Origin of the sequence: Caulobacter sp. Root655 (assembly GCF_001427665.1) — a bacterium.
GTDB lineage: Bacteria > Pseudomonadota > Alphaproteobacteria > Caulobacterales > Caulobacteraceae > Caulobacter.
Window position 1 is genome coordinate 1 of record NZ_LMHC01000025.1, and the last position, 54,795, is coordinate 54,795.

At 68.9% G+C, this 54,795-nt stretch carries 57 protein-coding genes, 1 other RNA gene and 1 pseudogene (1 of these 59 only partly in view); 25 read left to right on the plus strand and 34 right to left on the minus strand.

The annotated features are described in order from the left end of the window. Positions 1-84: 84 nt before the first annotated feature. Positions 85-855 (minus strand): CAP domain-containing protein, encoded by a 771-nt coding sequence (locus ASD79_RS19710; RefSeq protein WP_056724798.1) that lies wholly within the window; start codon positions 853-855, stop codon positions 85-87. Between the two features lie 50 nt (positions 856-905). Between ASD79_RS19710 and ASD79_RS19715 the strand changes: the two genes are divergently transcribed. Beyond that, entirely contained in the window at positions 906-1,469 is a 564-nt protein-coding gene (locus ASD79_RS19715; protein WP_056724800.1) for a nucleoside 2-deoxyribosyltransferase, read from the plus strand. A gap of 142 nt (positions 1,470-1,611) precedes the next feature. On the opposite strand, the gene ASD79_RS19720 is transcribed toward ASD79_RS19715, so the two are convergent. Next, positions 1,612-2,355, minus strand: coding sequence for a tRNA1(Val) (adenine(37)-N6)-methyltransferase (locus ASD79_RS19720; protein ID WP_056725161.1), 744 nt, complete (start codon positions 2,353-2,355; stop codon positions 1,612-1,614). Between the two features lie 145 nt (positions 2,356-2,500). Between ASD79_RS19720 and ASD79_RS19725 the strand changes: the two genes are divergently transcribed. Together ASD79_RS19725 and ASD79_RS19730 are read left to right on the plus strand one after the other, a co-directional pair. Beyond that, complete coding sequence (locus tag ASD79_RS19725; protein ID WP_162252388.1) at positions 2,501-3,511, plus strand: polyprenyl synthetase family protein; 1,011 nt, start codon at positions 2,501-2,503, stop codon at positions 3,509-3,511. A gap of 14 nt (positions 3,512-3,525) precedes the next feature. Next, positions 3,526-4,113 (plus strand): hypothetical protein, encoded by a 588-nt coding sequence (locus tag ASD79_RS19730; protein WP_056725164.1) that lies wholly within the window; start codon positions 3,526-3,528, stop codon positions 4,111-4,113. Between the two features lie 118 nt (positions 4,114-4,231). Here the strand turns inward: ASD79_RS19730 and ASD79_RS19735 are convergent, their stop codons facing one another. After that, complete coding sequence (locus ASD79_RS19735) at positions 4,232-5,086, minus strand: FkbM family methyltransferase (RefSeq protein ID WP_056724804.1); 855 nt, start codon at positions 5,084-5,086, stop codon at positions 4,232-4,234. 164 nt (positions 5,087-5,250) lie between these two features. Between ASD79_RS19735 and ASD79_RS19740 the strand changes: the two genes are divergently transcribed. Then, complete coding sequence (locus ASD79_RS19740; RefSeq protein WP_056724806.1) at positions 5,251-5,652, plus strand: YccF domain-containing protein; 402 nt, start codon at positions 5,251-5,253, stop codon at positions 5,650-5,652. Between the two features lie 3 nt (positions 5,653-5,655). Here the strand turns inward: ASD79_RS19740 and ASD79_RS19745 are convergent, their stop codons facing one another. The 4 genes from ASD79_RS19745 to fumC all read right to left on the minus strand — a co-directional run bounded on the left by ASD79_RS19745 (position 5,656) and on the right by fumC (position 9,035). After that, on the minus strand, positions 5,656-5,964 hold the full coding sequence (locus ASD79_RS19745) for a CcdB family protein (RefSeq protein ID WP_056724807.1): 309 nt from the start codon (positions 5,962-5,964) through the stop codon (positions 5,656-5,658). After that, a complete protein-coding gene (locus ASD79_RS19750) occupies positions 5,965-6,207 on the minus strand; it encodes a type II toxin-antitoxin system CcdA family antitoxin (RefSeq protein WP_056724810.1) in 243 nt (80 codons plus the stop codon). A 39-nt stretch (positions 6,208-6,246) separates the two neighbouring features. Continuing rightward, positions 6,247-6,987, minus strand: coding sequence for an AAA family ATPase (locus ASD79_RS19755; RefSeq protein ID WP_056724812.1), 741 nt, complete (start codon positions 6,985-6,987; stop codon positions 6,247-6,249). 656 nt (positions 6,988-7,643) lie between these two features. Continuing rightward, the gene (fumC, locus tag ASD79_RS19760) at positions 7,644-9,035 is read right to left on the minus strand and encodes a class II fumarate hydratase (RefSeq protein WP_056724814.1); all 1,392 of its coding nucleotides are present in this window, start codon (positions 9,033-9,035) and stop codon (positions 7,644-7,646) included. 125 nt (positions 9,036-9,160) lie between these two features. On the opposite strand from fumC, the gene ASD79_RS19765 reads away from it, so the two are divergent. From ASD79_RS19765 to ASD79_RS19780, 4 genes are all read left to right on the plus strand, one after another. After that, positions 9,161-9,715: a DUF1697 domain-containing protein gene (locus ASD79_RS19765; protein WP_156400593.1), complete on the plus strand. Its 555-nt coding sequence runs from the start codon at positions 9,161-9,163 to the stop codon at positions 9,713-9,715. A 134-nt stretch (positions 9,716-9,849) separates the two neighbouring features. Next, the gene (locus tag ASD79_RS19770) at positions 9,850-11,043 is read left to right on the plus strand and encodes an acyltransferase family protein (RefSeq protein WP_056724819.1); all 1,194 of its coding nucleotides are present in this window, start codon (positions 9,850-9,852) and stop codon (positions 11,041-11,043) included. Positions 11,044-11,101: 58 nt separating this feature from the next. Beyond that, a complete protein-coding gene (locus tag ASD79_RS19775; RefSeq protein WP_056724821.1) occupies positions 11,102-11,425 on the plus strand; it encodes a YbjQ family protein in 324 nt (107 codons plus the stop codon). Positions 11,426-11,427: 2 nt separating this feature from the next. After that, positions 11,428-11,829, plus strand: coding sequence for a RusA family crossover junction endodeoxyribonuclease (locus tag ASD79_RS19780; RefSeq protein WP_235524539.1), 402 nt, complete (start codon positions 11,428-11,430; stop codon positions 11,827-11,829). Here the strand turns inward: ASD79_RS19780 and ASD79_RS19785 are convergent. The 8 genes and pseudogenes from ASD79_RS19785 to ASD79_RS19810 form a co-directional block, all read right to left on the minus strand. Further along, complete coding sequence (locus ASD79_RS19785; RefSeq protein ID WP_056724825.1) at positions 11,791-12,180, minus strand: hypothetical protein; 390 nt, start codon at positions 12,178-12,180, stop codon at positions 11,791-11,793. The genes ASD79_RS19780 and ASD79_RS19785 overlap by 39 nt on opposite strands. A gap of 43 nt (positions 12,181-12,223) precedes the next feature. Continuing rightward, positions 12,224-12,355, minus strand: a pseudogene (locus tag ASD79_RS24095) (hypothetical protein); the annotation flags it as partial. After that, positions 12,356-14,539: a serine hydrolase gene (locus tag ASD79_RS19790; protein WP_056725166.1), complete on the minus strand. Its 2,184-nt coding sequence runs from the start codon at positions 14,537-14,539 to the stop codon at positions 12,356-12,358. It lies immediately after the preceding pseudogene. Positions 14,540-14,668: 129 nt separating this feature from the next. After that, on the minus strand, positions 14,669-15,463 hold the full coding sequence (locus ASD79_RS19795) for a C13 family peptidase (RefSeq protein ID WP_056724827.1): 795 nt from the start codon (positions 15,461-15,463) through the stop codon (positions 14,669-14,671). Positions 15,464-15,468: 5 nt separating this feature from the next. Beyond that, the gene (locus ASD79_RS19800; protein ID WP_056724829.1) at positions 15,469-15,939 is read right to left on the minus strand and encodes a PaaI family thioesterase; all 471 of its coding nucleotides are present in this window, start codon (positions 15,937-15,939) and stop codon (positions 15,469-15,471) included. 3 nt (positions 15,940-15,942) lie between these two features. After that, on the minus strand, positions 15,943-16,428 hold the full coding sequence (locus ASD79_RS19805; RefSeq protein WP_007674636.1) for an SspB family protein: 486 nt from the start codon (positions 16,426-16,428) through the stop codon (positions 15,943-15,945). A gap of 169 nt (positions 16,429-16,597) precedes the next feature. Continuing rightward, positions 16,598-16,963: a transfer-messenger RNA gene (gene ssrA / locus ASD79_RS23525) on the minus strand. After that, positions 16,929-17,237 (minus strand): Atu4866 domain-containing protein, encoded by a 309-nt coding sequence (locus ASD79_RS19810; RefSeq protein WP_056724832.1) that lies wholly within the window; start codon positions 17,235-17,237, stop codon positions 16,929-16,931. Before ASD79_RS19810 ends, ssrA begins: the two co-directional genes overlap by 35 nt. Before the next feature lie 203 nt (positions 17,238-17,440). Here ASD79_RS19810 and ASD79_RS19815 point away from each other — a divergent pair, with 203 nt between their 5' ends. Beyond that, positions 17,441-18,352, plus strand: coding sequence for an AraC family transcriptional regulator (locus ASD79_RS19815; protein WP_056724834.1), 912 nt, complete (start codon positions 17,441-17,443; stop codon positions 18,350-18,352). Between the two features lie 139 nt (positions 18,353-18,491). Further along, a complete protein-coding gene (locus ASD79_RS19820) occupies positions 18,492-19,154 on the plus strand; it encodes an aquaporin (RefSeq protein ID WP_056724836.1) in 663 nt (220 codons plus the stop codon). Here the strand turns inward: ASD79_RS19820 and ASD79_RS19825 are convergent. The 6 genes from ASD79_RS19825 to miaA form a co-directional block, all read right to left on the minus strand. After that, entirely contained in the window at positions 19,132-20,037 is a 906-nt protein-coding gene (locus ASD79_RS19825) for a hypothetical protein (protein ID WP_056724838.1), read from the minus strand. The two genes, ASD79_RS19820 and ASD79_RS19825, sit on opposite strands and share 23 nt — an antisense overlap. A gap of 2 nt (positions 20,038-20,039) precedes the next feature. Beyond that, positions 20,040-20,600, minus strand: a complete 561-nt coding sequence (gene ilvN, locus ASD79_RS19830) for an acetolactate synthase small subunit (RefSeq protein ID WP_056724840.1) — start codon at positions 20,598-20,600, stop codon at positions 20,040-20,042. Further along, complete coding sequence (locus ASD79_RS23530) at positions 20,597-20,938, minus strand: GIY-YIG nuclease family protein (RefSeq protein WP_082585043.1); 342 nt, start codon at positions 20,936-20,938, stop codon at positions 20,597-20,599. The genes ilvN and ASD79_RS23530 overlap by 4 nt, the downstream gene beginning before the upstream one ends. A gap of 150 nt (positions 20,939-21,088) precedes the next feature. Beyond that, positions 21,089-22,894, minus strand: a complete 1,806-nt coding sequence (locus ASD79_RS19835) for an acetolactate synthase 3 large subunit (protein ID WP_056724842.1) — start codon at positions 22,892-22,894, stop codon at positions 21,089-21,091. A gap of 265 nt (positions 22,895-23,159) precedes the next feature. Continuing rightward, positions 23,160-23,642, minus strand: coding sequence for a CinA family protein (locus tag ASD79_RS19840; RefSeq protein ID WP_056724844.1), 483 nt, complete (start codon positions 23,640-23,642; stop codon positions 23,160-23,162). Between the two features lie 191 nt (positions 23,643-23,833). Then, a complete protein-coding gene (miaA, locus tag ASD79_RS19845; protein ID WP_056724845.1) occupies positions 23,834-24,754 on the minus strand; it encodes a tRNA (adenosine(37)-N6)-dimethylallyltransferase MiaA in 921 nt (306 codons plus the stop codon). Between the two features lie 69 nt (positions 24,755-24,823). On the opposite strand from miaA, the gene ASD79_RS19850 reads away from it, so the two are divergent. Genes ASD79_RS19850 through ASD79_RS19860 form a run of 3 tightly spaced genes read left to right on the plus strand, consistent with a single transcriptional unit; the run spans position 24,824 to position 26,856 of the window. Continuing rightward, entirely contained in the window at positions 24,824-25,264 is a 441-nt protein-coding gene (locus tag ASD79_RS19850) for a hypothetical protein (RefSeq protein ID WP_056724847.1), read from the plus strand. 60 nt (positions 25,265-25,324) lie between these two features. Then, on the plus strand, positions 25,325-26,194 hold the full coding sequence (serB, locus tag ASD79_RS19855) for a phosphoserine phosphatase SerB (protein WP_056724850.1): 870 nt from the start codon (positions 25,325-25,327) through the stop codon (positions 26,192-26,194). After that, positions 26,191-26,856 (plus strand): HAD family phosphatase, encoded by a 666-nt coding sequence (locus tag ASD79_RS19860; RefSeq protein ID WP_056724852.1) that lies wholly within the window; start codon positions 26,191-26,193, stop codon positions 26,854-26,856. The genes serB and ASD79_RS19860 overlap by 4 nt, the downstream gene beginning before the upstream one ends. 179 nt (positions 26,857-27,035) lie before the next feature. Here the strand turns inward: ASD79_RS19860 and hflC are convergent, their stop codons facing one another. Next, positions 27,036-27,881 (minus strand): protease modulator HflC, encoded by an 846-nt coding sequence (gene hflC, locus ASD79_RS19865; protein WP_056724854.1) that lies wholly within the window; start codon positions 27,879-27,881, stop codon positions 27,036-27,038. Continuing rightward, a complete protein-coding gene (gene hflK, locus ASD79_RS19870) occupies positions 27,878-28,984 on the minus strand; it encodes an FtsH protease activity modulator HflK (RefSeq protein WP_056724855.1) in 1,107 nt (368 codons plus the stop codon). Before hflK ends, hflC begins: the two co-directional genes overlap by 4 nt. A 100-nt stretch (positions 28,985-29,084) precedes the next feature. Here hflK and ASD79_RS19875 point away from each other — a divergent pair, with 100 nt between their 5' ends. Both ASD79_RS19875 and ASD79_RS19880 read left to right on the plus strand, forming a co-directional pair. Next, positions 29,085-30,200, plus strand: coding sequence for an Mrp/NBP35 family ATP-binding protein (locus tag ASD79_RS19875; protein WP_056724859.1), 1,116 nt, complete (start codon positions 29,085-29,087; stop codon positions 30,198-30,200). A 260-nt stretch (positions 30,201-30,460) separates the two neighbouring features. Next, positions 30,461-31,861, plus strand: coding sequence for a lipocalin-like domain-containing protein (locus ASD79_RS19880; RefSeq protein ID WP_056724861.1), 1,401 nt, complete (start codon positions 30,461-30,463; stop codon positions 31,859-31,861). Here ASD79_RS19880 and ASD79_RS19885 read toward each other — a convergent pair. The 3 genes from ASD79_RS19885 to ASD79_RS19895 form a co-directional block, all read right to left on the minus strand. Then, positions 31,858-33,168 carry an outer membrane protein transport protein gene (locus ASD79_RS19885; RefSeq protein ID WP_056724863.1) on the minus strand — a complete coding sequence of 437 codons (1,311 nt, stop codon included), beginning with the start codon at positions 33,166-33,168 and terminating at the stop codon, positions 31,858-31,860. The genes ASD79_RS19880 and ASD79_RS19885 overlap by 4 nt on opposite strands. A gap of 273 nt (positions 33,169-33,441) precedes the next feature. Next, the gene (locus ASD79_RS19890) at positions 33,442-34,350 is read right to left on the minus strand and encodes an SDR family NAD(P)-dependent oxidoreductase (protein WP_056724866.1); all 909 of its coding nucleotides are present in this window, start codon (positions 34,348-34,350) and stop codon (positions 33,442-33,444) included. 74 nt (positions 34,351-34,424) lie between these two features. Continuing rightward, positions 34,425-34,700: a metal-sensitive transcriptional regulator gene (locus tag ASD79_RS19895; RefSeq protein ID WP_007662389.1), complete on the minus strand. Its 276-nt coding sequence runs from the start codon at positions 34,698-34,700 to the stop codon at positions 34,425-34,427. 190 nt (positions 34,701-34,890) lie between these two features. Here ASD79_RS19895 and ASD79_RS19900 point away from each other — a divergent pair, with 190 nt between their 5' ends. Continuing rightward, positions 34,891-37,017 (plus strand): copper-translocating P-type ATPase, encoded by a 2,127-nt coding sequence (locus ASD79_RS19900; RefSeq protein WP_235524540.1) that lies wholly within the window; start codon positions 34,891-34,893, stop codon positions 37,015-37,017. A gap of 125 nt (positions 37,018-37,142) precedes the next feature. Here the strand turns inward: ASD79_RS19900 and ASD79_RS19905 are convergent, their stop codons facing one another. The 3 genes from ASD79_RS19905 to ASD79_RS19915 are packed head-to-tail and all read right to left on the minus strand — an operon-like array spanning position 37,143 to position 40,107. Then, the gene (locus tag ASD79_RS19905) at positions 37,143-38,141 is read right to left on the minus strand and encodes an HlyD family secretion protein (RefSeq protein ID WP_056724870.1); all 999 of its coding nucleotides are present in this window, start codon (positions 38,139-38,141) and stop codon (positions 37,143-37,145) included. Positions 38,142-38,158: 17 nt separating this feature from the next. Then, positions 38,159-38,908, minus strand: coding sequence for an ABC transporter ATP-binding protein (locus ASD79_RS19910; RefSeq protein WP_056724873.1), 750 nt, complete (start codon positions 38,906-38,908; stop codon positions 38,159-38,161). Further along, positions 38,905-40,107, minus strand: a complete 1,203-nt coding sequence (locus tag ASD79_RS19915; protein ID WP_056724875.1) for an ABC transporter permease — start codon at positions 40,105-40,107, stop codon at positions 38,905-38,907. Before ASD79_RS19915 ends, ASD79_RS19910 begins: the two co-directional genes overlap by 4 nt. Positions 40,108-40,457: 350 nt before the next feature. On the opposite strand from ASD79_RS19915, the gene ASD79_RS19920 reads away from it, so the two are divergent. The 3 genes from ASD79_RS19920 (at position 40,458) to ASD79_RS19930 (ending at position 42,896) form a co-directional block, all read left to right on the plus strand. Next, positions 40,458-41,738 carry a NupC/NupG family nucleoside CNT transporter gene (locus tag ASD79_RS19920; RefSeq protein WP_056725168.1) on the plus strand — a complete coding sequence of 427 codons (1,281 nt, stop codon included), beginning with the start codon at positions 40,458-40,460 and terminating at the stop codon, positions 41,736-41,738. Between the two features lie 71 nt (positions 41,739-41,809). After that, positions 41,810-42,214 carry an endonuclease domain-containing protein gene (locus ASD79_RS23535; RefSeq protein WP_255357001.1) on the plus strand — a complete coding sequence of 135 codons (405 nt, stop codon included), beginning with the start codon at positions 41,810-41,812 and terminating at the stop codon, positions 42,212-42,214. Between the two features lie 64 nt (positions 42,215-42,278). After that, entirely contained in the window at positions 42,279-42,896 is a 618-nt protein-coding gene (locus ASD79_RS19930) for a glutathione S-transferase family protein (protein WP_056724879.1), read from the plus strand. 151 nt (positions 42,897-43,047) lie between these two features. On the opposite strand, the gene ASD79_RS19935 is transcribed toward ASD79_RS19930, so the two are convergent. Further along, positions 43,048-43,497, minus strand: coding sequence for a PaaI family thioesterase (locus ASD79_RS19935; protein ID WP_056724881.1), 450 nt, complete (start codon positions 43,495-43,497; stop codon positions 43,048-43,050). Positions 43,498-43,620: 123 nt separating this feature from the next. Here ASD79_RS19935 and ASD79_RS19940 point away from each other — a divergent pair, with 123 nt between their 5' ends. The 4 genes from ASD79_RS19940 to ASD79_RS19955 all read left to right on the plus strand — a co-directional run bounded on the left by ASD79_RS19940 (position 43,621) and on the right by ASD79_RS19955 (position 46,402). Continuing rightward, positions 43,621-43,911, plus strand: coding sequence for a DUF3253 domain-containing protein (locus tag ASD79_RS19940; protein WP_156400608.1), 291 nt, complete (start codon positions 43,621-43,623; stop codon positions 43,909-43,911). 196 nt (positions 43,912-44,107) lie between these two features. Further along, positions 44,108-44,740, plus strand: a complete 633-nt coding sequence (locus ASD79_RS19945) for a glutathione S-transferase family protein (RefSeq protein WP_056724885.1) — start codon at positions 44,108-44,110, stop codon at positions 44,738-44,740. A 43-nt stretch (positions 44,741-44,783) separates the two neighbouring features. Next, on the plus strand, positions 44,784-45,371 hold the full coding sequence (locus ASD79_RS19950) for a uracil-DNA glycosylase family protein (RefSeq protein WP_056724887.1): 588 nt from the start codon (positions 44,784-44,786) through the stop codon (positions 45,369-45,371). After that, positions 45,368-46,402 carry an alpha/beta hydrolase gene (locus ASD79_RS19955; protein WP_056724888.1) on the plus strand — a complete coding sequence of 345 codons (1,035 nt, stop codon included), beginning with the start codon at positions 45,368-45,370 and terminating at the stop codon, positions 46,400-46,402. The genes ASD79_RS19950 and ASD79_RS19955 overlap by 4 nt, the downstream gene beginning before the upstream one ends. A 16-nt stretch (positions 46,403-46,418) precedes the next feature. On the opposite strand, the gene ASD79_RS24730 is transcribed toward ASD79_RS19955, so the two are convergent. Continuing rightward, positions 46,419-48,188 carry an AAA family ATPase gene (locus ASD79_RS24730; protein WP_200952334.1) on the minus strand — a complete coding sequence of 590 codons (1,770 nt, stop codon included), beginning with the start codon at positions 48,186-48,188 and terminating at the stop codon, positions 46,419-46,421. Positions 48,189-48,474: 286 nt separating this feature from the next. Here ASD79_RS24730 and ASD79_RS19965 point away from each other — a divergent pair, with 286 nt between their 5' ends. Beyond that, entirely contained in the window at positions 48,475-49,314 is an 840-nt protein-coding gene (locus tag ASD79_RS19965) for an alpha/beta fold hydrolase (protein WP_056724891.1), read from the plus strand. 25 nt (positions 49,315-49,339) lie between these two features. Here the strand turns inward: ASD79_RS19965 and ASD79_RS19970 are convergent, their stop codons facing one another. The 3 genes from ASD79_RS19970 to ASD79_RS19980 all read right to left on the minus strand — a co-directional run bounded on the left by ASD79_RS19970 (position 49,340) and on the right by ASD79_RS19980 (position 53,084). Beyond that, complete coding sequence (locus tag ASD79_RS19970) at positions 49,340-49,702, minus strand: hypothetical protein (RefSeq protein ID WP_056724893.1); 363 nt, start codon at positions 49,700-49,702, stop codon at positions 49,340-49,342. A gap of 75 nt (positions 49,703-49,777) precedes the next feature. Further along, on the minus strand, positions 49,778-50,470 hold the full coding sequence (pdeM, locus tag ASD79_RS19975; RefSeq protein ID WP_235524548.1) for a ligase-associated DNA damage response endonuclease PdeM: 693 nt from the start codon (positions 50,468-50,470) through the stop codon (positions 49,778-49,780). Positions 50,471-50,504: 34 nt separating this feature from the next. Continuing rightward, the gene (locus tag ASD79_RS19980) at positions 50,505-53,084 is read right to left on the minus strand and encodes a ligase-associated DNA damage response DEXH box helicase (RefSeq protein ID WP_056724896.1); all 2,580 of its coding nucleotides are present in this window, start codon (positions 53,082-53,084) and stop codon (positions 50,505-50,507) included. Positions 53,085-53,144: 60 nt separating this feature from the next. Between ASD79_RS19980 and ASD79_RS19985 the strand changes: the two genes are divergently transcribed. Then, positions 53,145-54,795, plus strand: the 5' portion of a protein-coding gene (locus ASD79_RS19985; protein WP_056724898.1) for an ATP-dependent DNA helicase. It continues 1,166 nt past the right edge of the window; only the first 1,651 of its 2,817 coding nucleotides appear in the window; its start codon is at positions 53,145-53,147; its stop codon lies beyond the right edge, outside the window.

Here is a 54,795-nt window from a genome sequence, read left to right on the forward strand (position 1 = left end):
TGGTTCTACCAGGAACCCATCGGGCTCCTCGACCACAGAGGCCAAAAACTGTCACCCATCCAACCGGGCTAAATCGTCACCTCTCTATCCGCTGGACAGCTCCCCCGTCGACAGGTGGGGCCGCATCTGCCACGCGCCGGGCGGCAAGGTCTGGGGTCTGGGCCCTTCGAGATAGGTCTCGACCAGCGCCTCCGCGCCGGGTTCCGACACCGAGAACTGGTCGATGCGCGGGGTGGCGCGGGCCAGGACGGCGGCGATGGCGTCCACGGAGCCCACCCGCAGCGGCGCGGGGCCGTCCAGCCGGGCCGAGACCTCGGCGTAGACCCCGACGGCGATCACCTCGCGGCCCTGGCGCAGCACGCCGTAGCCGACGTGGGTGAAGCCGGCGGCCAGCAGGTTGGCGCGGTGGCCGGGGCTGGTCTTCCACTGGCCCATGATCTGGTCGGGACGCACCGGGCCGTTGGCGTTGAGGCGTTCGGCGATGTTCTCGCCCGGGGCGCCGATCAGGTCGCGGGCCAGCAGGCCGACACGGGCGGCGGGGCCGAAGCCTTCGCGGGTCATGTGGTCGAAGAGGCCGGTGCGGGCGATGTCGGCGGCGTGGGCGCGGGCGGCCAGGGTCAGGCCGGGATCGACCGCCAGTTCGCGCAAGCCGCGACCCCGGCGGAAGATGTCGCCCAGGTCCGTCAGGTCTTCCTCGAACGCCGGATCGAAGTCGCCCCGGCTCTGGGCCATCTGGGCCCGCAGGCGGCGGTCATAGGCCAGCCAGGGGGCGCTCGTGGCGGCGCGAGCGAGGCCGGGAAGCAGCAGGCCGGCGACGGCGGTGGTGATCAGGGCGCGGCGGTCGAAGATGGTCATGATCCTCAAGGCGGTTGACAGCGTCCCGTTTCGGCAAGCTCTAAGGTCTCATGAGACCTGTCCGTTCCATCTGGCTGGCCGGCCCCGAGCCCTGGCTGCCCCAAGCCGAGGCGCAAGGGGCCCGTCAGCGCGCCCTGTGCGCCGACCTGGGCTTCATCGGCCTGACCGCTCCGACCATCGTCGGGACCGATCCCGACAACGCTGAGATCCAAGCCCGCGAACTCTATGCCGAGCGTATGGCGAAGTTGCGTCAGGCCGACGCCGGGGTGGTCAACCTGACCCCGTGGCGCGGCCCGTCCTGCGCCGCCAGCGCCGCCTTCGAGGCCGGGGTGCTGGCCGGGCTGGGGCGGCCGATCCTGGCCTATCTCAACGTCGCCGACGAGAGCCAGGCCGAATATGTCGACCGGGTCGAGGCCCATGTCGGCGCCCAGCGCGACGAGGCCGGCGTCTGGCGCGACGGCGACGGCTGCGTGGTCGAGGACTTCGGCCTGCCCGAGACGGTGATGCTGTGGGCCGAGGCGCGGCGACTGTTCGTGATCGTCACCGAAGACCCGCTGCACGACCTGACCGGGCTGGAGCTGTGTCTGGACGCGCTGGCGCTGTACGCGGAGTAGCTCCTCCCCCTGTGGGGGAGGTGTCGGCGCAGCCGACGGAGGGGGGATTGATCGGCAGACGGCGGAGTCCTGGATCGACGGCCCTAAATCTCCCCCCACCGATCGCCGCGCGATCGCCTCCCCCACAGGGGGAGGGCTTCGCTCACCACCCCAGATCCGCCTCCCCCCGCAGAATCGCCTCCGCCTCGGCCGAATGCGCCCCGCTCCCCCGTTCGTGCAGCACCAGCGGCGGCAGCAGGATCAGCGGCGCCTTGCCGGTCTTGATCGCCCGGACGATCACCCGCTTGGCCGGGGCGTCGGCGAACGGCGCGATCGGGCGGATCCGAAACGACCCGGCCTTGGGGGCCAGCAGGGCCAGGAGGTCGGCCAGGCGGTCGGCGCGGTGGATCAGGGTGACGCTGCCGCCTTCGCGCACCGCCTTCAGGCAGAAGGCCGTCCAGGCCGCCAGGCCGCCGTCGGCCATCCAGGCGCCGGACTTCTCCGGCGCGGGGGCGCGCAGGGCGGCGGGATCGTCGAAGAACGGCGGATTGCTGATCGCGGCGTCGAACACCGGCAGGTCCAGGGCCCGAAAGCCGCGCTCGACGTCGCCGTCGACGATCTCGACCCGGTCGTCCAGTCCGTTCAGGCCGACATTGCCGCGGGCCAGGTCGGCGGCGGTCGCATCGCGCTCCAATCCGACGAATCGCACCCCCTCGCGCCGACGCGCGGCGGCCAGCAGCGCCCCGCCGACCCCACAGCCGGCCTCGATCACCCGCTCACCGGGCGCGGCGTCGCAGGCCGCCGCCAGCAGGGCCGCGTCCATGCCGGCCCGGTAGCCGGTCACGGCCTGGCGCAGTCGTACACGGCCGTTCAGGACGGCGTCTTCGGTGAGCCCGGTGGTCGGTATCGCGTACGGCAACGTTTCAAGCCTTGTGCTCGCCTTGACCCTGACCTATCCCGCCACCATTGTCGCTCGCAACGGCTGATCAAGCCCACGGGACGCGCGGCGCAGGCCGAACCACCGGCGGGCGTCAGTCAGGGAGAGTATCGTTTTGGACGCAGCTGCAGCGACCCTCGCCCGGGAGCCGGGATCGGTGGATCGTCTCGCGCGGCTGGCCGCCGCCGACATGGCCGGGGTCGACGCTCTGATCACCGCGCGCATGCAGAGCGAGGTTCCGGTCATCCCGGCCTTGGCCGAGCACCTGATCGCCGCTGGCGGCAAGCGCCTGCGTCCGCTGCTCACCGTGGCCGCCGCGCGCCTTGCGGGTTCCGACAACGACACCTGCCTGAAGCTGGCCGCCGCCGTCGAATTCATCCACACCGCCACCCTGCTGCACGACGACGTGGTCGACGGCAGCCAGCTGCGGCGCGGCAAGGTCGCGGCCCACCTGATCTGGGGCGCGGCGCAGAGCGTGCTGGTCGGCGACTTCCTGTTCGCCCGGGCCTTCGAGCTGATGGTCGAGACGAACTCGATGAAGGCGCTGGAGATCCTGGCCAAGGCCAGCCGCGTCATCGCCGAGGGCGAGGTGCTGCAGCTCACCCGCAGCCACGACCTGAACCTGAGCCAGGCGCTCTATCTGGAAATCATCGGCGCCAAGACCGCCGAGCTGTTCGCGGCCGCCTCCGAGGCCGGCGGCGTGTCGGCCGGGGTGTCGGCCGTGCAGTCGGACGCCCTGCGGGCCTACGGCATGAACCTGGGTCTGGCCTTCCAGCTGGCCGACGACGCCCTGGACTACGGCGGCACGACCGAGGCCCTGGGCAAGAACGCCGGCGACGATTTCCGCGAAGGCAAGGCCACCCTGCCGCTGCTGCTGGCCATCGCCCGCTCGGGCCCGCGCGAGGCCGAGTTCTGGGAACGGGCCATCGGCCGTCGCGAACAGACCGAGGCCGACTTCCGCCGGGCCCGCGAGCTGATCGTCGGCACCGGAGCCCTGGAAGGCACCCTCGATCTGGCCTCGGAATATGCCGACAAGGCCAAGGCGGCGCTGGCCAGCTTCCCGGCCAACGAGTGGCGTTCCAGCCTGGAAAGCCTGGCCGACTTCGCGGTCAGCCGGCGGGCTTGATGGCGCGGCGGGGCGTGGCCAAGGGCCGAAGTCCGCTCCCGGCGGCCCCGGACGGCCCCGCGCCGCGCCTGGCGACCACCCTGGAGACCTCGCCCGCCAATCCCAGCGGCGACCCTCACGGACACGCTCATGAGGCCGGCGAGGTCGCCGGCAAGGTGATCGGCGGAGGCCTGGGCGTGGTGATCGGCCTGGGCGTTCTGCTGCTGATGTTCGGCCCGGTGCTGTGGGCGCCGCTGTGGGCCGGGTTCTCGGCCGCCGCGCGGACCAAGGTTCTGGTCCACAACGGCTGGCTGACCGCCGGCGCGGCGATCGCCGCCGCCCTGGCCGTCGCCTTCGTCCAGTTCCTGCTGCTGGTCCAGAAGAGCCCGCTGTTGCGCTATCCGGCCGTGCTGCTGTTCTCGCTGGCCTGGGTGGGCGGGCTGTGGCTGGAATTGACCGCTCCGCCGCACAATTGGCTGTCACCCCCGCCGCTGCACGCGCCGGGGACCTGGGCGATGGTCGCCATCGGCGCCGGCACGGTGATCTATGCCGGCCTCTACCTGCTGATCCTCACGCGCTTCGGCAAGGGCCGCTGGGCGCGGAAGTGGCAGCTGATCAAGTAGCGCTGTGCGTCCTTCGAGGCCCGCTTCGCGGGCGCCTCAGGATGAGGAATTCAGAACCCATCCACGGCCCTCATCCTGAGGTGCGAGGCGCAGCCGAGCCTCGAAGGACGCAGGGCGCCTAACCCTTCGCCTTCAAACACAGGTCCAGGTGCGTGCCGTTGTCGTCCTCGACATGCCGTTTCCAGGCCGCGTCGACATTGGCGATCACCTCGGCCGGCGTCGCGCCCTTCACGGCCTCGCGCTTCTTCTTGCGGTGCAGGATCTCGATGCCGTAGCCCATGTCGAGGAAGAAGCTCAGCAGGGCCGAGCCCTCTGCGCGCGAGGTCTCGGCCTGGAAGCGCGGCGAATATTCCAGGAAGGTGATGGGCTTCTGCTCGGCCATGAAGGCCTTGGCGCCCATGAACGCCCGGTACTCCATGCCCTCGATGTCGATCTTCATGACGTCGACCTTGCCGAACTCGCCGCGCAGCAGGTCCAGCGGCACGACGGGCGCGATGTCGAAATCGCTCAGGTCGCTGGGCGTGCCGTCGCCCGACGGCTCCAACTGGTGGTTGTTGTGCATGGTCTGGCGGCGCAGGAAGGCGGTGCCCAGGGTGTCGGACACCCCGACCAGGATCAGGCGGATGTTGTCGACCGCGTTGGCCTTGGTGCTCTCCAGGATCACGCGGCCGTTGCCGGGGCTCATCTCGACGGCGATCACCTGGCCAGTTGGACCAACTTGCTTGCCGGCCGGCAGGGCGAAGGCGCCCCAGCTGGCCCCGACGTCGAGCACGGTCATGCCCGGCTTCAGGGTTTGCAGGAAATAGTCCAGCACCCAGGGCTCGTAGTCCTTGCCGTCCAACAGCTGCTTGGTGATCACCCAGTGGTCGGGCATGCGGAAGGTGCAGCCGCGGAACTTCACCGAGGTGGGGACGGGCGCGACCCCGACCGGCAGCGAGATGGCTTGATGCTTCTTCTTGCGGAACAGGCCCATGGAGTCCTCGTCGCGGGGCGGCGCGGGGATTCGCGGCGCGGCGGTCTTGTTTCTGGATCGTCATGTAGCGATACCGGGCCGCGACGTCACCCGCCCAAGGGCTCAGCCTCGACACGGACCGCGATTCGTCGCACGGCTAGGCTTGGACCGAAGTGGAGACCGCGATGATCCGGCTGTTGCTCAACATCCTGTGGTTCGTGATGGGCGGCTGGATCAGCGGCCTGCTGTGGCTGCTGGGCGGCCTGTTGCTGGCTGTCACCGTCGTCGGCCTGCCCTATACCGGCGCGGCCTGGCGGATCGCCGGCTTCGCCTTCTGGCCGTTCGGCAAGGAGATCGTCCCGCGCGAGATCGTGACCGGCAAGGGCGACCTGGGCACCGGCGGCCTGGGCTGCGTGCTCAACGTCATCTGGTTCGTGCTGGGCGGCTGGTACATCGCCCTGTCGCACCTAGTGATCGCCGTGGCCGAGGCCGTGACGATCATCGGTATCCCCTTCGCCATCAAGGACCTGCAACTGGCCGTGGTGGCCCTGGCCCCGATCGGCCGGGTTGTGGTGGATAAGCGCTAGGCTTCAGAAGCCGGTGAAGAGACGGTCGACGGCGCGACGGATGTCGTCTTCGTGGGCGGCGAGCGATGTAATTCCGCGACGAAGGTCAGCGCTCCGGATCGCAGCCATGCCTGCAACGCTAATCAGGAGCGATCGATCATCCCATGCGATCGGGATCTCGAAATCCGTGAGCTTGACCGCCCGTCGCGCAAGCACCGGCGCAACCACGACTTCAGTGAGATCGGCGAGAAGGTGGGATGACCGCACCATCACGAACGGCACGCCCTCCCGCATGGAAGCAACCGGGTTCTCGTAGAGATCGAACTGCCGCACTCACCATTTCCGAAAATGATCTGAGATCAGGCCGTACTTCTCGACGTGGGCGTTGTGCTCCTTGATCGCTTCGGCGTTCTCCTCCGCCCACCGCCGGGCGCGCTCTTCGGCGCCGGCTGGATCGACCTTCTGCAGATGCAGCCGCAACTGCGTCTCGCTCATGCCGGCTGCGGAGATCCCCAGCCGCTTGGCCGGGGCCAGCAGTTCCGGATCGATGCCGATGTCGAGTTCGACCTTGCCCATGCCACCAACCTAACACGGCTCCCGGCGGCCTTGTAGCCGTCAGCCCTCGTCGTCGGGCGACAGCAGGATGTCCAGGAAGGTCTGGCGGCGGTTGAGGAAATTGCGGGTCACCTGGAAGTGCTCGGTGTCCTCGTAGTCCACCCGTTCCAGGCCGCGCTCGGAGGCCTGGTAGATCCAGGCGTCGGGATAGCCCAGCAGGATCGGCGAGTGGGTGGCGATGATGAACTGCGAGCGGGCCAGGACTAGCTCGTGCAGACGCGCCAAGAACGACAGCTGGCGCTGGGGCGACAGGGCGGCTTCCGGCTCGTCGAGGATGTAGAGGCCGTCGCCCCGGAAGCGGTTGTCGAACAGGGCGAAGAAGGCCTCGCCGTGCGACTGCTCGTGCAGGGGCGTGCCGCCGTAGCCGCTGACCCCGACGTCCTCGACATAGCTGGCGACGTTGAAGAAGCTCTCGGCCCGCAGGAAGAAGCCGTCGTGCGGCCGCAGCGCCCCACGCACCTTGCGCAGATGCTGGTGCAACGGCGAATGCGAGGCCCGGGTCGACAGCTGGAAGTTCTGCGACCCGCCCTCGGCGTTGAAGCCCCAGGCCACGGCCAGGGCCTCGATCAGGGTCGACTTGCCCGAGCCGTTCTCGCCGACGATGAAGGTGACGCGCGGGTGGAAGGCCAGGGTTTCGAGATCGCGCACCACCGGCAGGTTGAAGGGGTAGACGTCGCTGTCCCAGCCCTCGCGCCGCTCGACCCGGGCTTCGATCCAGTAGGGACGGTCGAGGGCGGTCATTGTTCCTCGCTCATTTGCCGTCCCGATGGACGACCATCGTTGGTGCGCGCGCGGTGTTCAAGCGCCGACATCCCGCCGCATCTGGAAGCGGCGATGACAGAACGCGTCGGTCCAGGGATAGCCAGCTGTTGGCGGATATTGACTTTGGAGATTTTAGAGATAAAAACTTCTAAATCAGAAGTTCATCTCGGAGCCGGAAAATGCGCCAGATAGCAGTCAGCATCGACGTTTACTCGCTTATCTGGTCGCTTCGCGAAGCGCCGGAGAGCACCGAAACGGAGATACTAGAGAGAGTTCTCAGCGGTCTTCGGGCCCCTTCGTCTGCACGGATGCTCAATGTGGGAGGGGAACAACCCGTGGCTCTGGGGAGTGGGCGTCTACGCCATGCGAAATGGTGGGAGGTGGTCAGGCAAGCGCTGGAAGAACTCGGCGGAGAGGCATCACTTGAAAATATCTACAAGCAAGTGACTAGGCTTTCAAAAGGATCCGATAGATCGATCCCGAAACACCTTGAGTCCGTCGTGCGGGGAACCCTCGAAGACAATTGCGCGGACTCAGAGCGCTGGAAGAGAGTGCGAGATGTGTTTTGCATGCCAAAAGGAAAAGGTGCCGGCGTATGGGCAAATAGATAGCCCACACGCCGCGCAAGATCACCTTTAGCCTGGCGAGATCATGTTCTCGGGGCGGACGTACTGGTCGAACTCTTCGTTGGTCAGGTAGCCGCCGCCGACCGTCTCCTCGCGCAGGGTGGTGCCGTTCTTGTGGGCGGTCTTGGCGATCTTGGCGCAGATGTCGTAGCCGAGACGGCCGTTGAGCGCGGTCACCAGCATCAGGCTGTTCTCGACGCCCTTCTGGATGTTGTCGACGCGCGGCTCGATGCCGACGACGCAGTTGTCGGTGAAGCTGACGGCGGCGTCGGCCAGCAAGCGCACCGACTGCAGGAAGTTGTAGGCCATCACCGGGTTGAAGACGTTCAGCTCGAAATGGCCCTGGCTGCCGGCGAAGGTGACGGCGGCGTGGTTGCCGAACACCTGGACGCAGACCTGGGTGAGGGCTTCGGACTGGGTCGGGTTGACCTTGCCCGGCATGATCGACGAGCCGGGTTCGTTCTCCGGCAGGCTCAGCTCGCCCAGGCCGGCGCGGGGGCCGCTGCCCAGGAAGCGGATGTCGTTGGCGATCTTGAACAGGCTGGCGGCGACGGTGTTGATCGCGCCGTGGCTGAAGACCATGGCGTCGTGGGCGGCCAGGGCTTCGAACTTGTTGGGGGCGGTGGTGAAGGGCAGGCCGGTGATGGCGGCGATCTGCTCGGCCACCTTCTCGGCGAAGCCGACGGGGGCGTTGAGGCCGGTGCCGACAGCGGTGCCGCCCTGGGCCAGTTCCATCAGCTTGGGCAGGGTCAGCTCGATGCGCTCGATGCCGTTGGCGACTTGCTGGGCATAGCCGCCGAACTCCTGGCCCAGGGTCAGGGGCGTGGCGTCCTGGGTGTGGGTGCGGCCGATCTTGATGATCTTGGCCCAGGCCTCGGACTTGGTCTTCAGGGCCGTGTGCAGGTGCTTGAGGGCGGGTAACAGGTCGCTGACGATCTGTTCGGCGCAGGCGATGTGCATGGCCGTCGGGAACGTGTCGTTCGACGACTGGCTCATATTGACGTGGTCGTTGGGGTGGACGGGCTTCTTGCTGCCCATCTCGCCGCCCAGCATCTCGATGGCGCGGTTCGAGATCACCTCGTTGGCGTTCATGTTCGACTGGGTGCCGGAGCCCGTCTGCCAGACCACCAGCGGGAAGTGGGCGTTCAGCTTGCCTTCGATGACTTCGTTGGCGGCCGCGACGATGGTTTCGGCGATCTTCGGGTCCAGCTTGCCCAGGGCCAGGTTGGCCTCGGCGGCGGCGCGCTTGACCACGCCCAGGGCGCGAACGATCGGCAGGGGCTGCTTCTCCCAGCCGATCTTGAAGTTGCCGAGCGAGCGCTGGGCCTGGGCGCCCCAGTACTTGTCGGCCTCGACGGCGATCGGGCCAAAGGTGTCGGTCTCGTTGCGCGTGGCGGTCATGCGGCGGGTCTCCGAAAATCTGTCGAGCGGGGTCTAGACCCATGGCGCGCGCAGGGCAACGCTCCCGGCTTGCGAAGCCGCACCGGCGACGCTACGACGGGAACGTTCGAAGAACGGAGTCCGCCATGAGCCCTCACATCGCCCTGTTGCGGGCCGTCAATGTCGGCGGCCGCAAGGTGCTGAAGGACGATCTGCTGGGCCTGGCCCAGGACCTGGGTTTCGACGACGCCAAGACCCTGCTGGCCAGCGGCAACCTGGTGCTGTGGGGCAAGGGCGGCCCCCTTAAAAGTAATGTGGACGCCGACATCGAGGCGCGGCTGGAGGACGGACTGGAGAAGCGCATGGGCCTGCGCACCGACTTCATGGTCCGCTCGCCGGCCGAGCTGAAGACGATCATCGCCGACAACCCGTGGCCGGACCTGGCGACGGAGCGACCCGGCCACCTGGTGGTCAACTTCCTCAAGCATCCCGTCCCGGCGGCCGATGTCGAGGTGCTGCGCGCGGCGATCACCGGCCGCGAGCGGGTGGAGGCGCACGGCAGGGAGCTCTATGTCGACTTCATCGACGGCATCGGCGAGTCGATGCTCGACCGCGACTGGAAGAAGACCAAGAGGGCGCCGGTCGGCACGGCGCGCAACTGGAACACCGTGCTCAAGCTGGCGGCGATGGTGGGGCTCTGACCGAGAGGCCGACCTCTGGCGACATCTTACGCTCCAAGGACAGTTGAGCAGTTTGGGCCGAAAAGCGCCGTGAAATTCAATTTGACAGCGCTGTCTTTCGTGGCAATGTCCCGCCAACAAAAAGGGGGGAGACCATGGGTTCGGCAAAGGCTGACGGTGGACGGATCGTTGCGCTCGATGTTCTGCGAGGACTGGCCGTCGCGGGCATGATCCTGGTGACCAGCCCGGGGTCTTGGGACCGGGCCTACGCGCCCCTGAAGCACGCGGCCTGGGACGGGTGGACGCCCGCCGACCTGGTGTTTCCCACCTTCCTGTTCTGCGTCGGCATGGCGATCGGCCTGTCGGTCCCACGCCTGCGGGCCGGGGAGAGGACCTCCGCCGCGCTATGGATCAAGGTCGCCCGGCGGACGGCTCTGCTGATCGCGCTGGGCCTGGTGCTCAACGCCCTGCCGAGCTTCGACCTGGCTCATCTGCGCATTCCCGGCATCCTGCAGCGGATCGGCCTCTGCTACGCCCTGGCCAGCGCCATCTGCATCCTGCCCGCCAAGGCCGTACCGGAGGGCGGACCGCGCCTGAATGTCGGCGGCGTCGTCCTGGCCATCGTGGTGCTGCTGGTCGGCTACTGGGCGTTGCTGACCTTAACGCCCGTGCCCGGGTTCGGCGTCGATCGGTGGGACTCGCAAGGCGCGCTGCCGGCTTTCGTCGATCGGGCCGTCTTCACGATTCCGCACCTGTGGCCCTACGGCACGACGCAGGGCGTGGGGGTGACCTACGATCCCGAAGGCCTGCTCTCGACGCTTCCGGCCACGGTCAACGTGCTGCTGGGCGCTCTCGCGGCGACGGTCCTCGCCCGGGCCGGCGATGGGCGCGAGGGAAAGGGCCGAACTCTGGCCGCGCTGCTCGCCCTAGGCGCGGCCTTGATCGTCGTCGGCCTGGCGCTGGATCCAATCGTGCCGGTCAATAAGCGGATCTGGACGCCCAGCTTCGCCCTGTTCAGCAGCGGCGCGTCGCTGGTCGCGCTGATGGTGCTGCACGCCGTTCTGGCGGCGCGGCCGGCGCGGATCGCCGCCTGGCCGCTGAAGGTGTTGGGCGGCAACGCCATCCTGGCCTTCGTGGTGTCCCAGGTTCTGGGGGCCTGCGCGGGCCTGGCCGTGCAACATCGGATCGGGGTTCCGGACCTGACGCCGCAGGGCTTCGGCTTCGAGACCGCCCAGCGCCTGACGGCCGATCCCTATCTGGCCTCGTTTCTCTGCGCCCTGGCGATCCTGACCCTGATCACCGCCGTGATCGCGCCGCTGGATCGACGTGGGATCCATCTGCGGCTCTAGCCATGGCCCGGTGGCGAGCGCTCGGCTATAGGAGCGCAACGCCTTCTGGAGAAGCCCCATGCTCGTCGCCACCACCAATGACCTGTCCGGCTATCGCATCGTCGCCCATCTGGGCCTGGTGCGCGGCGTCACCGTTCGCTCGCGCAGCGTGATCGGCAACATCGGCGGCTCGATCCAGTCGATCTTCGGCGGCAAGCTGTCGATCTACGTCAACCTGGCCGAGGCGGCTCGCAAGGAGGCCTACGACCTGCTGGTGGCCCATGCCGCCGAGCTGGGGGCCAACGCGGTTATCGCCATGCGCTACGACGCTAACGAGATCATGGAAGGCATCACCGAGGTGCTGGCCTATGGCACCGCCGTGCGGGTCGAGCCGGTCGCCTAGGCGTGCCCAACCCGAGCTTGAATGACGGCTGGATCCATCACGGCAAGGTCCGGGCCCGGGAAGAGAACGGCGAGCTGACCCTGGTGGTTGACGGCCTGACCACCCAGGCCAAGTACTACAAGCCGCTGATCTACGAATTCTTCCGCAAGGTCTGGCGCGGTTCGCGGCCGGCCTGGGGCGAGTTCTCGGTCGAGATCGGCATGGAGTTCGTCGGCGAGCCGCCGTGGATGGACCTCGACAACCTGGCCAAGGCCCTGCTGGACGCCATCAAGGGCTACGCCTTCCACGACGACGCCCAGGTGGCCCGGCTGCTGGTCGAGCGCCGCCCGGCCGAGCGCGAGCGGATCATCATCGTGGTGCGGAAGCTAGAGACGCGCTTTCTGCGGTCCACGCTCGAAGGCTGACGCGCCGACCGAGATCAGGATCACCGCCACGAAGGCGCCGTATCGGCCCGCGCTGATCGGACCGGCGGGCGTCAGGGCGTCGAAATGGGCCAGCACCAGGTTGGCGCCGGCCAGGCCCGGCAGGGTGAAGGCCAGGGCCGGAAACAATCGTCGCCCGCGCGGAATGCGCCGCAGCCGCGCCGTGGCCTGGAAGGCGAAGGCCACCGCGCCGGCCGCGGCGAAGGCGTTCAGCGCATAGAACCAGAAGGCCCGCTCCAGCAGGCCGTCGCCGAACGCCGCGTAGAACAGAGTCGTGGCCAGCCAGACGGCAAGCCCGGCGGCGGAAAAGACGATGACGTCCTGCTTTGACACGATCGGCTCCCCCCGGAGGTTTCCCTGGGCTCGTGGGTGCAGATTACGTGCCGGTGATGACAGGCCGTGCGTCCTTCGAGGCCCGCTGCGCGGGCGCCTCAGGATGAGGAGCTTTGTTGCTGAATTCCTCATCCTGAGGTGTGAGGCGTAGCCGAGCCTCGAAGGACGCAGAGCGCTAAGCGTTCCAGAACTCCAGGAAGCCCCAGGCCGCCAGGATCAGGGCGAAGCTCAGGAAGATCAGGGTGGTGCAGGTGAAGCCCAGCTTGCGCAGCGAGGTCCAGCTGTCGACCCGCCGGCCGCCGCGCCACACCACCGGAGCCATGGCCAGGGTGGCGATGGTCAGCAGGGTGGCGACGAAGGCGCAGGCCGAGGCGGTCAGCAGCCAGCCGCTGGGCCAGCCGAAGAACACCTTGGCGACGTCCGAGGCGCCGGCCGCGAAGATGCCGACGCCGGTCAGGGCGGTCAGCCACAGCACCGCCTGGATGGTCTGCAGCAGGCTGGCGCGGGCCTGGGTCGGGGTCTGGCGCGACTCGCGGCGGTCGCGGGTGAAGACCCCGATCAGGGTGGCGATCGCGGCCAGGGCGGTCAGGGCCGCGAAGGTCTTCAACAGGCCCGGCGCGTAGGGGAAGCCGACGCGCTCGAAAGCCGCCGCGCCCGTCGGCGAGAAGAACCGCGCGACATGGCCTTCTTCGCGCTGGAAGACCAGCAGGCCCGCGCCGCGGAGCGGCGCGAAGACGTCGGGCTCGTCGGTCGCCGTCCACTGGCTGGTCTTGCCGCCTTGGGTCAGGGTCAGGCGGCCGTCCGGGGCGGCGCGGACCGTGGCCCCGCCGATCAGCCGGTCGATGAAGCCTTCCAGCCCGCCATAGGCGCGGCGGGTTGTCAGGAACTGGCCCTCATAGGCCCGGGCCTGTTCGGCGGTCAGGCGGCTGGCGGGCGGAACCTCGGGGCGGGGGGCGTAGAAGCGTTCGACGATCGTGGCGGGCAGGCTGGCGGGCAGGTCGGCGCCGGTGTCGGTGTTGACGGCCACGAACACGCCCAGGCCCAGGTCGGGGACCATGACCATGCTGGAGTGGAACCACAGGGTCGCGCCGTCGTGGCCGAAGCCCCGGTGACCGCCGGGCAGGGGGATGTCCATGAAGCCGGCGTTCCAGCCCGGCGCGCCCTCGGCGGGACGGTACATCGGAGTGCGGAAGGCGGCGCTGGTCTTGGGCGAGAACACGGTCCGGCCGTCGATGACGCCGCCGTTCAGCAGCATGGTCATGTAGCGGGCCATGTCGCCGGCCGTGCTCGAGGCCGCGCCGGCGGGGGCGATGTGGCCGATGAATTCGGGGGCTTCGGTCTGGAAGCCCAGGGGCGTCCAGCGGAAGCCGTCCGAGCGGTCGGCGGCCAGGGACGCGGCCATCGGCGCGGGCAGGTCGTCGCGCCAGGGACGGTCTTCGCGGAAGGTGGTGTGGGTCAGGCCGGCGGGGAAGATCACCTGGTCGGTGACGACCTTCTCGAAGGGCTGGCCGGTGACATTGGCCAGGGCCGCGCCGGCCAGGGCCACGCCATAGTTGGAATAGGCCGGCAGCAGACCCGGTTCGCGCACCCGATTGGGACGCTCCTGGCGCAGATAGAGCTCCAGCGGGCGTTCGCGGCGCGGATCGCGCTCGAACAGCTGGCCCAGGGCCCGGTCCTCGAACCCGGGGGTGTGGGTCATCAGGTCGCGCAGGCGCACCGGGGTCTTCTTGCCCTGGTCCTTCAGTTGCAGCTTCTCGGGCAGGTAGATGTTGATCGGGGTGTCCAGGCGCATGCGCCCGGCCTCGACCTCGTTCATCAGGGCGATCCAGGTGAAGGTCTTGGAGATCGAGCCGACGCGAAACAGCGTGCGGTCGGGATCGACGCGGCGGCCGTCGCTCAGACTGGCGACGCCATAGCCCTTCTTCAGCACCACCTGGCCGTTCTGCACCACGGCGACGGTGACGCCGGCGATGTGGTCGCTGGTCATGCTGTTGCGCACCACGCCGTCGACGAAGGCCTCGAGGTCGGCGGCCGGCAGCGGGGCGACGCCGGCCGGCGGAGCGATGGCGGCGGCGGGCGTGGCGGTCGGCGGGACGGCTCTTTGCGTGGCCGGCGCCGTGGTCGCGGCCGGCGTCGCGATCCTGGCCGGCGCGGCGGCGACAGGGCGCGGACGTGGGCGCGGGCGCTGGGCGCGCGGGCGGATCTTCGTGTACGGAATGGGCGCGGTCGGGGTCACGATCGTCGAGGCGGCCGGCGGCAGCTTGGCGGGGGCGTCCTGGGCGTCAGCCACCGACGCGCCGAGCAGGCCGCCGATGAGCGCCGCCAGGGCGGCGGCCTTGAACGAAAGACGCAGCGTCACGAACAAGACCTCAATGGCTGTGTGGAAATAGGTGAACTGACCTTCTAGGGCGCCCCGGCGGCGGATCAAAGGGGCCGCGGCGCGACCCGGACTCCTTTCCCGTGGACGCCTGCCGCGCGGGCGGTCCGATCAGTGGACGCCCGGCGGGGCCGGTCGGGGCGGAAAGGCGTAGAGCGGCAGCAGCGGGCGCAGGCTCGGACCGATCCACAGCTGCGGCTCGGACGCGGGTTCGGCCCCGGTGTCGCGCTCTCGTCGGGCGACGCAGGCCTGCACCGCCCGGCCCAGGGCGGCGAAATCGCGGGCCGTGGGGGCCGAGGACAGGAAGCAGTCGTCGAAATAGGGATACTTGTCGTCCTCGCTGCAACCGAACGAGGTGCGGTCGGATCGCGCCGCCGTCAGGATCATCCGGTCGTCCTTCCGCAGGGGGCGGACGAAGACCCCCGAGAAGCAGGCCGACACCACCACGATCGACGGCCGCGCCGGGCAGGCGTCGTCGATCATCGCCGCCAGCAGGTGCGGCGGCAGGAGGCCGTCATCGACCTGCACCCCCTCGGGCGCGCCGTGGCTGCTGACATAGAACAGGCAGCCGGCGGGGTTCCTGACCGCCAGGTCGCGCAGGCCGGCGTGGATGCGGCGCAGGTCGGTCTTGCCGGGCTTGACGGCGGGATAGCGCCTGGGGCGAACCGAATACTGACGGATGGCGCCCGGCGAGAAGCCCAGGTCCGCCAGGGCCCGGCTGACGTCGCGACGGGCGTTGTCGAAGGCCTCGGTGGGACCGCCGGAATGGGCGTGCCAGTCGCCGGCCACGACGACAGCGGCCCAGTGGGCGAACGGCCCATCCGTGGCGTGGACGGCGGCGGCGCGGACCGGCTGAGCGAGAAGCAGCACCAGCAAACCAAGGATCAGGCCCGCGGTCTGCTTCATGGCGCCTATTTCTTGAATTTCACGAAGGGCGTCGGGATGGCCGTGGCGCTGGCCTTGGCCAGCAGCCGGCCCTCGGGGTCGTAGAGTTCGCCCTCGGTGAAGCAGACCGTCTTGCCCCACTTCACCACCCAGCCGACGCCCTTGAGCGGCCCGGGCAGGGCGGGGCGCAGGAAGCTGGTCTTCATCTCCAGGGTCGGCACCACGCAGGTCATGCCCGAGGTGATCATCCCGGCCACCGACATGCACTCGTCGAGCATGGCGCTGACGAAGCCGCCCTGCACCTGGCCCATCGGGTTGCCGACCGCCTCGACGCTGGGCTCGAAGGCGATCTCGACCCGGCGCTCGGCCTGGCTGACCGAGATCATCCGGAACCCCAGGGTGCGGGCGCTGCCGGGCGGGTTCTTCGACGCGTGGAAGCGCGCGAGGATCGCTTCGTCGGTCAGGGTCTGCGGCGTGTCCGAGGCGACGTCGCTCACGCGCTACTTCTTGCGGAACTGGTCGAGCGAAATGATCTTCGGCGCATCGTCGCCGCCGTCGCTCGGGGTGGTGACCTCGGGTTCCGGTTCCGGCTCGGGAGCCTGAGGCGCGATCTCTGGCGCTTCGAACTGCAGGGCGAACTGCACCGACGGGTCGTAGAACCGGGTCACGGCCGCATAGGGCACCGATAGCCGCTTGGGTTGGCCGCCGAACTTCAGGGTGACCGAGAAGAAGGTCTCGCCCGGCGCCAGGTCCCAGTACTGGTGCTGCAGGATGATGGTCATCTCGTCGGGATACTTGCCCAGCAGGTCCTGCGGGCCGGAAACGCCGGCCGCCTGGGTCTTGAAGGTGATGTAGAGATGGTGCGGCTCGGGCAGGCCGCCGGGCGCGGCGGCCTTGCGCAGGGCGGCCTTGACCACGCCGCGCAACGCGTCCTGGGCCATCGCCTCGTATTGCATCAGGTCTTCAGGCGGATTGGTCTGGGCCATGCGGTCCATCGAAAGCAGGAAACTGGAACGAAGCGCGCAGAGTAGCCTGTCGCGGGGGCGGGGAGAAGGTGGGGGAGGGGTGGAATTTGGAAGAAAGAAGAGGCCCGTGCTGGCCCCCTCCGTCGCGGCGCTTCGCGCCGCGCCACCTCCCCCGCTGCGCGAGGGAGGAAGTGGAGGGATTCTGTTGGCAGGCTCCCTCCGGGCCCCGCCTAGGGATCTGAACCCCTAGGACTTAAGAGGCGAATTCACTAGAACCGCATTACGCGGCGATAGCGAACTCTTCAGCGAAGTTATCGTTCGCATTTAGAAAAATGGCCCGAAACGGTGAGCCACGCCGAGAGAAAGCATACACCTTTACACGTCTGTCGATGCTGATCGGCCCCATGCAGTCCCGCGATAACTCGGGAGAGATTTGGTGGAGCCGCCGGGAATCGCACCCGGGTCCAGTCCGCTTATTACGTGCGCGTTTATCCCCATAGTTCGGGCGAACCCGGACAAACTCAATATAGGGGGTGGGACGCGTCGAGGGAAGGCCGACGTTGGCCCCGACTGGGAAAACGACCGGCTTCGCGCGGACGAGGCGGCGGCTCCAGGCTCAGCCGGCCCTCGGTCATGCGGCCGATCAGCAGGCCGCCGCCGTCCTCGAACAGGCGCACGCTGTCGCCCTCCATCTCGTAATGGCCGGTGAAGACCACCTCGCCGTCGTGGCGTTCTTCGAAGCGGCCATCCATCTGCAGTTCAAGGGCGACGCCGTCGGCGCTGGCCCACACGCCGGACACGCGGCGAGCGATCTTGGGGTAGTATTTCATGGGAACCTCGGGGGCGGGCGGCCTCGTCACGACCAGACAGGAGCTGTGACGAAGCAGACCTCGCCAATGTGACGCGTCCGAGCCCCTGGGTGATAGACCGATGCTCCGACTTGATTGCACGATCCTGCACATCAGGTCCGGAGGGCGTGACGGCTCCCTCCGGCTTGGCTAGGAGAATGTCCGTTGCCGAAAGGAATTTGGTCATGGTCGAGCAAGGCGAACTCGCGGCGCTGATTGAACGATACGCGCCCACCGACGGCACGCACGAAATCTGCGGCGAACGGGTGGCGGTGGTGCGCTCCAGCCAGCCCAGCGAGCCGCACCACGGCGTGTTCGGCGCCGCCGTCTGCGTGGTGGCCCAGGGCCGCAAGCAGGTGATCAGCGGCGGGACCACCCTGGTCTACGACGCCATGCGCTACCTGGTGGCCTCGGTGGACCTGCCGGTGATCGGCCAGGTGGTCGAGGCCTCGCCGGAGACGCCGTACCTGTGCTTCCGCCTGGCGCTGGATCCGGAGGTGATCGGCGACCTGCTGCTGCAGACCGGCGGCGAGCCGGCTTTGGCCCAGGACGCCGGCCCGCTGGTCGGGGCCATGGCGATCAGCGAGGTCAATCCGCCGCTACTGGACGCGGTGATGCGGATGGTGCGGCTGATGGAGACGCCCCGCGACGCCGCCGTCCTGGCCCCGCTGATCGAGCGCGAGATCCTCTACCGCATGCTGCTGGGCGACCAGGGGCCGCGCCTGGCCCAGATCGCCCGGGCCGACGGCCGCATGCGCCAGGTTCGGCGGGCCATCGGCTGGATCAAGCAGAACTTCGACCAGCATTTCAGCATCGACGACCTGGCGGCCGAGGCGCGGATGAGCCCATCCGCCTTGCATCGCCATTTCAAGGCGGTCACGGCGCTCAGCCCCCTGCAATATCAGAAGCAGATCCGCCTGCAGGAGGCGCGCAAGCTGATCCTGGCCCAGCGGCTGGACGCCGGTTCGGCCGGCCACGCGGTGGGTTATGACAGCGCCTCGCAGTTCAGCCGCGAGTACGCCCGACTGTTCGGCGCGCCGCCACTGCGCGACGTGGCCCGCCTGCGGGCCCGGCCGGACATGCTGCTCGACACCTGAAGCGTTCCAACCGTCGGGTGTTCCGGGCGCATGAGCAACGCCTGGATGTTTTCCCCTATTCCTAGACTCGCCAAACAGAGACAAGCTCCCCGGGGCTTGTCTCCAAGGTGGAGGCGAGAATCGGAGAGGGAAGCGGCCAATGTCAAAAATCATTGCCGAGTTCATCGGCACGTTCGCCTTGGTCTTGTTTGGCTGTGGCGCGGCAGTTCTTGGGGGCGAGCACGTCGGACAACTGGGCATCGCCTTGGCGTTCGGCTTCGCGATCATCGCCATGGCTTACGGCATCGGTCCGGTGTCGGGGTGTCACGTCAATCCGGCGGTCAGTCTGGCCGCCTTCGTCGCCGGACGGATGAGCATCAAGGAGATGCTGCTTTACTGGGTCGCCCAGTTCGCCGGCGCGGCGGCGGGGGCGGCGGTGCTGCTGTGCATCGCTGGTTCGACCGCCCATGGCCTGGGCCAGAACGGCTGGGGACCGGGCTACGGCGGCGGCTTCCCCATCCATGCGGCCTTCGTCTTCGAGGTGGTGATGACCGCCCTGTTCGTCATCGTCATCCTGGGCTCAACCGGGACCGACGCCGCGCCGGGCTTCGCCGGGCTGGGCATCGGCATCGCCCTGGCGGTGATCCACATCGTCGGCATCCAGGTGACCGGCGTCTCGGTCAATCCGGCCCGCAGCTTCGGCCCGGCGATCTTCGTCGGCGGCCAGGCCCTGGCCCAGCTGTGGCTGTTCTTCGTCGCTCCGGCGATCGGCGCTGTGCTGGGCGCGCTGCTCTACCGCTTCAATTTGTTGAAGGTGGGCTGACCGGCGGGAGGGCGTTCGCGGGCCCCGAGGGTTCGCGAACGCCCTCTTCTCGCGGCGCCTCGTCGTCGGCGGGGAGCGGCACGGCCGACGGTTGCGGCCGGTTGCTCTGGCCGGCCTTCAGCCGTCCGCCGGAAGCGATCAGCGAGTCATAGGCCCGCTGCTGGCGCGAGAAGTCGCCGCCGTGGGCGAACACCGCGTCGAACCGGGCGTCGCGTCCCGAAGCCGCCGCCAGGGCCGCCGCCAGGGCCGGGGCGATCGAGCCGACCTCGGCGTCGTCGCAGGCTCGGCGCAGGTGACGAGCCTGGCCGGGGACCAGCAGGGTGACGTCCCACGAGACGCCGTCCAGGCACACCGGCTCCACGGCCCCGCCGCCATAGTCGACGATCACCAAGCGGGGCTGGCTCCACAGCGCGTGGCCCGCCAGGGCCTTCAGCGGCGCGACCTGCTCGGGCGCCAGCTCGGCGTCGATGTCCACCCGGCGGGTGATCTCCGGCGTGCAGCAGCCCAGGCCGGCCCGGGCCTGGACGAAGGCGCGTCCGTCGCGGCGCACGGTGACCCGCACCACGGCCTGGCGCACGCCGAGCGACGGCCGGGCCCAGACTTCCAGCACCATTTCGCCGCGCTTGATCAGCTGGCTTTGCAAGGGCTGCAGGCCCCACAGGCGGTAGAGCAGGGGATCGACGCCGTTGTCGATCGGCACGAGCGTCTCGCCGGGGCGCAGGCGGCGGCCCTGGAACGGGTCCTGCTCGGGCGGCGGCTTGGGGATTTCCGGCGCCCACCAGACGGCGGGGTCGGGCGGCGCGGACACGACCGGAGGCGCGGGTTGCTGGCCGGCGAGGGCGAACCCCGCGAGCAGGCCGGCCAAAAGCATCGCGCCCGTCATCACTACATTCCTTCAACGCCCCGCTCGATGGAAAGCACGCCGGTGCGCGACAGTTCCACCAGGCCCAGCGGCCGCATCAGGTCGAGGAACTTGTCGATCTTCGACGGCGCGCCCGAAATCTCGAACACGAAGCTCTCCAGGGTGGTGTCCACCGGCTTGGCGCGGAAGATCTCGGCGATGCGCAGGGCCTCGACGCGATCGACGCCGGAGCCGCGCACCTTGACCAGGGCCAGCTCGCGCTCGACGCCGTTGGGGTCGCGGGTCACGTCGTGGACCCGGCGGACGTTGACCACCTTGTCGAGCTGGGCTTCGATCTGGTCGAGCACGTGGCGGGTGCCGCGGGTGACCACGGTGATGCGGCTGGTGTGGGCCTTGTGGTCGGTCTCGGCGACCGTCAGGCTTTCGATGTTGTAGCCGCGCGCGGCGAACAGCCCGACCACCCGGTGGAGCACGCCCGGCTCGTTGTCGACCAGCAGGGCGAAGGTCGCGGTCTGCTCGACCTCGGACGCGGTGGGCATGTCGTAGGCTGATCCTGGGGTGGTTGTGGGTTGGAGGTCGGTCATCTAGGCGCTCTAACAGTCTGCTCTTGTTGTTTTGGCTTACCGCCACGGCGACGTGACAGAGACGGTAGCGCATCCCAATCGCCCCGTATCATCGCTTCTTTCTTGGCGCGGGACCAACCCTTGATGCGTCGCTCGGTGTCGATGGCGTCGATGATGTACTGGAAGGGTTCACACCACACGAGGGTCACTGGAAGGCGGGCTGCAGTGTACTCACCGCCGCGCCCCTCTTGATGCTGCGCGACCCGCACTTGCACGTCCGGTCCCCGGTGAGAGCCAACATAGTAAGAACCATCGCGGCACTGGAGCATGTAAACCCACGCGCCGTGGAGATCGTACATCGGCTCTGCGTCCTTCGAGGCGAACCTTTCAGGTTCGCACCTCAGGATGAGGAAGTTGGTGCGGGGCGGGGAAGCAGAAAAACCGAGGCTTTACTGACTTCCTCATCCTGAGGCGCCCTCCGCAGGAGGGCCTCGAAGGACGCACGGCGCCTAAACCAGCCCCGCCCCCGCCGCCCCGATCACGTTCCCGATGTCCTCGACGTCGCCCATGATCATCTCGTTGTGGGCCTTGCCCGAGGGGATCATCGGCAGGCAGTTCTCGTGCTTCTCGACGCGGCAGTCGAAGACCACGACCTTGTCGCTGTTGATCATTTCCAGGATCTTGCCGTCCAGCTCGGCCGGGTCCGAGCAGCGGATGCCGACGGCGCCATAGGCCTCGGCCAGCTTCACGAAATCGGGCAGGCTGTCGGAATAGGAGTGGCTGTAGCGCTCGCCGTGCAGCAGTTGCTGCCATTGGCGGACCATGCCCATCCATTCGTTGTTGAGGATGAAGATCTTGACCGGCAGGTCGAACTGCACCGCCGTCGACAGCTCCTGGATGCACATCTGGATCGAGGCCTCGCCGGCGATGTCGATGACCAGGCTGCCCGGATGGGCCAACTGTACGCCGATTGCGGCGGGCAGGCCGTAGCCCATGGTGCCCAGGCCGCCGGAGGTCATCCAGTGGTTGGGCTCCTCGAAGCGGAAGAACTGCGCGGCCCACATCTGGTGCTGGCCGACTTCCGTCGTGATGTAGACGTCCTTGTCCTGGGTCAGGGCGTACAGCCGCTCGATGGCGTACTGCGGCTTGATGACCGTCTCCGAGCGCCGGTAGTTCAGGCACTGGCGGGCGCGCCAGGTGTCGATCTGGGCCCACCAGTCGGTCAGGGCGGCCTTGTTGGCCTGGTGGCCGGCCGCCTTCCAGGCCGCGATCAGGTCTTCAAGAACGCTGGCGGCGTCGCCGATGATCGGCAGGTCGACGCGGACGTTCTTGTTGATCGACGAGGCGTCGATATCGATGTGGATCTTCTTGCTGCCCGGCGAGAAGGCGTCCAGCCGACCGGTGACCCGGTCGTCGAAGCGGGCCCCGACGCAGATCATCACGTCGCAGTCGTGCATGGCGTTGTTGGCCTCGAAGGTGCCGTGCATGCCCAGCATGCCCAGCCAGGCCGGATCGGCGGCCGGGAAGGCGCCCAGGCCCATCAGGGTCGAGGTGACCGGCGCGCCGGTCAGGGCCTGGAACTCGCGCAGCAACTGGCTGGCCTTGGGGCCGGCGTTGATGACGCCGCCGCCGGTGTAGAAGATCGGCCGGCGGGCCCGGGCGATCAGGGCCGCGGCCTCGGCGACGCGGCTCGCCTCGCCCTTGGTCTTGGGATTGTAGGCGTGGGTCGAGCGGACCTCGCCTGGGCCGTAATATTCGCCCTTGGCGAACTGGACGTCCTTGGGGATGTCGATCAGCACCGGTCCCGGGCGACCGGTCGTGGCGATCTTGAAGGCCTCGTGGATGATCTGCGGCAAGTCGCGGACGTCTTTGACCAGGTAGTTGTGCTTGGTGCACGAGCGGGTCATGCCGACGGTGTCGGCTTCCTGGAAGGCGTCGGTGCCGATCAGGTGGGTGGGGACCTGGCCGGTGATGACCACCATCGGGATGGAGTCCATCAGGGCGTCCATGATGCCGGTGATGGCGTTGGTCGCGCCCGGGCCGGAGGTGACCAGGACGACGCCCGGCTTGCCCGAGCTGCGGGCATAGCCCTCGGCCGCGTGGGTCGCGCCCTGTTCGTGGCGGACCAGGATGTGCTGCAGGCGCGGCTCGTGGAACAGCGCGTCATAGATCGGCAGGACCGCGCCGCCCGGATAGCCGAACAGCACCTCGACGCCCTGGTCCACGAGGCCGCGGACCACGATCTCGGCGCCGGTCATGCTGCGGGAGGCGGTGTCGGCGGGGGCCGAGCTCTCGATGGTCTGGTGGGCGGTCATGGCGGGGGTCCCGGATGGACTGTGAGTAGGGCTGAAAAGAAAAAAGGTCCCGAAGGACCTTTGTACGCGCGACCGATCTATCAGCGTGACTTCAAGGTCACGCCGTGAACGGCCGCTCCATAAGTACGATCATGGTGTTGCGCACGAGTCTGTTACTCCAAATGGATGATCGGGGAATGCCATGCTCGCGAGAGGGCGTCAAGGCGCGCTTTGACGCAAGAAACGACCCGTGGCGGCGGCGCCACGCCGTCGCCCGCGGCCAATTTCAGCCCAAGGTCTTCAGCAGCAGGGCAAGGGTTTGCTCGGCGAAGCTGCGCATGTTGGCCGCGCGGTCGTCGATCCCGGTCTCGACGGTAAGACTAACCTCCTGCTCGGCGCCGACCACGGCCATGCAGCTGTGGCCGGCCGCGTCGCCGTAGCGGTTGCCGTCCGGCCCGGCCGCGCCGGTTTCCGACAGGCCCCAGGTCGCCTTGAGGTTCTTGCCGACCACCCGGGCCAGCAGCACGGCGTAGGGCTCGCTGGCCGAGCGCAGCCCGTCCATGGCCTTTTGCGGGATGTCCAGCAGGGTCAGCCGGGCCCGGGCCGTGTAGACCACCGCGCCGCCGGCGTAGAACTTCGAGGCCCCCGGCACGGCCAGCAAGGCCGACGAGATCAGCCCGCCGGCCGAGGATTCGGCCACGGCGACGGTCTCGCCGCGTTCGGTCAGGCGGGTGGCGACGGCGGCGGCGAGGCGGTCGAGTTCGGTCATGGGGAGGGTCCGTGAGTCGGTTGGGCGAGCATCATGTTCGCACATATTTCCCGCTCTTCCCGGCGAAGGCCGGGATCCAGATGGGATGGCTTTAAGGCTGACGCCACGAGCGCCGAGCCCATCCAACCATCCCCAGCGCTATGGGATCTGGGTCCCGGCCTTCGCCGGGAAGAGCGGTTTAAGGGAAGGGGTTAGGGAAGCAAACTTCCAAGCTGCTCCACCTGCCCCTCGTGATCCAGCATCGTGATCCTCTCCCAATCCGGCGTCTGATTCCGGAACCACGTCATCTGCCGCTTCGCATACCGCCGCGTCTCTTGCCGGGCGGCGTCAAGGGCCGTCTCCAGATCGGTCTCCCCCCGCAAATGCGCGGCCAGTTCACGATAGCCCAGGGCCTTGAGGGCGGGGAGCGAGGCAGGCAGGCCGCGGGTCTCCATCGCCGCCACCTCGTCCAGCGCGCCGTTCTCGACCATCATCGACAGCCGGGCGTCGCAGCGGGCGTAGAGTTCGGCGCGCGGCGGGTCCAGCACCACGCCGCGCCAGCTTCCCGGCGCCAGGGTGGGGCGGGTGTCGGTCTGCCAGGCGGTCAGCGACTTGCCGGTGGCCATGGCCACGGCGTGGGCGCGGATCAGCCGCTGGCGGTCGCCGATCTCGATGCGCGCCGCGGCGGCGGGGTCGAGCGCGGCCAGCACGTCGCGGAATTCCGGTTCGCCCTGGGCGGCGTAGAGCAGGCTGGAAATCTCGCGCTGGGTCTCCGGCACCTGCGGGATGTCGGCCAGGCCGTCGGTCAGGGCGCGGAAATAGAGCCCGGTGCCGCCGACCACGATGGTAGGGCGACCCCGCGCGGCGATGTCGGCCAGGGCGGCGGCGGCGGCCTCCAGCCAGCGGCCGACCGACCAGCCGTCGGCGGCGTCGACCAGGTCGAACAGATGGTGCGGAGCCTGGGCCAGCTCCTCGGGCGACGGGCCGGCCGTCAGCACCCGCAGGCCCGCATAGAGCTGCATCGAATCGGCGTTGACCAACTCGCCGCCGGTCTCGCGCGCCAGCTTCAGCGCCAGGGCGGACTTGCCGCTGGCCGTGGGTCCGGCGATAAGGACGATCTGTGCGTCGGACAATCTCAGGTCGATCCTTTGGGGCCTCGAGGGCCGCTGCGTCGGCCCTTCTAGCGTCGTTTGTGAGAAACCATGAAAACCATCGTCAGCGCCATCCTGGTCGCCGTCGCCTTCGGGGCCGCCGCGCCGGCCGTGGCGGCCTCCGCCGTCAAATCCGCGACCAAGCCCGTGGCGCAAACCGCGCCGGCCGGCCTGGACGAGCGCCTGGGTTGCGGCGTGATGCTGGTGACCATCGACGAGGTCCTGCAGCGCAATCCGGATCTGGCGACCAAGTTCTCCAAGGGCGACAGCAGCAGCGCGGCGATGATGCCGATGTTCCGCATGCTGGGAGCCAGCGGCGAGATCCTGCTCGACAAGGCCTATGCCGAAGGCCTCGCCCAGGGCCAGACGCCGACCGTGCTCTATCGTCGCGGCGTGGCCAATCTGTCGGCCAATTTCGCTGCCGGAGGGGGCAAGGAACAGGCCATGGCTGTGTTCACCCGCTGCATGGCGGTGGTCGCGCCGGCCTCCTGATCGACCGCTCGCGGCGCTTCGAAGGTTGACGCGGGCGGCTTCCTCCAATAGCCGCCGGTCATGCTCGCCATCACCCTCGTCTCGCCCGACCCCGCCGCCCTGGCGACGGCGATCGCCGCCGTGCGCGCCGCGGTCGCCGTCACCGCCGAGACGCCGCTGGGGGAGGGGGCGGTCGATCTGGCCGCCGACCTGCCGCTGGCCGAGGCCCACGCGGCGGTGAAGGCGGCGATCGGCGACGCGCCGGCCGACTTCGCCGTCCAACCGGCCGAGGGGCGTCGCAAGCGTCTGCTGATCGCCGACATGGACTCCACCATCATCGGCTGCGAGTGTCTGGACGAACTGGCCGACTTCGCCGGGGTCAAGGCCCAGGTTTCGGAGATCACCGAGCGGGCCATGCGCGGCGAGCTATTGTTCGAAGGCGCGTTGCGCGAGCGGGTCGGCATGCTCGAGGGGCTGTCGACCGATGCGCTGCAGGCCTGCTACGACGACCGCGTGAAGCTCAATCCCGGCGCCGCGACCCTGGTGCGCACCATGGCCGCCCACGGGGCCCGCTGCGCCCTGGTCTCGGGCGGCTTCACCTTCTTCACCAGCCGGGTGGCGGAGGCGGCGGGCTTCCACGTCAACCGGGCCAACACCCTGATCGAAGCGGGCGGCAAGCTGACCGGTCGGGTGGGCGACCCGATCCTCGGCAAGGAGGCCAAGCTGGCGGCCTTGCAGGAAGAGACCGCCGCCCTGGGCCTGACCCCGGCCGACGCCCTGGCCGTCGGCGACGGGGCCAACGACCTGGCGATGATCGAGGCCGCCGGCCTGGGCGTCGCCTACCGCGCCAAGCCGATCGTCGCGGCCCAGGCCCACGCCAAGGTCGATCACGCCGACCTGACGGCCTTGCTCTACTTCCAGGGCTACAAGGCCTCGGAGTTCGCGTCTTGACCTTCCCGCGCGGCGTCCAGGCCGTGGTGTTCGACATGGACGGCCTGCTGCTCGACACCGAGACCGTCTACCAGGCGGCGATGATCGAGGCCGGCCAGGCGTTCGGCGTCGATTTCACGGCCGCGACCTACGCCTCGATGGTCGGCAAGACCAATCCGGAATGCGGGGTGATGCTGCGCGAACTCTACGGCGCGAGCTTCCCGGTCGAGGACTATTTCGCCCGCACCTGGAGCGACGTCGAGATCCTGCTCGAGGCCGAGGTGCGGCTGAAGACCGGGGTGATGGAGATCCTCGACTACCTGGACGCCCTGGCCATCCCCCGCGCCATCGCCACCTCCAACAGCCGCCAGGCGGTGGACCGCTATCTGGGCCGTTTCGACCTGGTGCGCCGCTTCCACGCCGTGGTCGCCAACGCCGACGTCGCCCGCCACAAGCCGCATCCGGACCCGTATCTGGAGGCCGCCCGGCGGCTGAACGTCCATCCGACCCTGTGCCTGGCGCTGGAGGACTCCCACCCCGGGGTGAGGGCGGCGCACGCGGCGGGAATGATGACGATCATGGTGCCCGACATCCTCGACCCGACCGAGGAGATGCACGACAAGTGCGTCCACATCGCCGAGAGCCTGCACGTGGTGCTGGGGCTGCTGAAGGCGGCGAGCTGAAGGGCTGCTCCCTTCCCCCTTGAGGGGGGAAGGGCCGGGGATGGGGGTGAACGCGAAGCGTTCAACCGTCGGCTCCCCCGGGGACTCGACGAAGGTCGATGGAACGCTGCGCGTTCACCCCCATCCGACCTGCTTCGCAGGCCACCTTCCCCCATCAAGGGGGAAGGATTCTGTTGGCCCTACCCCGCCGGGCCCTTCTCGAAATAGCGGAAGAAGGCGCTGTCGGGCGAGAGCACCAGGGTGGTGTCGCCCTTGCCCAGGGACGCCTCATAGGCCTGCATCGAGCGGTAGAACGACGCGAAGGCCGGGTCGCGGCCGAAGCTGGAGGCGAACAGCTGGGCGCGCTGGGCGTCGGCGTCGCCGCGGATGGTCTCGGCTTCCTCATAGGCCGTCGCGACGATCTCGCGGCGCTTCTGCTCGCCCATGGCCCGCAGTTCGGCGGCTTCCTGCTTGCGGGCGGTCTGCATGCGCTCGAACACCGCCTGCTCGTTGGCCGGGGGCAGGTCGGCGCGCTTGATCCGCACGTCGATGATCTGCACGCCCAGATCGCCGGCGGCGACCTGGCGGGCGACCTTGGCGCGGATGGCGGCCATCACCTGGGCGCGCTTGCCGGCGATGACGTCTTCCGAGTTCGAGCGGCCGACCTCCTCGCGCAGGGCGGCGTTGACGATGCTTTCCAGCCGGTCCTTGGCGACGCTCTCGGTGCCGAGGGTCCGGTAGAACTGGCGCGGATCGGTGATGCGGTAGCGGACGAAGGCGTCGACCACCAGGCGCTCCTGGTCGGCGGCGGTCACCTCTTCCTCGTTGGCGTTGAGGGCGATGTTGCGCTTGTCGAACTTCAGCACCGTCTCGAACGGGCTCTTCATGTGCAGTCCGGGCGTCAGCACGGTGCGCACGGGGTCGCCGAAGCGGACGACCAGGGCCTGCTGGCGCTGGTCGACCTTGAACAGCACCACATTGGCCAGGATCACCAGGGCCAGGACGGCGACGCCGGCGAAGACGGTCGTACCCTTGAGGTTGTTCATCGGACAGCTCCCTCGGCGGCGTTGGCGTTCGGGGCGGAGGTCCTGGGCCGGAAGGTTTCGGACGGCAGGATGACGGGGGCGTTGGCGCCCTTGCTGTCGACGATCACCTTGTTGGAATTGGCCAGGACGCGCTGCATCGTCTCGATGTAGAGGCGCTCGCGCGTCACCGCCGGGGCCAGCTTGTACTGCTCGTAGACCTGGTTGAAGCGGGCGGCGTCACCGCCGGCCTCGCGCACCACCTGTTCGCGATAGCCGAGCGCCGCCTGCTTGATCTGGGCCGCCTCGCCGCGCGCGTTGTTGGCGGCCGACTGGGCGTTCTGGGCGGCGCGCTGCACGTCGCGATAGGCTTCCAGCACGGGGCCGGGCGTCGTGGCGGTCTGGATGTTGACGTTCTGGATCGACACGCCGATGTCGTAGCGGTCGAGGATCTGCTGCATCAGGCGCTTGGTCTGGTCCTGCACCTGGCCGCGGCCGTTGGTCAGGATCGGGGTGAGAGCGGTGCGGCCGACCACTTCGCGCATGGCGCTCTCGGCCACGTCCTTGATCACCGCGTCGGGCTCATAGACGTTGAAGCTGTATTTGGCGGCGTCCGAGACGTGCCACTGCACGGTGAAGCTCAGGTCGACGATGTTCTCGTCGCCGGTCAGCATCAGGCGCTCGTCGGGCACCGGCGCGCTGACCGTGCCGCCGACGTCCAGGGCCTGGGTGGCGGTGACCTGCACCAGCTCGGCGGTCTCGACCGGATAGGGCAGGTGGTAGCGCAGGCCGGGACCGGCGGTGCGGGTATAGGCGCCGAAGGTGGTGATCACGGCCTGTTCCTTGGGCTGCACCACATAGAAGCCCGACAGAGCCCACAGGGCGACGACGCCGGCCGCCGACAGGGCGATGGCGCGGGGCCGGCCGGGGCCGCTGAAGGTCTGGCGCAGGCGCCGGTTGAGGCGCTCGATCAGGGCGTTGACGTCGACGGGCGGCGGCGGGCCGCCGGGACCTCTGGGGCCGCCGCCGGGACGCGGGTCGTCGCCCCTGGGTCGATCGCCGTCCTTCTTGCCGTCGTTCGGCGGGGATCCCCAGGGTCCGGGGCCTGCGTTGTCGTTCCAGGGCATGGGCGGCGTGGTCTTCCCGTCACTGCTACTTTGGCGGGGTTGTAAAACGACCCCCGCACGCGGATATGAGAGCCCCCGCAGCACAAGGCAAGACAATCCCGTGACCGCAGTCCTTCCCGCCACCCTCGACGACGCCCGCGCGGCGCTGGACCTGATCGTCGATCCGGTCTCGGGCGAGGGGCTGGTCGCGGCCGGACTGGTGCAAGGCCTGGTGGTGCGAGCCGGTCGCGCCGGCTTCATGCTCGAGGTGCCGGCCTCGCGAGCCGCGACCTACGCCCCGGTGCGCGAGGCCGCCGAAAAGGTCCTGGCCGCCTTGCCGGGAATCGACGCCGCCCAGGTGGTGCTGACCGCCCAGGCCGGTCCCGAGACCACCCGGGTGCGCAAGGGCGCCAAGGTCTCCGAGGATAGTCAGGCCCGCCTCGTCCCGCCGCCGGAGGCCGAGAAGCCGGCCCATGTGAAGCACGTGATCGCCGTGGCCTCGGGCAAGGGCGGGGTGGGCAAGTCGACCATCGCCACCAACCTGGCCTGCGCCTTCGCCGCCCAAGGCCTGCGCGTCGGCCTGCTGGACGCCGACGTCTACGGCCCGTCGGCCCCGCGGATGATGGGGGTCGACGGCGAGCCCAGCTTCGAGGACGGCAAGCTGCAGCCGCTGGAGGCTCACGGGATCAAGCTGATGTCGATCGGCTTTCTGGTCGACGAGGGCAAGGCGATGATCTGGCGCGGCCCGATGGCCTCGTCGGCGGTGCGCCAGATGATCCACGACGTGGCCTGGGGCTCGGAAGCCGCGCCGCTGGACGTGCTGGTGGTCGACCTGCCGCCGGGCACCGGCGACATCCAGCTGACCCTGGTGCAGAAGCTGCGGATCGACGGCGTGGTGCTGGTCACCACCCCGCAGGAGATCGCCCTGATTGACGCCCGCCGGGCGGCGGCGATGTTCGGCAAGACCGCCACACCGATCCTGGGCCTGATCGAGAACATGGCCTTCTTCGCCGACCCGGCGACCGGCGCGCCGATCCCGATCTTCGGGGCCGGCGGCGGAGTGGCCGAGGCGGCGACCCTGGGCGTGCCGGTCCTGGCCCAGGTTCCGATCGAGATCGCCGTGCGCGAAGCCGGCGACGCCGGGACGCCGGTGGTGCTGCGGGCCCCGGAGAGCGCCGCGGCCAAGGCGTTCGTCGGCGCGGCGGCGGCGCTGTGGCGCGTCGTGGGCGTGGGTTAGGCGTTGTGGACTGTTGAACAGGCCTAGGCTTGGGAGCGCCGTGCGTCCTTCGAGGCCCTCCTTTGGAGGGCGCCTCAGGATGAGGAACTCAGCCGCAACGTTCCTCATCCTGAGGTGCGCAGCGTAGCGAAGCCTCGAAGGGCGCAGGGCCTTCAAGGTCTACTGTCCACGGTCCCCGGGCTTTTTCGCCGCCGGACCCGTTGCCTATCGACTAAAGGTTGTTCGCATGACACCGTTCGCCCATCGAGGGAGAGCGCATCATGTCGACAAGCAACAACCCGCTGGGACAGGCGTTTTCCGCCTATCTCGAGACGATCGCCAACTATTATGACCCGGAGGCGCTGGCCCTGATCAAGGCCGTGGCGGCCCGGTCGCCCAGCCCCACCACCGTCGAGATCGCCTATCAGTTGCTCGGCGGCTGGACCGGGACAGGGATGACCCTGCCGCCGCCGATGCCGCCGGCCCCCGCGCTGAGCTTTCCGGCCGACCATGGCGAGCACTGGGACACGCCGATCGAGTGGCGCTACCTGACCCAGAGCCTCGACCTGGTGGGCGGCGGCAAGGTGAACGTGATCACCAACCTGTTCCGCAAGGCCATCGCCACCGCCGCCACCGCGCCGAGCCTGACCGAGGTCGAGCGGCAGATCTACAGCACCAGCATCGCCGTGACGCTGGAATTGCCGGGCCAGCCGGTGGCGCACTACGCCCTGCCGCCCACCACCTTCTCGGCCCTGGAGGGCGGGGTGGAGATCGGCAACGACCCGTTCAAGATGGTGGTCGGCAAGGTCAGGCTGACCGGGACCTCGGACGTCTTCCCGATCACCTTCCGCATCGAGGACGACGGCGACCCGCTGGCCGGCCGCCCGGCCCTGGTGGTCGACATCGTGGCCCAGGCGACCAATCCGCTCTTCCTGCAGGGCAAGGACGGCTACATCGGCGCCCCGGTCGGCGCGCCGACCAGCGTGGCCTGGTACTATTACAGCTGGCCCCAACAGGCGACGACCGGCACGGTCACCGTGGGCGGCGTGGCCTACCAGGTCGCCTCGGGCGTCACTTGGATGGACCATCAGTGGGGTGGCTATCCGGCCCCGGCCACGGCGGCCGCGCCGGGCTGGAGCGGCTGGTGCTGGTTCGAGTTCCAGTTCGAAGGCGACCGCTCCCTGACCCTGGCCTGCCCGCACACGGCGGTGGTCGGCGGCAAGCTGCCCTTCTTCAACGGTGGCTTCGGAACCTATGTGGAGGGCGGCCGGTCGTGGCTGATCCCGGCCCTGCTGGAGGTCGGCGACTATGCGCCCAGCCAGGCCACCGGCGTCGGCTACCCGTCCGATTGGACGCTGGAGGCCGGAACGCTGGGCGGGCCGGTGATGCTGGTCGTCAAGCCCAAGACCCTGGTCGCCGACCAGGCGATGTGGATGGGCGGCCTGACCGAATATTCCGAAGCGGCCGCCACCGTGACCGCCATCGGCATGGTCAACGGCGAGCCGGTCAAGATGTCGGGCGTCGGCTATTGCGAAGGCGTCGGCTTCGAGAACCCCGCCGAACAGAAGCTGCGCGTCGAGACTTGGCTGCGCGCCAAGCTGGAAGGGCAAGACCCCCCAACGAAAACGGCCGCCCAGGTTGCCCGGGCGGCCGCGTCTTCGTCAGGTCACGTCGAAGCCTAGAAGCTCCAGCGCAGGCCGCTCGAGATGACGACGGCCGAACCGCCGACGTCGCCCTTGAGGTTCAGGGTCGTGGCCGCCGCGGTGCCCGGATAGATGGTTTCCGTGCGGTTGATCGTGGCGTCATCGAAGCTGATGTACGACAGGGCCGCGTCCAGCTTGATGGCGTCGGTGGCGGCCCAGGTGGCGCCGACCGCGTAGAGCATGCGGTCGCCGTCCGGCACGCGGGCGGTGCGGCCGACGTCCGGGGTCGGGGTCGGGTCGTACTCCACGCCGGCCCGCAGGGTCAGCTTGGGATTGACGTCATAGTCGACGCCGGCGGCCACCGTGGTGGTGTCCTTGTAGTTCTGGTGGCTGACGCTGCCGCCGCCGGGATAGGTGACGACGATCTCCTTGAACTCGCTCCAGCCGATGCGCGACACCGAGGCGTTCAGGGTGGTCTTGGGGTTCACCTGCCAGCGGGCGCCGATATGGGCCATCCACGGGGTGGTGATCGTGGCCTTGCCGTCGGTGTCGACATTGGCGCTGGCCAGCGGGCCGAGCAGGCCGGAAACCACCACGTGGCCGTCCAGCTTGTGGTCGATCTTCGAACGGTACGAGGCGCCGATCGTCAGGGCCGGCGAGGCGTGGAACTGCGCGCCGACGTTCCAGCCGTAGTCCCAGTTGCCATCGCCCTTCAGCGAGGACGAACCGTCGGGCAGCAGGGGCGACAGGTTGGGCAGGGCCGAGGTCAGCTCGGCGTCGGTGTACTGGGCCGAAACGCCCACGCCCAGGTCGAGCATGTCGTTGACGCGGTAGGCGACCGTGCCGTTGACGTCGATGGTCTTCAGGTTCGACTTCAGGGCGTCGTAGCGGGTCCAGCTACGGCTGTTGTAGTCGGTGGTGAAGTTGTAGGGCGCGGCGGCCGACAGGCCGACGGCCAGCTTGTCGTTGACGCGGAAGGCGGCGGCGAAGTTGGGGACGATGCCGTTGTTGATCGGACCGCCGGCCCGGGTTTCGCCGCCGACCGGGGTGGTCAGGCCGCCGGGGATGACCGGACGGGTCAGGGTCGAGCCGCGGTCATTGACCTGGGAGTCGACCTGCACGAGGTGAATGCCGCCGTAGATTTCGTTCTGTTCGAGACCGGCGATCGAGGCCGGGTTCCACCACAGGCTGGCGGCGCCGCGGTCGGCGACCTCGCCCGAATAGGCGCGACCGGCGCCGCGCACCGATTGCTCCTGCAGGTAGAAAGCCGCGGCCGAGGCCTGGCTGGCGACGACGAGCGTGGCGAGAGCCACGCCGGCGGCGAGGGCATTACGCGAGAGAGACATGTGACGACCTTCTGGGGAGGAAGATCCGGCGTCCTTGATGAGGCCGGTTGGCGTCGCTCTAACGCATGTAGTCAAAAACCGTTGCTATTTATTCGCAAACTGGTGAATTTTGTGCCTGACGTCAAAGAACAGTGCGCGCTATTGCAGTAACCGATTTCGCCGTTCTGTCAGAAGTCGCTCTAGTTGCCTAAAAAGGGCGCGAACTGGTTTACGTAGGGGAATACCTACACGAACCACATTCGCGCCGCAATTCAGGCTGGTCGAAAGTGCTCTTTAGCCGCCGGCCATCTTGCGGAAGAACTTCTGGCCCTGTTCTCCACCGTTGAAATAGGCCTTCTGGCCTGGCTCGGCGGTGATCTGTTCCCAGTTGTCGCGGACTTCCTCGGCCGACAGTCCGCCCTCGCCGAGATAGGCGCCTTCGGTCTCGAAAATGCGCGACAGGGCGAAGGCGCCGGCGCCGGCGGTCAGGATCGCGCCGGTCGGGGCGTCTTCCGACACCAGATAGACGACGCCCGGGGTGACGTATTCGGGCTTGAGCTTCTCCAGCACTTCCGGCGGCATCAGGCCCTCGGTCATGCGGGTGGCGGCCACCGGGCTGATGGCGTTGATCTTGACGTTGTTCTTGGCGCCTTCGAGCTTCAGCGTGTTCATCAGGCCCAGCACCGCCATCTTGGCCGCGCCGTAGTTGGACTGGCCGAAATTGCCGTACATGCCCGAGGACGAGGTGGTGACGACGATGCGGCCGTAGTTCTGAGCCTTCATGATGTCCCACACGGCCTTGATCGGCTTGAAGGTGCCGAACACGTGGACCTGGATCACGGCCTCGAAGTCGGCCAGTTCCATCTTGGTCAGGGTGCGGTCCCGCAGGATGCCGGCGTTGGCGATCAGGATGTCGATCCGGCCCCACTTTTCCATGGTCGTCCTGACCATGTCGGCGACGCCGGCGTCGTCGGTCACCGAGGCGCCGTGGGCGATGGCCTGGCCGCCGAGGGCCTCGATTTCCTTGACCACGGCGAGGGCCGCTTCCGACGAGCCGCCCGAGCCATCGACGCTGCCGCCCAGGTCGTTGACCACCACCTTGGCCCCGCGCCGCGCCAGCTCCAGCGCATGCTGTCGGCCCAGACCGCCGCCGGCCCCCGTGACGATCGCCACCTGACCGTCGAACCGGATATCGTCCGCCATGCTCTTATCTCCCTCAAACGCGTGTTTGGTTTGGCGCGTTTGTGCGGCGCGGGAGAGGGGGCGTCAAGAGAGGCTCAGCGCGTACTGCGGCTTAGCACAGCGATCAGTTCGGCGATCTTCTCGCGCTGGGCGTCGGGATCGCCGCTGCTGATGGCGTGCTCGACGCAGTGGGCGACGTGGTCGGCCAGCACCTCCTCCTCGACCTTGCGCAGGGCCGCCTGCACCGCCGAGATCTGGGTGACCACGTCGATGCAGTAGCGGTCGTCGGCGATCATCTTGGCCAGGCCCCGCACCTGACCCTCGATGCGATTGAGGCGTTTGGTGGCCGAGGCCTTGGTGTCGGCTTGCATGATATTATACCCTAGGGGGGTAGTAAGTTTACCCCATGGGGGTATATATAGGCCAAACACGCCTACCGGAGAAGTCCCGATGCCGTCCGGCCCCGATCACGACCACGCCCATCATGACCATTCCGCCCCTGGTTGCTGTCATGGCGGCCAGAATAGGGACGAGGGCGCGGCGCGGGATCCTTCCGCGATCATGCCCAAGGGCACGATCTACACCTGCCCCATGCACCCCGAGATTCGCCAGGAGGGCCCCGGCTCATGCCCTATTTGCGGCATGGCCCTGGAGCCCGAGACGCCCAGCCTGGACGACGGGCCCAACCCCGAACTGGCCGACATGAGCCGGCGGTTCTGGGTCGGCCTGGCCCTGACCCTGCCGATCTTCGTCATGGACATGGGCGCCCACCTGCTGGGCCTGACCCTGCCTTGGGACGCCCGGATCACCGCCTGGATCCAGCTGGTCCTGGCCAGTCCGGTGGTGCTGTGGGCGGGGTGGCCGTTCTTCCAGCGGGGCTGGGCCTCGCTGGTCACGCGAAACCTCAACATGTTCACCTTGATCGCCCTGGGGACGGGGGCCTCCTACCTCTATTCCGTGGTCGCCACCGTGGCGCCGGGCTTCCTGCCGCCCAGCCTGGGCGGCGGCCATGCGGGCCACGGCGCGCCGCCGGTCTATTTCGAGGCGGCCGCGGTGATCACCGTGCTGGTCCTGCTGGGCCAGGTGCTGGAGCTGCGGGCCCGCGAGCAGACCGGCGGCGCGATCCGCGCCCTGTTGGACCTGGCCCCGCGCACCGCCCGGCGGGTGGCCGACGACGGGACTGACGCCGAGGTGGCGATCGACGCCATCCATCCGGGCGACCGCCTGCGCGTGCGGCCCGGCGAGAAGATCCCGGTCGATGGCGTGGTGGTCGAGGGCCGGGGCCATGTCGACGAGTCGATGGTCACCGGCGAGCCGATGCCGGTGCTGAAGGAGGCCGGCTCGGCCGTGGTCGGCGGGGCCATCAACCAGACCGGGGCCTTCGTCATGCGGGCCGAGAAGGTCGGCGGCGACACCATGCTGGCCCGCATCGTGGCCATGGTCGCCCAGGCCCAGCGTTCGCGCGCGCCGATCCAGCGCCTGGCCGACCGGGTCTCGGCCTGGTTCGTGCCGATCGTCATCGCCGTCGCCGTCCTGGCCTTCGCCGCCTGGGCTCTGGTCGGGCCCGAGCCGCGCCTGGCCCACGCCCTGGTCGCCGCCGTCGGCGTGCTGATCATCGCCTGTCCCTGCGCCCTGGGCCTGGCCACGCCGATGTCGATCATGGTCGGTGTCGGTCGCGGGGCCCATGTCGGAGTGCTGCTGAAGGACGCCCAGGCCCTGGAGCGGCTGGAGAAGGTCGATGTGCTGGTGGTCGACAAGACCGGCACCCTGACCGTGGGCAAGCCGACCCTGACCCGCATCGAGGCGGAAGGCATCGGCGAGGACGAGCTGCTGCGCCTGGCCGCCAGCCTGGAGCGCGGCAGCGAGCACCCCTTGGCCCACGCCGTCGTCGAAGCGGCCAAGGCCCGGGACCTGGTCCTGGCCGAGCCCTCGACCTTCGACTCGCCGATCGGCAAGGGCGTGACGGGCACGGTCGAGGGTCGCGCGCTGGTGATCGGCGCCGACCGCTACCTGACCGAGCTGGGCCTGGACCTCGGCGCCTGGACCGACCGGATGGCGGCGCTGCGCGGGGAGGGAGCCACGGTGGTGCTGGTGGCCGTCGATGGCGCGGTGGCCGGGCTGCTGGCCATCACCGACCCGATCAAGGAGTCCGCGCGCCCGGCCATCGCGGCCCTGAAGGCCCAGGGCGTGCGGCTGGTGATGATGACCGGCGACAACCGCCTCACCGCCCAGGCGGTGGCCCGCGCCCTGGGCATCGACGAGGTCGAGGCCGACGTCGCCCCCGAGCGCAAGGCGGCGGTGGTCGGGCGGCTCAGGGCCGAGGGCGCGGTGGTGGCCATGGCCGGCGACGGGGTCAACGACGCCCCGGCCCTGGCGGCGGCCGACGTCGGCATCGCCATGGGCGGCGGCACGGACGTGGCCATCGAGGCGGCGGGCGTCACCCTGCTGAAGGGCGACCTGACCGGCGTGGCGCGGGCCCGCGGCCTGTCGCGGGCGGTGATGGCCAACATCCGCCAGAACCTGGCCTTCGCCTTCGCCTACAACGCCATCGGCGTGCCGATCGCGGCGGGCGTGCTCTATCCCGCCTACGGCCTGACCCTGACGCCGCAACTGGCGGCCCTGGCCATGGCGCTCAGCTCGGTCAGCGTGATCGGCAACGCGCTGCGGCTGCGGATGTGGAAAGGGTGAGGCCGTGCGTCCTTCGAGGCCCGCTGTCGCGGGCGCCTCAGGATGAGGAGCTCTGTACTGAATTCCTCATCCTGAGGTGCGAGCCGCAGGCGAGCCTCGAAGGACGCAAGGCGGCCACCCAAAGTCTACGCCTTCTTCTTACCCGCCACCGACGGCTTGGGTTCATCGCGCTTCACGCCGGCCTTCTTGCCGGGCTTCATGAACTTCACCAGCACCCGCTGACCCACCAGCAGCGGGGCGCCGTCGGCGCTGACCACCACCTCGACGACGCGTTCGTCGCTGCGCTGGTTGGGGTCGTCGGAGGCCAGCTTGCGGGCTCCGAAGACGGCGGCGCGGCGCAGCACCTTGCCGACATAGGTCTTGGTCGGGTCGCCCTCCGGCTGGATCTCGACCTCCTGGCCGATGGTCACGTTGGGGATGTCGGCCTCGACGATCTCGGCGCGGACGATGCGGGCGGTCTGCGGCTCCAGGTCGAACATCGGCGTGACGTTCAGGGTCGAGGCGCCGGCGCCCGGATTGGCGTAGCGGCGGGCGATGCGGCCGTCGGCCGGGGCGCGGATCACCGTCAGTTCCTGGTTGTAGCGGGCCTGGGCCAGTTGGGCGGTGGTCACCTGGATGGCGGCCAGCTGGGCGGCGATGTTGGCGTTGGCCGAGGCGATCTGGTCCTGGGCGGCGTCCAGCCGCTGGCCGGCCACGAAGTTGGAGGCCGACAGGGTCTTCAGGCGGTTGTACTCACGCTGGCCGGTGCGCAGCTGCACCTGGTAGAGCGCCAGCTGGGCGCGGGCGGAGACCAGGCTGGCCTCGGCGGTGTCGGCGGCCAGGCGCGCGTCGTTGTCGTCCTGCCTGGCCAGGGGCTGGCCGGAGGCGACGTCCTCGCCCTCCTGGACATAGACGTCGCGCACGATGCCCTGGCGGCGCGCGGCTACCTGGATGATGCCGCCCTCGACGTCGGCCTTGCCGTTGGCGATGGCCGCGTAGGGGCTGGGCTCCTGCGCGATGGCGGCCGCCTCGAGCTGTTTCTTCTTCTCGGCCGCCTGGCTCTTCATGAAGAAGAAGCCGCCGCTCGCCAGGGCGACGACGACGAGGACGATCCAGAAAGCGGGGCGGCGCAGAAAGCGGGGCATGAAGGTTCCCTCGGAAATCAATGGCTGAGCGGCGCGGGATTGGCGTCGGGCGTTCTACGCACGTCGTCCAGGATCCGGCCGTCTTCGATGTGGATGACGCGGTCGGCATAGGCCTCGAGCCGCGGGTCGTGGGTGACGCAGATCACCGCCGCGCCGCGTTCGGTGGCGGCGGCGCGCAGCAGGCCGATGACGATCTGGCCGCTTTTCCCGTCAAGAGCGGAGGTTGGCTCGTCCGCGAAGATCAGGTTCGGGTTCTTGGCCATGGCCCGGGCGATGGCGACGCGCTGCTTCTCGCCGCCGGACAGCTCCGAAGGCCGCTGGTTGACGCGCGGGCCCAGGCCCACTTCCTCCAGCGCCGCCTGGGCGCGGCGGGCCGACTCGCCGGGGCCGACGCCCTGGTACTTCAGCGCCGTCATCACCTGCTGCTTGGCGGTGAGGGCGGGGAACAGGTTGAAGCCCTGGAAGATGAAGCCGCAGTGGTCGAGGCGGAACTTGTCGATCTTGCCGGGCGACAGCTTCCACAGGTCGGCCGCCTCCAGGGCCGCCACCTTGCCCTCGTCCGGGCGCAGCAGGCCCGACAGGGCCGCCACCAGGGTCGACTTGCCCGAGCCGGAGGGACCCATGACCATGGTCACGTCGCCGTGCTTGGCGTCGAAATCCACGCCCTTGAGCACCTCGATGAAGGTTCGTCCGGTCTTGAAGCGTTTGACGATGCCCTTGGCGGTCAGGGCGCTTTCGCCGCGCTTGTGGCTGTTGTCGCCGGTCATCGCAGGAGATCCGCAGGTTGGCTGTTCTTCAGGACGCCCAGCGACAGGAAGCCGGACAGCATGGCGATGATGATCAGGAACACCGCGACCACCGCCACCAGCATCGGCGGGAACGACATCGGCACCCCGCCGGCCGTGGCCGCCAGCGAGACCAGCCAGGTCAGCGCGGCGGAGGCGATCACCCCGACGATCCCGACCCAGAAGCTCAGCTCCATGACGATGTTGCGCAGGTCGCCGATCGACACGCCCAGAGCGCGCAGGCTGGCAAACTCCTTGATGTTGGCCATGATCGCCCCGCGCAGGGTCTGCCAGGTGATCACCACCCCGATCAGCAGGCCCAGGAAGGCCGAGAAGCCCAGGATGATGCCGATGATCTGGTCGTCCAGCATGGCGCCGGAATTGGCGTCGGCCAGCTCCTGGCGGGTCCAGGCGCGGAACTTGCCGTCGCCCTTCTTGTTCAGCTGGGCGGCGACGATCTCGGCGCGGGCCGGGTCGCGGATCTGCACCATCAGCGGGCCGACACGCTGGCCGGTGTCGGCCTCGCCCAGCATCCGCAGGGTGTCGCGCGACATCACCAGGGTCGGCTGGATGATGTTGGGATAGCCGGTGGTGACCACGCCGATGGTGATGGTCTTGCCATTGTAGAGGGCCTTGTCGCCCTTCTTGACGCCCAGGCGTTTGAGGGCGGTCTGGTCGACGGCCACCGAATAGGGACGGCGCAGGGCCTCGATCATGCTGTCGGTGTAGTCGGTCGGCACGGTGACGAAGCCCGGGATCGCGTCGATCACCGTGACATTGACGAACTCGCTCTTGCGGCCGCCGCCGCCGCCCTTCTGGCCGCCCTTGGCCGCCTGCTTGGCGCGGGCGTCGGCCTTGGCCTGGTCCTCGGGCGACAGGATGTTCTGGAAGCGGCCGCCGGAGCCGTCCAGCGGCGCCACCTGCAGCACTTCGGGATGGGTATAGACCAGCGGGATCATCCGGCGGGGCAGGCCCGACGGTCCGCCGAACAGCGCCTTGGCGCCGGGACCCAGCACCATGATGTCGGCGCGAGCCCGGTCGATCTGGGCGGTGAAGCCCTTGCCGATGCCGACGAAGATGCCGACCTGGGCCAGCACCAGCAGGCCCGAGAACGCCAAGGCGACCACGGCCGCCATGTAACGACGCCACTCGTACAACAGTGTGGCCAAGGCCAACGACATGCGCGAAACGCTCCCCAATCGACGGTTGCAGCAATGAACGGCGATCTTGGAGCGGCCAAGTTAAATCGGGGTAAGGCGAGCGATACACGCTCCGCGAGCGGCGTTCTGCGCGGTTTGGCGGCGCGGGGAGGGAAGGGGATCTTCGAAACCCTCGACGCGCCCAGGCCACCACCGCGTCCCGCTAGACGGTGAACTCGCGGCCTAGCGGACGCCCCAGGGGCGAGCAGAACGCTCGGCCCCAACGGTCGCCCTGCGCATAGCGCTTGCGCCGCGCCCCCTAATCATAGTCATTTGGGCCCTTGGCTGGCGTCGCGGGGGCGTCGCCGCATGTTTAAGGTTCTTCCGTCTTGATCTTTCTTCCCGAGAACGTCCAAGCCTTGTCGGGCGTGGCGCTGATCCTCGGCCTTTGCTGGCTCGTGTCCGAGAACCGCAAGCGCTTCCCGTTCGTGCTGGCCGTCTGCGCCATCGCCATCCAGCTGATTCTGGTGTTCGTGCTGTTCAAGCTGCCGGCGATGCGCAGCGCGCTGCAGGGCGTCAACGGCGCGGTCGAGGGCCTGGCCTCGTCGACTCAGGCCGGCACCAACTTCGTGTTCGGCTACCTGTCCGGCACCGCCCCGCCCTATACCGAGACCAATCCGGGGGCGGGTTTCCTGTTCGCCTTCCGGGTGATGCCGGTGATCCTGGTGGTCTGCGCCCTGTCGGCCCTGCTGTGGCACTGGGGCATCCTGAAGTGGCTGGCCAAGGGGCTGGGCTTCCTGTTCCAGAAGACCCTGGGCCTGCGCGGCCCTCCCGCTCTCGCGACCGCCGCCACCATCTTCATGGGCCAGATCGAGGGGCCGATCTTCATCCGCGCCTATCTGGAGCGCCTGACCCGGTCGGAGCTGTTCATGCTGATCGCGGTCGGCATGGCCTGCGTGTCCGGCTCGACCATGGTCGCCTACGCCACCATCCTGCACGACGTGCTGCCCAACGCCGCCGCCCACGTGCTGGCCGCCTCGCTGATCTCGGCCCCGGCCGGGGTGCTGCTGGCCCGGATCATGGTGCCCGGCGACCCCAGCGAGAAGTCCGACGACCTGGACCTGGCCGAGGAAGACAAGACCTACGGCAGCTCGATCGACGCGGTGATGAAGGGCACCACCGACGGCCTGCAGATCGCGCTCAATGTCGGCGCCACCCTGATCGTCTTCATCGCCCTGGCCACCATGGTCGACAAGATCCTGTTCGCCCTGCCGATGGTCGGCGGCGAGCATCTGAGCATCGCCCGCGTGCTGGGCGTGGTCTTCGCGCCCCTGGCCTGGGCCATGGGCGTTCCCTGGAAGGAGGCCGGCAGCGCCGGCGGCCTGCTGGGCGTCAAGCTGATCCTCACCGAGTTCACGGCCTTCATCCAGATGGCCAAGACCGGCCCGGAACTGCTGGACCCCCGCACCCGGATCATCATGACCTATGCCCTGTGCGGCTTCGCCAACATCGGCTCGGTGGGCATGAACGTCGCCGGCTTCTCGGTGCTGGTGCCCCAGCGCCGGCAAGAGGTGCTGGGCCTGGTCTGGAAGGCGATGATGGCCGGTTTCCTGGCCACCTGCCTGACCGGCTCGCTGATCGGCCTGATGCCGCGGGCCTGGTTCGGGCTGTAACCACCATAGGTTGACTCATTTCCTCCCTTCCCCCTTGATGGGGGAAGGGCCGGGGATGGGGGTGATCCAGCGTGTCAGGCAAACCAGAAAAGCCTCTTCACGCCCACGGCGCCGTCAAACGCGCCAGACGTCTACGCCGTGAAATGACCGCCAGTGAGCGCGTCCTCTGGGAAGCGCTCCGCCGCTTCAACCTCCACATCAGGCGCCAAGCCCCGATGGGACGCTATGTCCTCGACTTCGTCCATCATGGCGCGCGTTTGGTGATCGAGGTCGATGGTGGGCGGCACGACCTGCCTGAAGCCCAACTGCACGACGCCGAGCGTGACGCTTGGCTCAACGCTCAGGGTTATCGTGTGCTGCGTATTCGCGATCGGGACGCGTTCGGGGATGCGGATGCCGTCGCCGATCGTATCGCGGCGGAGATTCAGCGGTCACCCCCATCCCAACCCTTCCCCCATCAAGGGGGAAGGGCTTAGTCGGCGCTTCCCTTACCTGGCGAAAGCCGCGCATCCTCCCGGTCAAAAGCCGGGAGGATTTCTTTTGAAACTCTACGACAGCCGCCGCGCCCCCAACCCCCGCCGCGTGCGCTGGTTCATGGCCGAGAAGGGCATCGAGGACATCGAGATCGTCGATGTCGACATCTTCGGCGGCCAGCATCGCCAGCCCGATTACCTGGCCAAGGCCGGCCTGCCCAACGTCCCGGCCCTGGAGATGGACAACGGCGCGACCATCACCGAGTCGGTGGCCATCTGCCGCTATCTGGAAAGCGTCTATCCCGAGCCCAACCTGTTCGGTCGGGATCCCTGCGAGATCGCCGTGATCGAGATGTGGACGCGGCGGGCCGAGATGATGGTGTCCACGCCGCTGATGATGGCCGTGCGCCATTCGCATCCCGCCATGGCCGCCATCGAGACCCAGATCCCCGAGGTCGCCGCCCACGGCCGCGCCACCGCCGAGAAGGGCCTGAGGGTGCTGGACCACCGGCTGGCCGACAGCGAATTCATCGCCGGCGACCGGGTGACGATCGCCGACATCCTGGCGGTGACCGGCATCGATTTCGCGCGGATGGTGCGGTTCAGGCCGGACCCGGAGCTGGTCAACGTCAACCGCTGGCTGGCGGCGATGATGGCCCGGCCCGCGGCGAAGGCGGGGGTGTAGGGAGTTTTAGGTCCTCCCCCTGTGGGGGAGGCGATCGCGAAGCGATCGGTGGGGGGAGTATTAGGACAGTTGATCCGCGCGGTGGTCGATCGCGTATCTCTCCCCCACCGTCGGCTACGCCGACACCTCCCCCACAGGGGGAGGCTCTAGCTCAGCGCGCCCTGATCTTCTTGATCACGCCCGAGAAGTTCAGCATCGGCGCCCCAGCCGTCGAGATCAGTCCGCGCACGAACAGCAGCGAGCCGCCGGCCTTGGTCACCTCGCCGACGGACTCCACCAGGTCCCCCGCCTTGGCCGGGCCCAGGAACTCGCCGTTCAGGCTGACGGTGACGGCCCGCGCGTCCTTCAGATGCGCCCAGGAGATCGAAAACAGCGAATAGTCGGCGAAGGTCATCATGCAGCCGCCGTGCATGAAGCCGCCGCCGTTCATGTGGCGGGCCTCGGCGCGGAAGGCGCTGCGGATCACGCCGTTCTCTTCCCGGAAGTAGAACGGCCCGGTCTGGTCCTCGAAGGCGTCCATGCCCGCCCAGGTGCGCCAGCCGGCCCATTCGCCCTGCGTGACCAGCTTCGGGCCGTCCCAGATCTCGTTGCCGCCGTCCATGATCCGTCCCCTTCGTTGTCTTTGGGGATGCAGCTAAGGCCCGGGCAAGGCGGACGCAAGCGGCCGCGCTCGCGCTGCTGACAGATTCGTGGCATCCCTCCGCCCATGACCACCACGATCCCCCTGTCTTCCCCGATAAAAGACACCATCCTCGCGCAGCTGGCCGCCGTGGCGGCCGGCAAGTCCATCGACCCGATGTCGGTCGCCAAGGCCGTCGAGCCCGAGCGCTGGCAGCGCCTGCTGGGCCACGTGCGCACCAACGCCATCGAGCTGGCCCGCGAAGGCAAGATCGTCATCCTGCGCCACAACAAGCCGGTCAATCCGGAGAAGTTCCGGGGCGTCTACCGCCTGCGCCTGCGCATGGAAGGCGACCCGACCAGCTTCGAGGATGCGGTCGAGGGCGGCGAGGCGTAGTTCCCACCGCAAAACGGCTGTCATCCCGGACGAGCGCGCAGCGCGAAGATCCGGGACCGACGCGTGAACGCCGCGCTTCCGGCGGTCCCGGCTCTTCGCTTCGCTACGGCCGGGATGACAGGGCTTAGGCACCCAAGTCTTGTATCAAAACCCAACCCGTGGACCTATGAGCGAAACTCATAAGGGGAGGTCCACCATGATCGTCTATGGCTCGTCGCTGTCGCCCTATGTGCGCAAGACCCTGGCCTTCGGAGCCGAGAAGGGTCTGGTCCTGGAGAACAAGGTCTCGGTCCCCGGTTCGCCCGACCCCGAGTTCCTGGCCTGCAGCCCGTTCCGAAAGATCCCCGGCTTCCGCGACGGGGATTTCCAGATCTCCGACTCCTCGGCGATCATCACCTATCTGGAAGCCCTGCACCCCGAACCCAACCTGATCCCGCCGGACCCGAAGAACCGGGCGCGCGCCGTCTGGTTCGAGGAGTTCGCCGACACCATCGTGGTCGCCGCGGCCGGACCTCTGTTCTTCAACCGCATCGTCGGGCCGCGCTTCATGGGCGCGACCTGCGACGAGGCCGTCGCGGCCAAGGCCGAGAACGAGACCATTCCGCCGCTCCTCGACTATCTGGAGGGCCTGATCCCGACGTCCGGCTTCCTGCTGGAGGACCGTCTGACCCTGGCCGACATCGCCGTGGCCAGCCCGTTCGCCAATCTGGGCCACCTGAACTTCGACCTGTCGCGCTGGCCCAGGGCCAAGGCCTATGCCGCCGCTATCCTGGCCCGGCCGTCGTTCGCGGCGCTGGTGGCCAAGGAGGCGCGGCTGCTGGGCGGGTGAGGGGACCGCTTGCCTTCCGCCGCCCATCCCCTACTTCCACGCCATGCCGCTGGACGCCCTTCTCGCCGACATCGCCGCCTGCCGGGCCTGCGCGCCGTACCTGCCGCATACGCCCCGGCCGGTGGTGCGGGTCGGCGCGGGGACGCGGCTACTGATCTGTGGTCAGGCGCCCGGCCGCCTGGCGCACGAGACCGGCCTGCCGTTCAACGACCCGTCCGGCGAGCGCCTGCGCACGTGGATGGGCGTCGATCGCGAGACCTTCTATGGCCGGCCGGAGATCGGTGTGGCGGCCATGGCCTTCTGCTTTCCGGGAACCAGCCCCCAGGGCGGGGACTATCCGCCGCCGGCCCGCTGCGCGGCGCTGTGGCGGCCGGGGCTGCTGGCGCAACTGCCCCGGGTCGAACTGACCCTGCTGGTCGGGAGCCATGCCCAGGCCTGGGCGTTGGGTGATCGTATGAAGGCGAACATGACCGACACCGTCGCCGCCTGGCGCGACTATCTGGACGCCGGCGTCCTACCCCTGCCGCACCCGTCGTGGCGCAACACCGGCTGGCTGAAGCGCAATCCCTGGTTCGACGCCGAGGTCGCGCCCTATCTTCGCCGTCGAGTGGCGGGCATCCTGGGCGCATGAACCGCCGGAGCCTTCTTCTCAACGCCGCCTGTGTCGCCGGTCTGGCCGCCTGCGCGCCCATCACCCAGCGGCCCGGCCTGGGGCAGCTTGGCTTCCGGGGCGCGCGCCTGGACGCCGACGGCATGGTCAGTTTCGACGGCCAGCGGCTGGGGATGCAGCGCTGGCTGCCGCCCGAGGGCGTCGCGGTCACCCAGGTGGTGGTCGGTCTGCACGGCATGAACGACTATTCCAACGCCTTCCATCTGGCCGGTCCGTTCTGGGCCCAGCAGGGGATCGCCACCTATGCCCTCGACCTTCGCGGGTTCGGGCGCTCGCCCGACCGCGGGGTCTGGGCGCCGGTCGACCTGATGGTCGAGGACGTGCGCACCGCCGTCGCCCTGGTCCGCGAGGCCCATCCCGAGGCCAAGGTCGCCATCGCCGGGGTGAGCATGGGCGGGGCGGTGACCATCGCCGCCATGGCCTCGGAGCGACCGCCGGCCGCCGACAGCATCCTGCTGTTCGCCCCCGCCGTCTGGGGCTGGTCCAACCAGCCGCTGCCCTACAAGACCAGCCTGTGGATCACCGCCCACACCGCGCGCGGCTGGGTGGTCAAGCCGCCCGAGTGGCTGGTCAAGCGCGTGCAGCCCACCGACAACATCGAAGAACTGCGGCGCATGGGCCGCGATCCGCTGATGATCTGGGGCGCGCGCTCCGATACCCTCTACGGCCTGGTCGGGCTGATGGAGAGGGCCTGGTCGTCGCTGGGCCGGGTGCAGGTTCCGGTCGCCTATTTCTACGGGGCCAACGACCAGATCATCCCCAAGGAGCCGACCATGGAGGCGGCCCGGCGGCTCAAGCCCGACGACCGCTCGGCCTATTACGCCAACGGCTGGCACCTGTTGCTGGTCGACAAGCAGGCCGAGGTGGTGTGGCGCGACGCGGCGGCGTTCCTCAAGGACCCGCTGGCCGACCTGCCGTCCGGCGCCCCGCCGATCCCGGGCGCGCCCACCGCGCCCAACGTGGTCAAGACCCAGGCGACGCGGGGCGGGTGAGGGGGGTTTCCAACCGTCAGCTTGCCGGCAGCGCCATCCTCACATCGGCTTCCTCGATCATCTTCAGCATTTCGTCCGAGACCGACGCGGTCTGACCCAGCCGGTTGGCCTGCATGGCCAGCACCCGTTCGAACAGGTTGCGCACATCGCGTCCGTTGGCGAAGTTGACGGCCACGGCGCGTCGCCGCGCCAATTCCCCGCGGACCATTTCGCGAGCCGTGCCGGACAGGACGTAGTCGGCGCTCTTGGCCTGCCGTTCAAAGATTTCGAGGGTCTCGTCGGGGGTGTAGTCCGGAAAGTCGATGGTGCGCGCGAACCGCGAGCGCAGGCCGGGGTTGGAGTCCAGGAAGGCCTGCATCTGTTCGCCGTATCCGGCCGCGATCACCACCAGATCGTCCCGGTGGTCCTCCATCAGCTTGAGAAGCGTTTCAATCGCTTCGGACCCGAAGTCCTGGCCGCCCTTCGACATCAGGGCGTAGGCTTCGTCGATGAAGAGGACCCCTCCCAGCGCCTGCTCGACCACGGCCGCCACCCTCGGCGCGGTCTGGCCGACGTATCCGGCGACCAGTTGGCTGCGGTCCACCTCGACCAATTGCCCTCTCGAGATCAGGCCGAGCTTACCGTAGATCTGCGAAACGATCCGGGCGACCGTGGTCTTGCCGGTCCCGGGATTGCCGGAGAAAACCAAGTGCAAACTCAGCTCCGACACCGGGAGATTCCGCTCGCGTCGCATCTGCGAGACCTTGGCGATGTTCACCAGGGTGTCGATCTCCCGCTTGACCGACTGCAGCCCAACCAGGGCATGAAGCTTTGCGATGCATGCCTCGACCGTCTCATCCGTCACGGCCGTCGACTGGGCCGCCCGCCGATCCGGCGCTTTGGCGACGTCCCCGCAGCAGTCGCCCGGGGGCGGCGCGATCGAGGAGGCTGTCATTTCCGCCAGCGCCTTTTTCACCAGAGGCGCCTTCTCGTGCAGAAGGTTGGTGAGCCAGGTAATCTGCGCCAGCTCGGGCTCCGTCGCCTTGTCGTCGGCCAGGACCAAGGCTTCGGTGAAGCGATTGAAGAAGCGTACGACGCTGTCCGTGGCGGGGGTGTAGGGCAATCCGCCGATCGCTCGCTCGCCGACGGCGGCGGCGAGCATGAGGACGTGGAGGTTGTGGCCTGCGTCCGCCCGAAACTTGGCTTCGTCCTCGATGCAGCCGGCCCATAGACGTTGGTAGTAATCGGCCGTGTTGGTGACGCCGAAGGCGCGATTGATGAGATCGACTTCCAGGGGCGTCAGCCGACCCAACGGGTTGCAGACATGGACGCAGGCCGCCGCAGCGGCCAGGAACACGGTATCGGGAGCGCTGTCGCCGAAATCCGCCTTGGCTTCCGCGAGCCTCACCAGCCCGAGGTCAAAATTGTACCGCAGGTCTCTCCAGAGGTCGCCGGCCTCTTCGGCCAGGACGGCGGCTTCCCCGCCCAGGGTTGGCGGGTCTGCGGGCCAACCCAATTCAGGCGACGCCGGGGGTTCAAGGGGCGCGGATGAACTGAACGTGGGGTGAGGGGCCATGTCGGAGGCGTGCGCCTTCGCGGGCCTGGTCCGAGCCGCTTGGCGCTTCCACCAGAAGACGAGGGATATCGCAAGAAACCAGCCGAAAATCGTCCATCCCAGCAGGAGGTCGACCAGGCCGACGATGACGAGGTGGCGTGCGCGCAGCCGCGCGAACGCGCCAAATACGACGGGGACGAAATACAGCAGGATGTAGATCAGGGCAAACCAACCCGACACGGGCTGGGTCACGGTCGTTGCTGCTTGCATATAGGCCCCCCTGGCAACTCGGCTTTGAACTGGCCCCAACAGACCATCTGATCGCCGCAGCGCCTAGGTGCTACTTGAGGTGCGCCGCCGCCGTGGGCCGCAAATTACTTTGAGGCGGCGGGGAGGGAGGGACCAACGGACCCGACATGAGGCGTCGCGACCGAGCCGCGCCCGGCCGCGGAACGCGCCCATCCAGAATATTCACGGGCGGTTGTCGGATCGCGTCACGCCCGGTCGTCCTGGGAAGGCAAGCAGCGGAGGACTGACGATGAGCCAGATTCAGAAGGGCCATGTTGAAGCGGGCGGCGTCCGCTATGGCTACGAGATCCGCGGCCCCCAAAACCAAGGAACGGGCGCGCCCCTGCTCCTGCTGCACGGCGGTTTCGGCACGATGGAAATGTTCGCGCCCGTGCTGGGGAGCCTGACGGCGCGGCGGCGGGTGATCGCCGTCGACCTCTACGGCCACGGCCGCACCGCGCTCACCGACCGGCCGATCGACGCCATCGCCATGGGCGACGACATGGCGACCCTGGTGCGCGCCCTCGGGTTCGAGCGGGTGGACGTCCTGGGCTTCTCGTTCGGCGGCATGGTCGCCTTCCGGCTGGCGGTCCAGCACCCCGAGGTGGTGAACAGGCTGGTCCTGGCCTCCGCGCCCTATGCCAACACGGGCTTCTACGCGGACATTCGGGAGCAGCAGAAGGCCATCACCCGCGAGAGCGCGGCGATGATGATGCAGGCCCCATTCTACGACATCTACAAGGCCGTGGCGCCGCGGGTGGAGGATTTCCCCGAGTTCGTGGCGCGCATGGGCGAGGCCATCCGCAAACCCTACGACTGGTCGGAAGAGGCCAAGACCCTGAAGCCGACCACGCTGCTGATCTATGGCGACAGCGACATGTTCGAGCCCGAGCACATCGTGCGCTTCTACCAGCTGCTCGGCGGGGGCTTGCGCGACGCCGGCTGGGACGGGGCCGGCATGGCCCGCCATCGGCTGGCGATCCTGCCCGGCGTCACCCACTACGAGATGTCCGACGCTCCGGGTCTTGTCGATACGGCGCTGGCCTTCCTCGAAGGCGCGGAAAAGGGCGCGAACCCGGACGTGGGGTGAAGTCCGCTTTCCGCCCACAAAGTCCCTACCGCACCGCCGCCGGGGCCAGGATCAGCGGGATCTCTTCGTTGAGCGGATCGGACACGCAGGCCGTCGCCAGCTTGCGGTTGAGCTTGTCCTTCTTCTTGTCCAGCTTCAGCCCCAGGGCCGTGCCCGCCGCCGCGCCGGCGAACGGCAGGACCAGGTTGCCACCCACGGTCACCGCCGTGCGGACCACGTTGTGGTCGCTGTAGCCGCTGGCCTTGGTCCGGGCCTCTTCACAGTGCTCGGTGGCGTATTTCGGATCGGCGATGTCGAGCTGGGCCACGGTCTTCTTGGGCGTTTCGCCCGCGACGGCGTGGCCGGCCAACATCGCGGTGAATATGAGTCCGGTCAGGATCGGGCGCATGACGGGCCCTCCGGTGATTGGGGTTGATCAACGCCCGACGGCGGTGGGTGATCCGTCCTTGGCCCCGCCGCGCCGTCAATCCGGCCGCAGCGACTTCCAGCCGACCGCGTGCACCCGGCCCCGGCCGAGGGCCGCCGCCAGGGGCGGGGTCCCGAACAGCGGCGCGAAGGCCGCATCCAGGATGTTCAAGCCCCCGGTGAACGCCCCGAAGGCCGGCAGCACCAGCCGCGTCCCGTCGGTGACGAAGCAGCGCCGTCGCACGCTGGCCCGGCCGCTGGTCACCCGCGCGGCCGGATGCAGGTGGCCGGCCACCTCGCCGGGCTGGGCGCCGGGCAAGGGCTCGTGGCGGAAGGCCAGGCCGCCGATCGCCGCCTCGTCGACCACCGCGCCGGGCAGGGCGCGGGGGCCGTCCGCGTCATGGTTGCCCACCGCCCAGACCAGGTCGCGGCCCAGGGCCAGGGCGGCGATGCGGGCGCGGTCGTCGGCCGGCAGGCGGTCCTCGCCGGCCCCATCATGGAAACTGTCGCCCAGGAAGATCAAGGTGGCCGGGTTCAACGCCGCCAGTTCGCGCTCCAGCCGGTCCAGGGTCTCGCGGGTGTCGTAGGGCGGTAGCATCTGGCCAAAGCGCGCGGCGTAGCTGCTGCCCTTCTCGAAATGCAGGTCGGCGACCACCATCGCGCGCGCGCCCTCCAGCCACAGGGCGCCGGAGTGGCGCAGCGTCGCGCGGGTTCCGAAGACCTCGATCTTCAGCCCGCCGCAGTCGCTGATCTTGAAGCTCAGACTACTCACGCAACGCACTCTCTCATGACATCGCCTCGGCGATCAGGTCTTCCTCGGCCTCGGCCAGGATCATCTCGCCGGCCGCATCGCCCGGCGCCCGCTCGCGGCCGATCTCCAGCATGATCGGCACGGCGAAGGGCGAAACCCGGTCCAGCGCCGCATGGCGGATCTTGCCCTGGACCCGCGCCAGCATGTCACCCAGCCGCGCCACGTCCAGCGAGCCGGTCGCCGCGTCGGCCCGGGCGCAGCGCAGCAGCAGGTGGTCGGGCTGGTGGCGGCGCAGCACGTCATAGATCAGGTCGGTCGAGAAGGTCACCTGACGGCCGGACTTCTCCTCGCCCGGATGTCGCCGCTCGATCAGGCCGGAGATCAGGGCGCAGGCCTTGAAGGCCCGTTTCATCAGGAAGCTCTCGTTCAACCAGGCCTCGAGGTCGTCGCCCAGCATGTCCTGTGCGAACAAGGCGTCGAGGTCGAGGTCCTCCATCGACTTCAGCGACCAGATGTTGACCGCGTAGTCGTTGGCCACGAAGCCCAGCGGCCCAATGCCCAGCCGGTCCAGCCGCCGGGTCAGCAGCATGGCCAGGGTGGTGTGGGCCAGGCGGCCTTCGAAGCTGTAGAACACCAGGTGGAAGCGCTTGCCGTGCGGGAAGGTCTCCAGCAGCAACTCGTCCTCGGTCGGCATGATCGAGCGCAGCTTCTGGTAGCCCAGCCATTCCTGGACGTCGGCGGGCAGGGCGGCCCATTCGGTCTCGTCGTGCATCATCGCCCGCACCCGGCTGGCCAGGTAGGTCGAGAGCGGGAACTTCGACCCGCCCCAGCTGGGCATCATCGGGTCCTTGTCGGGGGCGGGGCTGACGAAGGCGTCCGTGCCGACCAGGCTGTTGAACCGCCAGACCTGGCCGGCGAAGATGAAGGTGTCGCCGGGCTTCATCGACTCGAAGAAGCCTTCCTCGGCCTCGCCGACCTTGCGTCCGCCCATCGGTCTTTTGCCGCCGCCGACCCGCACATTGACCATGGCCGCCGTGACGATCGTACCGACGTTCATCCGGTGGCGCAGCACGGTCTGGGCGTTGCGGGCCCGCCACAGGCCGTCCTGGCCCGGCACGATGCGGCGGAACTTGTCGTAGCTCTTGAGGGCGTAGCCGCCGGTCGAGACGAAATCGACGACGGTCTCGAAATCTTCCCAGGCCAGGTCGGCATAGGGTCCGGCGGCGCGGATCTCGTCATAGAGGTCGGTCAGGGCGAACGGCTCTGAGCAGGCCAGGCCCATGACGTGCTGGGCCAGGACGTCCAGCGCGCCGGTCCGGGCCGGCTCGCCGTCCAGGTGACCGCCCAGGATGGCGTCGGCGGCGGCGCGGCACTCCAGCATCTCGAAGCGGCTGGCGGGGACCAGGATGGCGCGCGACGGCTCGTCCAGCCGGTGGTTGGCGCGGCCGATGCGCTGGACCATCCGCGAGGCGCCCTTCGGGGCGGCCAGCTGGATCACCAGGTCGACGTCGCCCCAGTCGATGCCCATGTCGAGGGTGGAGGTGCAGACCACGGCCCGGATCTCGCCGCGCGCCATGGCCGCCTCGACCTTGCGCCGCTGCTCGGCCGCCAGGCTGCCGTGGTGCAGGGCGATGGCCAGGCCGTCGTCGTTGAGCTTCCACAGTTCCTGGAACGCGAATTCCGCCTGGAAGCGGGTGTTGACGAAGACGAGGGCGGTCTTCGACGCCTTGATGATCTCGTACACCTCGGCCATGGCATGCTCGGCCGTGTGGCCCGCCCACGGCACCTTGCCGCCGCTGACCAGCACCTCGACGATCGGCTGCGCGCCGCCCGAGCCGAGGACGAGGTCGACGGTGTGGTCGGTAGAAATAAGGACCTCCCCCTGTGGGGGAGGTGTCGATCGAAGATCGACGGAGGGGGGAGTTTGCGGACTCGGCGGACTCCCCCCTCCGACGCTTCGCATCGCCTCCCCCACAGGGGGAGGTCCTTTGTCATGATGGCCCAGCCACCTTCTCACCAGGTCCGGGTCGTCCACCGTCGCCGACAGCCCCACCCGCCGCATCTTGGGCGAAAACAGCTGCAGCCGCGCCAGGCCCAGGGCCAGCAGGTCGCCGCGCTTGTTGAGCCACATGGCGTGGGCCTCGTCGACGATCACGCAGGACAGGTCGGCGAAATACTCCCGCGCGCCTTCCCAGGCGCAGAACAACGCCAGTTGCTCGGGCGTGGTCAGCAGGATGTCGGGTGGCCGCAGGCGCTGGCGGGCCTTGCGGGCCTCGCCGGTGTCGCCGGTGCGGCTCTCGGCGACGACCTTCAGCCCCATCTCGCGGATCGGCGTGGCCAGGTTGCGCTCGATGTCGACGGCCAAGGCCTTGAGCGGCGAGACGTAGAGGGTGTGCACCCCGGCCGGCGTGTTGCGCGGCGGCCGTTCGGACAGTTCGATCAGGCTGGGCAGGAAGCCCGCCAGGGTCTTGCCGCCGCCGGTCGGGGCGATCAGCAGGGCGTCGCGGCCCTGCCGACCCTTCTCGACCATGGCCAGCTGGTGGGCCCGCGGCGCCCAGCCGCGCGCGGCGAACCAGTCTGAAAACCGGGGAGGAAGGGCGTCGGCCGCGAGCATTCCGTCGCCTATAGCATGTTCCCGTTCCGTTTCCATGCGATCCGCGCTAGTTAAACGCCCGTGACCGCACAGATTCCCACCCTCGAACTGGCCCCCGCCCTGGTGGTGCTGCCCGGACCCCGCGCCGGCTTCGCCGACGGCGGCACGGGCGGCGAGGGGCGGCCGCTGCGCACCCCCGACGCCCGCGACCTGCTGGAGCACGGTCCTGTGCTGGTGGCCCACGCCTCGATGACCGCCAAGCGGCTGAACCTGCACGCCCCGACCCGAAGCCGGAGCGTGTTCGACGTGCTGGAGCTCTATGTCTTCACCCGGCCCGCCACCTTCTGCGCGCCGTCGGCGGTGGGGCTGGCCACGGCCCTGGGCCTGCCCGAGCCGAAGGGCGCGCCGGCCCAGGCCCAGACCCTGCGCGACGCCGCCGACGCCCTGCTGCGTGAACTGGCCCTGACGCCCCGGCCGTCGCGCGAGGAGGCCCTGGCGGTGGCCGAGACCATGGCCCGGGCCGGCTGGTCCTGGGGCCCCGCGGTGATCGGCGCCCTGCGTTCGGCCCCATTCGGCAACCAGTTCCGCAGCTCCGGCCTCGACGTCTGGGCCCGCGCCACGGAGTGGGAGGACCAGGCCCCGCCCGGCGAGCCCGGCTCCAAGCCGGTCGACCCCGAACGGGCCAGCGAGCGGCTGAAGGAGCTGCTGCAACGCTCGGGCCTGGACGAGGTGCGCGAGGCCCAGGACACCTTCGCCCGCGAGGCCGCCTTCGCCTTCGCCCCCCGCGAGCGCGAGGGCGAACCGCATATGATGCTGGCCGAGGCCGGCACCGGGGTCGGCAAGACCCTGGGCTATCTGGCGCCGGCCTCGATCTGGGCCGAAATGAACGGCCCGTCGGTGTGGATCAGCACCTATACCCGCGCCCTGCAGCGCCAGATCGAGCGCGAGAGCCATTCGATCTATCCCGACCCGCTGGTCCGGGCTCGCAAGGCGGTGGTCCGCAAGGGTCGCGAGAACTACATCTGCCTGCTGAACTTCCAGGAACAGGTCAACACCGCCCAGCTGGGCAATGGCGACCTGATCGGCCTGGCCCTGGCCGCCCGCTGGGCCCGCGTCAGCCGCGACGGCGACATGACCGGTGGCGACTTCCCGGCCTGGCTGCCCACCCTGTTCGCGATCCCGCCCTCGGCCCAGGCCGGCCCGGCCAATCTGGTCGACCGGCGCGGCGAGTGCATCCACGCCGGCTGCCAGCACTATCGCGTCTGCTTCATCGAAAAGGCCGTGCGGGCCAGCAAGCGGGCCGACATCGTCATCGCCAACCACGCCCTGGTGCTCAGCCAGGCGGCCTTCGACGGGGCCCGGGCGGCGCGCGGCCTGAAGGGCGACAACGAGACCACCTCGCTCAAGCGCATCGTCTTCGACGAGGGCCACCATCTGTTCGACGCCGCCGACAGCGCCTTTTCGGCCGCCCTGTCCGGGGCCGAGGCCGCCGAGATGCGCCGCTGGCTGCGCGGGCCGGAGGGCCGGGGCCGTCGGGGGCGCGGGCTGGAGACCCGCCTGCTCGACATCATCGGCGAGCGCGAGGGCGCGCGAGCCTCGCTGACCGCCGCCCTGCACGCCGCCGCCGCCCTGCCGGGCGAGGGCTGGTCGGGCCGGATCGCGCCGCCCGACGGCCAGGTCAATCCGATCGGCCCGATCGAGACCTTCCTGGTGGCGGTGATCGAACAACTGC

Bases quoted from the DNA above. Each gene is read 5' to 3' on its own strand.
- ASD79_RS19915 (WP_056724875.1), bottom strand. From the start codon at position 40,107: ATGTCGTTGGCCTTGGCCACACTGTTGTACGAGTGGCGTCGTTACATG.
- ASD79_RS19810 (WP_056724832.1), bottom strand. From the start codon at position 17,237: ATGAAATACTACCCCAAGATCGCTCGCCGCGTGTCCGGCGTGTGGGCC.
- ilvN (WP_056724840.1), bottom strand. From the start codon at position 20,600: ATGACCGACCTCCAACCCACAACCACCCCAGGATCAGCCTACGACATG.
- serB (WP_056724850.1), top strand. From the start codon at position 25,325: ATGCTCGCCATCACCCTCGTCTCGCCCGACCCCGCCGCCCTGGCGACG.
- fumC (WP_056724814.1), bottom strand. From the start codon at position 9,035: ATGACCGCCACGCGCAACGAGACCGACACCTTTGGCCCGATCGCCGTC.
- ASD79_RS19970 (WP_056724893.1), bottom strand. From the start codon at position 49,702: ATGCGCCCGATCCTGACCGGACTCATATTCACCGCGATGTTGGCCGGC.
- ASD79_RS19735 (WP_056724804.1), bottom strand. From the start codon at position 5,086: ATGGGCCTGTTCCGCAAGAAGAAGCATCAAGCCATCTCGCTGCCGGTC.
- ASD79_RS19750 (WP_056724810.1), bottom strand. From the start codon at position 6,207: ATGGGCAAGGTCGAACTCGACATCGGCATCGATCCGGAACTGCTGGCC.
- ASD79_RS19965 (WP_056724891.1), top strand. From the start codon at position 48,475: ATGAGCCAGATTCAGAAGGGCCATGTTGAAGCGGGCGGCGTCCGCTAT.
- ASD79_RS19945 (WP_056724885.1), top strand. From the start codon at position 44,108: ATGATCGTCTATGGCTCGTCGCTGTCGCCCTATGTGCGCAAGACCCTG.
- ASD79_RS19980 (WP_056724896.1), bottom strand. From the start codon at position 53,084: ATGCTCGCGGCCGACGCCCTTCCTCCCCGGTTTTCAGACTGGTTCGCC.
- ASD79_RS19795 (WP_056724827.1), bottom strand. From the start codon at position 15,463: ATGAAGCAGACCGCGGGCCTGATCCTTGGTTTGCTGGTGCTGCTTCTC.
- ASD79_RS19715 (WP_056724800.1), top strand. From the start codon at position 906: ATGAGACCTGTCCGTTCCATCTGGCTGGCCGGCCCCGAGCCCTGGCTG.
- ASD79_RS19840 (WP_056724844.1), bottom strand. From the start codon at position 23,642: ATGACCGAACTCGACCGCCTCGCCGCCGCCGTCGCCACCCGCCTGACC.
- ASD79_RS19885 (WP_056724863.1), bottom strand. From the start codon at position 33,168: ATGTCTCTCTCGCGTAATGCCCTCGCCGCCGGCGTGGCTCTCGCCACG.
- ASD79_RS19905 (WP_056724870.1), bottom strand. From the start codon at position 38,141: ATGCCCCGCTTTCTGCGCCGCCCCGCTTTCTGGATCGTCCTCGTCGTC.
- ASD79_RS23530 (WP_082585043.1), bottom strand. From the start codon at position 20,938: ATGTACGATCTCCACGGCGCGTGGGTTTACATGCTCCAGTGCCGCGAT.
- ASD79_RS19815 (WP_056724834.1), top strand. From the start codon at position 17,441: ATGGTCGAGCAAGGCGAACTCGCGGCGCTGATTGAACGATACGCGCCC.
- ASD79_RS19950 (WP_056724887.1), top strand. From the start codon at position 44,784: ATGCCGCTGGACGCCCTTCTCGCCGACATCGCCGCCTGCCGGGCCTGC.
- ASD79_RS19770 (WP_056724819.1), top strand. From the start codon at position 9,850: ATGGGTTCGGCAAAGGCTGACGGTGGACGGATCGTTGCGCTCGATGTT.
- ASD79_RS19755 (WP_056724812.1), bottom strand. From the start codon at position 6,987: ATGACCGCCCTCGACCGTCCCTACTGGATCGAAGCCCGGGTCGAGCGG.
- ASD79_RS19710 (WP_056724798.1), bottom strand. From the start codon at position 855: ATGACCATCTTCGACCGCCGCGCCCTGATCACCACCGCCGTCGCCGGC.
- ASD79_RS19805 (WP_007674636.1), bottom strand. From the start codon at position 16,428: ATGGCCCAGACCAATCCGCCTGAAGACCTGATGCAATACGAGGCGATG.
- ASD79_RS19955 (WP_056724888.1), top strand. From the start codon at position 45,368: ATGAACCGCCGGAGCCTTCTTCTCAACGCCGCCTGTGTCGCCGGTCTG.
- hflK (WP_056724855.1), bottom strand. From the start codon at position 28,984: ATGCCCTGGAACGACAACGCAGGCCCCGGACCCTGGGGATCCCCGCCG.
- ASD79_RS19775 (WP_056724821.1), top strand. From the start codon at position 11,102: ATGCTCGTCGCCACCACCAATGACCTGTCCGGCTATCGCATCGTCGCC.
- ASD79_RS19820 (WP_056724836.1), top strand. From the start codon at position 18,492: ATGTCAAAAATCATTGCCGAGTTCATCGGCACGTTCGCCTTGGTCTTG.
- ASD79_RS19900 (WP_235524540.1), top strand. From the start codon at position 34,891: ATGCCCAAGGGCACGATCTACACCTGCCCCATGCACCCCGAGATTCGC.
- ASD79_RS19835 (WP_056724842.1), bottom strand. From the start codon at position 22,894: ATGACCGCCCACCAGACCATCGAGAGCTCGGCCCCCGCCGACACCGCC.
- ASD79_RS19935 (WP_056724881.1), bottom strand. From the start codon at position 43,497: ATGGACGGCGGCAACGAGATCTGGGACGGCCCGAAGCTGGTCACGCAG.
- ASD79_RS19890 (WP_056724866.1), bottom strand. From the start codon at position 34,350: ATGGCGGACGATATCCGGTTCGACGGTCAGGTGGCGATCGTCACGGGG.
- ASD79_RS19910 (WP_056724873.1), bottom strand. From the start codon at position 38,908: ATGACCGGCGACAACAGCCACAAGCGCGGCGAAAGCGCCCTGACCGCC.
- ASD79_RS19895 (WP_007662389.1), bottom strand. From the start codon at position 34,700: ATGCAAGCCGACACCAAGGCCTCGGCCACCAAACGCCTCAATCGCATC.
- ASD79_RS19850 (WP_056724847.1), top strand. From the start codon at position 24,824: ATGAAAACCATCGTCAGCGCCATCCTGGTCGCCGTCGCCTTCGGGGCC.
- ASD79_RS19740 (WP_056724806.1), top strand. From the start codon at position 5,251: ATGATCCGGCTGTTGCTCAACATCCTGTGGTTCGTGATGGGCGGCTGG.
- ASD79_RS19765 (WP_156400593.1), top strand. From the start codon at position 9,161: ATGAGCCCTCACATCGCCCTGTTGCGGGCCGTCAATGTCGGCGGCCGC.
- hflC (WP_056724854.1), bottom strand. From the start codon at position 27,881: ATGAACAACCTCAAGGGTACGACCGTCTTCGCCGGCGTCGCCGTCCTG.
- ASD79_RS19825 (WP_056724838.1), bottom strand. From the start codon at position 20,037: ATGACGGGCGCGATGCTTTTGGCCGGCCTGCTCGCGGGGTTCGCCCTC.
- ASD79_RS19880 (WP_056724861.1), top strand. From the start codon at position 30,461: ATGTCGACAAGCAACAACCCGCTGGGACAGGCGTTTTCCGCCTATCTC.